The sequence below is a fragment of the Sphingobium sufflavum genome (assembly GCF_021403115.1).
GTDB lineage: Bacteria > Pseudomonadota > Alphaproteobacteria > Sphingomonadales > Sphingomonadaceae > Sphingobium > Sphingobium sufflavum.
Genome location: NZ_JAJSSH010000020.1, coordinates 1 through 54,443, shown reverse-complemented (window position 1 = coordinate 54,443; position 54,443 = coordinate 1). Strand labels below are relative to the sequence as shown.

Sequence of the window (54,443 nt, the reverse complement as noted above, 5' to 3'; positions counted from 1 at the left end):
CGCTTGGGGGGCGCGCAGCGCCGGCCGTGGGTCCCTCCTATGGACTACCGGGACAACCGCCTGGCAACCCGAAAAGGGGGTCCCTATTGCACGCCGATATGGGGTCCCGGTTCGACGCCTATTTACACCGCAGGACAGCGGAACCCGTTGCCGCGCTGTGCCTCGTTGCCACATCCATCGTCTCCGGTGCGCTCGGGGCCCTGATGGCCTTCGCGACAAGCCCCTGGTATTCAGGTTACGCGCGGCTCGGCCTTGCCCCGTTCGGTTTGACCCCCGCAGAAGACCAAGAGCTGGCGGGGCTTCTCATGTGGGTTCCGGGCGGTCTTGTCCATGCGGTCGCTGCCCTCCTCGTGATGCGACGTCTGTTGAGACCTGCCCATGGCTAGACGGCAGATCCCCACAAGCCTGCGGTGGCTTATCCTGCTGATCGGCCTTAGCGTCTTCGTCGCCGTCATCACCGGTGCCGGCATGTATATTCAAACGCAGGCGCGGCATCGGGACCGGGCCGAGATGATCACCGGTGGCGACCAGGGTCGGGGCCATACGGCGATCGAGCGTTACGCTTGCGGAAGCTGCCACGTCATTCCCGGCATTGATGGCGCGCTCGGCAAGGTTGGGCCCGACCTTACCCATGTCGGCCAGCGGGCCGCTTTGGCGGGTTCGCTCGCCAATGATCCCGCGACGATGACGGCTTGGCTCCTGCATCCACAAAAGCTGCGGCCAGGAAGCGGCATGCCGGAACAAGCTGTCCGGCCACGCGAAGCGAGGGATATGGCAGCTTACTTGTATGCACAGAACTGACCGAAATGTCGGGTGCCTGTTGGATCCGCCCTGAGCCTCGGAACGCTAACCCTGCTGCTTGCGCAGCGGGTCCGTGGGCGCTCTAGTTTCTGTTAGGACTGGTCGGTCAGGCTGGTTGGACCTGTACCGATTGGCCATTCATCTTGGCTTGACCATAGGCCGTCAGGAACGCGACGTCTGCTGCATCCCGGCCAACCCCTATTTTGGCCATAGCTGCCTCCTGCGCCATGCCGGTAGCGTCGACGAGATGCCATTCGCCGCCAAGGAACACTTCAGCGACCGCGTGAAAATCTGGGGGCTCTACACCGAGCGCGTACACGCTCGCTATTCGCGCCGGAATGCCGGACGCGCGCACAAATGTTATGAGAACATGGGCATAGTCACGGCATATGCCCTGGCGATTGACGAAGGTATCGAGCGCCGTCGTTGCCGAATCGCTCGACCCGGGCACGTAAGAGAAATGGCTATGGATCCAGTCCCGCATGGCGATGACACGCTCGCCACCGTGAAGCGTGCCGAACTCGGAACTCACAAAATTCTGAAATTGGTCAGAAGGACAATAACGCGATGGCATGAGATATTCCACAGTCTCACCTGGCAGCAAGTGGGTTGGCACCTTTGGCAGATTGAGGCACTCGGTCAGGATGCGGTTGATTTGGATCGTCGCCCGATAATCTACAACGAGCTGCCCCTGAAGCCGCAGCCATATGCGTTCCCCAATCTGATTATGCGCAGGCACCCGGGCAAAATGCTCTCCTTGGGTAATGTCGATGTGCGCAGACAGGATTTGCTGCTCGGGAATTGCTGCCGCCTCCACTTGCAGTAGAGCGTCGGTAGGATAAGGAAAATCATAGTCGAGCCGGGCATGGATCGAGAGCTTCATTACGAATATTCTCCTCTGATGAGACTCTACACAAGAATCGCTGGCCATTGACCCCAGCCGTTACATTTGTGTGACGGCTTACTCTCCCATCATTTGGTTTCGCGATAAGGTGCGTTTCGTTAGCGCAGCGGCGGCCTGACAGCCTTTCCTTTCCACTCAGATCGACGTCCGAGATGTGCCCGGTGACCTACCACGATTCCACCCGACGAATGAAGGGAGCCGACGTCAAGAGGGACCTGCACCGGGATCGACCTGAGAACGGCGAGGAAATTCTTGCTCCACAAAGCGCTATCGGTCCTTCGGACGACATCCATGCAATTCACGTGACGACGCTGGCGTTCTTCAAGAGGCATCCTGAACGCCAAGTCGATCGCCGCTGCCATATCCTCCCGGTCGTAAGGATTTACCTGGAGTGCATCCACCATGTCTTCAGCGGCGCCGGCGAAGCGTGACAAAATCAAAACCCCTGGATCTTCCGGATCCTGAGCCGCCACAAATTCCTTAGCAACCAGGTTCATGCCGTCGGCGAGAGACGTCACAAGACAGGCCTGCGCGCAGCGATAAAGGCGGGCCAGTCTCGAGCGATCGACTGAACGGTTGATAAAGCGGATCGGCGTCCAGTCCAATTCAGCAAATCGCCCATTTATGCGGCCTGTAATGCCTTGAAGCTCCTCCGTGATCTCCTGATAAGCCTGCACCTCCTGACGGGTGGGTGGCGCGATCTGAATGAGGCAGGGACGGCTCCCCTCAGGTCGCAGCTCGAGATAGCGACCAAATGCCTCAAAACGATTGGGAAGGCCCTTCGTATAATCGAGCCGATCGACACCGATCACGAACCTTTCCGGGTTATCCGATCCAAAGAGGTTGGAACCCGTCCGCTCCGCATCTGCCTGGAATCCTTCGACGTCGATACCGATGGGGAAGGACCTGACCGCCGTGACACGCTCTTGGAACTTGATGCTGCCGTCCGTCAAAAACTCGGCCCTGGGATCGGCGCGGAACATTTCGAGACAGCGCGCTACGTCGCCTCTCGTTTGCAGGCCGATCAAATCATAGTGCGCCAGCCATGCGGCAAAGGCAGCCGGCTCGGGCAATATGGCTAGATCAGAAAGCACGGGAAAAGGAATGTGGAGAAAAAAGCCAATTCTGTTGGTCACACCAAGATCCCGTAATGCGCGGGCCAACGGAATGAAATGATAGTCGTGGATCCAGATGACGTCTTCAGGCGTGATTGTATTTGCCACCAAGCGGGCTACACGTCGATTGACGGCCTGGTAGGTTGCGAAATCCGGAAGGGACAGCCTAACCAGATCGACGCGGCGATGACAAAGCGGCCAAAGAACCGAGTTAGCGAACCCGAGATAATATCCCACCATCTCTTCTTCGGTAAGCTGGAAGGCCATCCTCGTGTAAGGTTGGCCAGCAATTTGCTCCAGCGCGCCGGGCTTCTCGCCGGTTTCGTTTGAAGTCCCTATCCAGCAGCCTCCCGACTGTGACAGAGCGTCATGAAGCGCAACAACAAGACCGCCGGAGGGCGTAGCTCCCGTTGGTATTCTATTGGAAACCACCACCAGCCGAGACATTTTCCCTCCGTTCAGCCAGACCTACCCAGCGTTATACGTTGCAGCAAAGCGGCAGTTCCGTGGTAGCTAAACCGATCCAATCGTGGTCGAAGTCGCCGCTTTCTATTCGGGTGCGCGGCTGTTGTGGGGAGGAGCTATTCGATCGCTTCAGCGAATGAATGGCTTTCATCCGTCCCAGACAGATGAGGGGTCCGTCAGACTCCGCCTCCCCGGTCTGTCAAGCGCGCGACCATGATGTCATTATGCTGCTGGCGGGCAACCGAAATTGCCGTGTTGCCTGCAACATCACATGTGGAAGGCTGGGCGCCGGCAGCCAGCAACAGATCGACTATGGCGCTGTGCCCGAACATGGCGGCCATCATAAGAGCCGTCTGCTCGGCCCGGTTCTTTGCATGGGGGTCCGCGCCTGCACCAAGCAGCATTTTGGCAATTTCGGTATAACCCTTGAAGGATACGCCCATCAGCGCTGTGTTTCCTCGGATCTCATCCGGTTGATCCACAGAGGCGCCGTGGTGGAGTAGAAGCTCGGTCGCCTCCGCCTGACCACCGTAACTTGCGAGGATCAGCGCTGTGTACCCCTTCTGATCATAGCCCGAGATGTTAGCTCCAGCATGCAGCAACGCCGGTATCACATCGACGCGGCCCAGTCGGGCCGCGTCGAAGAGGAGTTCCTGGATGCGCTGCGGGGACGGCAGCGGAGGCACGATGTCGTCATTTGCGGGAGGGGCCGCTGGTTGCACCTCATTTTGCATCGAGATCGACCTTCAGCTCCCGGGGCCAGTGACGCAGCGCGGCTATCGCATCGACAAAGGCTGCCGCATCCTTTGCGGTTTTGAGCGCGATACAGGCTTCGTCGAGGTCCGAAGCAATGCCGCCTTTAGCAAAGATAGGCTCTGCCTCCTGCGTGAGGCCGATGAACTTGCAATGCCCAAACGCGTCTCGCACGAAGTCTTGTGTGGCTGCGTCGGTTGCGAGCATGGCACCGCCTGCTTCCGAGACGACGACTGCGACCGCATCGAAGAGCACTGAGGGCCCGCCGTCGATCTTTTGCTTGGCCGCTACCTTTGTCCCGTCCGAAAGCGTCACACCGCCGATCTTTGGTGCGATGACCTCGTAAACGGCGCCAACCTTGGTGATGGCTTTGACGAGCCCGTCAAAAAGGCCAGCATCCGCGCCATCGCTTAGCAATATGCCCAGCTTGCGACCCTTAAAGGTCGGCGGTCCATTCGCCACGATTGAAAGCGCAGCTGACGGCGCCAGATTTGCAATCGTAGGCCGAGCCGCCTGCGCCGGTGGTGGAAGTGCAGGAAGACCGAGACCGTCTGCAACCTTCGCCGCGAGCCCCTCGTCGATGTTGAGGAGGTGAGCGACCATTCGTGCGCGGATATCAGGCCGCTCGACCTTGCTTAGTTCAAAAACCAGAGCGTCGACGATATGCTTTTGCTCGATCGGCAGCTGGCTGACATAAAATTGGCGGGCCTGACTATAATGATCGGCAAAGCTTTCCGGCCTGATGCGGAGCTTCGGTCCCTCCTCTGTCGCGGCAAAACTGGTGAAGCCGCGAACGGGATCTTCACGAGGTCCGCCCAGCGTCGCGCCCCAGCTGTTGGGCTCATAATTGACTCGGCCCTTGGGGTTGGTCATCGCCATATGCCCGTCCTGCTGGAAATGAGCGACGGGGCATTTGGGCGCATTGATCGGAATATGGGTAAAGTTTGGACCACCCAGGCGCTTGAGCTGCGTGTCGAGATAGGAGAAATTGCGACCCTGCAGAAGCGGATCGTTGGTGAAGTCGATGCCGGGGGGCACGTTCTGGGTGCAGAACGCGACCTGCTCGGTCTCGGCAAAGAAATTATCCACTACCCGGTCGAGGACGAGGCGTCCGACAATCCGCACAGGCAAGATTTCCTCGGGGATAATTTTGGTTGCGTCGAGAACGTCGAATTCAAAGCTGTCCGCAAACTCCTGATCGAACAGCTGGACGCCCAGCTCCCATTCCGGGAAATCGCCGCCATTGATCGCGTCCCACAGATCACGCCGGTGGAAGTCGGGATCCGCGCCATTGATTTTGACGGCCTCGTTCCACACGACGGATTGGAGGGCCTGCTTCGGCTTCCAGTGGAATTTGACGAAGGTCGATTTGCCTTCGGCATCAACGAGCCGGAAGGTATGAACGCCAAAGCCTTCCATGGTGCGGAACGATCGCGGGATAGTGCGATCCGACATGATCCACATGACCATGTGCATGCTTTCTGGCGTCAGGCTGATAAAGTCCCAGAAATTGTCATGGGCCGTCTGGGCTTGCGGGAAAGCGCGATCCGGCTCCGGCTTTGCTGCATGGATCAGGTCGGGAAACTTGATAGCGTCCTGGATGAAGAAGACCGGGATGTTATTGCCGACGAGATCCCAGTTGCCTTCCTGCGTGTAGAGCTTGACCGCAAACCCGCGCACATCGCGCGCCAGGTCAAAGGAACCTTTTGAGCCTGCCACAGTCGAAAAACGGACGAATGCGGGCGTGCGCTCGCCCACTCGCTGGAATATGTCAGCTCGCGTCACATCGGCCAGGCTATCAGTCAACTCGAAGAAACCATGCGCGCCGTAGCCGCGAGCGTGGACAACGCGCTCGGGAATTCGCTCATGATCGAAATGGAAGATCTTTTCGCGGAAGTGAAAATCTTCGAGCAGGATAGGCCCACGCGCGCCCTGCTTCAGGCTATTCTGATCATCGGCAATGGGAACGCCGTGCTGCGTGGTCAGCGTCGCTACGCCATTACCAGCTGTCTGGTGCGTCTCACCCCCACCCGCCTGCGGCTCAGCAAAGCTTTCGGAAAGCATCGCATCAGCGGGAATGGGCGATGCTTTCTGCGGAGATTCTCCCGAGAACGGCGCACCTGGGGCGACGTCTGCGGGAATGATCTTCGCTGCGGGTGTGGCTTTTGACGTTCCGGCGGTGGGCTTCCTGGCCATATATGCTCCTCGTCTTTATGAGGAGCCCGCCCAGAAAGCTGCGCGGATGCTCCTGGTATTCGATGGGCAAAACTCGCCGCATGCGCGGCGGTTGCACCATTTCAGCAAATTCATCCTTACGCTAACCTCGATCAGGGCGTTTGGCCCACTCGCTGGATGGACGCCTTGGACTGGCTCTTTTCGGTGGGAGGCGAGAGGCTTGCTCGAGTTTTGTGGCAGCGTCGGCGGACCCTATCAGTTTTCGGTCGACCGCTACAGGCCTCTCTTGAGAGCGGCCTCGCGACGCGGGGCTGCTTCTAGCTGGCTCGGCAGCCCAAGAGCAGAAGAAAAATGGCTTCAAATCTTGGCGTCTGACAGGGATCTACATGTCAAATGCCAGGAGCAATGTGGGGCATCAGGACCGTGACCGGGTCTCGGCGGCAAAGGCTAGAAGGACATGTTCGGTTTCCAGCTCCGTCAGATTGCTGCAAAATCAGTTCTCCATGCGGAAGACCAACAATTTGTGGTCCGGACCAATCAACTCCAAATCCAGCAAGTGCTTATATGAGGCGGAACGTCTTCAAAACCGTCTCGTTAAACTCCTAACCAACGGAGATGACCATGACAAATGCGACACCCAAGGACGACGCAGCCCGCGACAATTCCCGTGAAGACGTGGCTCGCAATGACGGCGTCCGCGGCCCCCTTGGTGATGCACGGCCGGACGCAGAAACGAACGATCCAACCACCGGGGCTGCCGAAAAACCTGAAGAGGTAGAGGATCGTCCGAACGTCAGCATCGTAAAGCCGGATGACTATCCGGCAAAGGATCGGGAAGACTCGTCGCCGATCGGCGGCTGACTATCGCAGCGGCGAAAGAGAATATGAAGCTGGCTGAAATGCTGCGAGGCTCGCCTGCCCAAGCCGGGTTATTTCCAATGTCGAAGGAACGGTTACTTTAAGTCTATCCGGGCAGCTTTCAAATGCTGCTGGGGGTCGCCCCTCAGCCATAATATCCCGGCTACCGCACGCTGCTTTTCCGGTTCAGTTACCAGCTTCATTTGCTGCGCCGCTCACTCATGGACCGATGCTGTAATGGTGATTGTGCCACGTCTTTCTCTGCAATCACCTCGACTTCACGGCGTTTGGCCCTCGCTTCACGCTACCACAAAACCTGGTGCCCTCGACCGGTGTCGAGCGCTCTATCCTGACGCTGAAAGAGACGTGACGAGTTAGCCCGGGCATGATTAGGTGCCTTGTCCGGGGCGCCTGCTCAAGCGTTCGCCCGAAGCAGGCAATCTTCGGCCGTTTCTCTACTCGCCCAGCTTTCTACCCTTGCCCCTGCGAGACTGGCCATTAGTCATAGGGGAGGCGTCATACGTTGCTGGCTGGTGCCAAGGCCCATCGCGCCAGGTTGTTGTCGGACCAAGCCCGTGGAATCAATGTCGGCGGGAACCAAACCGGGGCTTGCGCCTCGTAACAGGCTGATCCTGTCACGCAGAATAGCTGCGGCTTCGAAATCGCCCTCCGCCGCCGCCTTCTCCATCGCCTCGCGAAGCGCCTCGATGATCGATCCTCGAACAACCGGGGTCTCACCCCGCTGCCTGTCGTTGAAGACAGCGACGCCCTGCTTTCGGATCGCGGCGCGGACGCCCAGGGTGGGGCGAGGCAGGGTCAATCAGGCATCATCCCACTTGCGATGAGGCTGCACGATCTCCGGCGGATCGGAGGCATCCATGCTGTCCTCCAACGAGGCATCGAGCTTTTCCTTCTCGGTCATCACGCGATCCTGATGTCCGCGGTCGGGCACCGGAACCTTTTGTGCATGCGTCAACGCCCCGTTCTTTGATCCAGATCATGATAATTTTCATCAAGGTGGCTGGCGCGATTGGGTTGCGACTGCGTTGAGAACGCAAGCGCTGGAAAAGCCGATCCATTTCCCAAACTTAAACCCTTGCAGGAGAGTGGCATGACGATGGTCACAGACGACGCACCCGCAACTACCGCAAAAACAGCCGAAGGGCGCGAGGCTGGCCTTGCCGTGCATGACGATAAGCATGGCGACCAGTTGATCGGGCGAACCGTCACAATAAACCGGCCGCGTGCCGAACTGTTCGCCTATTGGCGCGATTTCGCGAACCTTCCCCGCTTTATGGACAATGTCGAACGTATCGACACGCTGTCGTCCAAGCGGACACATTGGGTGGTCAAGGCGCCCGGCGGCAAGACAGTCGAATGGGATGCGACGATCATAGAGGAACGCGACGGCGAATATATTGCCTGGGCTTCCGAGGTCGGCGCCGACGTTCCCAACAGCGGCAGCATAGAGTTCAAGGACGCTGGCGACCGTGGCACGATCGTCACGGCGACCATCGTCTACGATCCCCCGGCGGGTGTCATCGGCAAGGTGATCGCCAAGCTGTTCCAGCGCGAACCTGCCATCCAAGCGCGGCGCGATTTGCGCCGCTTCAAGCAATTGATGGAAACGGGGGAGGTGGCGACCGCTGCTTGGACCCGCAAGCAACTCGAAGAGGAGAAGGGCTGATGCGCGCGCTCACCTGGCATGGCCGACACGATGTTCGCGTCGACACAGTCGACGACCCTGAAATCCTCAACCCGCGCGATGCGATCATCAAGGTTACATCGACGGCCATCTGCGGCTCCGATCTTCATCTTTACGATGGCTATATTCCCACCATGCAGGCGGGCGATATTCTGGGCCACGAGTTCATGGGCGAAGTGGTCGAGACCGGCCCCGGCTCAACGCTCAAGAAAGGCCAGCGGGTGGTCGTGCCCTTCACCATCGCCTGCGGCAGCTGTTATCATTGCGGCAAGCATCAATATTCCGCCTGCGACAATGGCAACCCGGCTGACAATCAGGATATTGGGCAGGAACTGTACGGCCAGCCTATGTCTGGCCTGTTCGGCTACAGCCATCTCACTGGCGGTTATGCCGGCGGTCAGGCGGAATATGTCCGCGTTCCCTTCTCCGATGTCGGCCCAATCGTGGTGCCCGATGGCTTGAGTGATGATGAGGTACTGTTCCTTTCCGACATCTTGCCGACGGGTTGGCAGGCGGCGGAGAATGCCGACATCGAGCCGGGCGACACGGTCGCTGTGTGGGGCTGCGGCCCGGTCGGTCTGTTCGCGGTGCAGTCGGCCTTCCTCATGGGCGCGGCCCGCGTCATCGCTATCGACCATTTCCCGCGCCGTTTGGAGCTAGCACGCAAATTCGGGGCGGAGACGATCAACTTCGAGGAATCGAAGACCTATGAGGCGTTGATGGAGATGACGGGCGGCATCGGCCCGGACGCCGTGATCGACGCGGTAGGGCTGGAGGCACATGGCTTCTTCGTCGACAATGTGGTCGACCAGATCAAGAAGTCGCTGTTCCTCGGCACCGACCGCACGCACTCGATCCGGCAGGCCATTGTCGCGTGTCGCAAGGGAGGGCGCGTCTCGATGCCCGCTGTCTATGGCGGCATCGTCGACAAATTCCCGCTCGGTGCTTTCATGGAGAAGGGCCTGACCCTCAAGACGGGCCAGACCAGCGTGCAGCATTATATGCCCGCACTGCTCAACGCTATCGTGGAGGGCAAGATCGATACGACCTTCCTCATCAGCCACCGCATGGCGCTGGAGGATGCGCCAAAGGGCTACAAGATGTTCCACGACAACCAGAATGACGTGACGAAGATCGTGCTCAAGCCCGATTTTGCCGTCGCAGCGGACTAGGAGAGCGCAAGATGGCCGATAAATTTGCGATCGTCACCGGAGCCTCAACAGGCATAGGGTTTGAACTGGCGAGCATCGCTGCCGAAAATGGCTATGACCTTTTGGTCGTGGCGGATGAACCCTTGATCGAGGCCGCTGCCGCAGACTTTGAACGGCATGGCGTTTCAGTGATTTCCCTAGAGGCGGACCTGGCCACTCTGGAAGGGGTCGACCAGCTTCTCGCCGCCACGAACGGGCGGCGGGTCGACCTGTTGTGCGCCAATGCGGGGCGGGGGCTGGGCCATGGTTTTCTGGAGCAGGATGTCGCCGACTGGCGCCGGGTCGTGGACACCAACATCACTGGCACGCTGTATCTGCTCCAGCATGTGCTGCGCGACATGGTGGGCCGGGACGAGGGGAAGGTTCTCATCACCGGTTCGATTGCAGGCTTCATCCCCGGCAGCTTCCAGGCCGTGTATAACGGCACCAAGGCGTTTGTGGACAGCTTTGCGGACGCCATCCGCAACGAGATCAAGGATGCCAAGGGCGTCACCGTCACGACACTGATGCCCGGCCCCGTCGAGACGGAGTTCTTCGGCCGCGCGGATATGCTCGACACCAGTGTCGGCGTTTCGGAAAGCAAGAGCGATCCGGCCGATGTAGCGCGCGATGGATGGGAAGCGTTGATGAAGGGCGAGGCCCATATCGTATCTGGCTGGAAGAATAAGGTGCAGGCAACGCTTGCCCATGTGACCCCGGCGGCGGTTCTGGCGGAGCAACATCGTAAGATGGCGGAGCCGGGATCGGCGGAGCGTTAAGCGGGGAGGGTCAGACGCGCGGGTCTGGCCTGTCCTTTGCCACCGTCTCGGGCAGATGAGCCCAATTTCATAAAGTCGTTCCATGGCCTGCGTGTCTCATAGGCGTCACTAAAACCCGAAAAGAGCCGTTATGCTGGACCATTCCCGTGCCCCTCGACTGGCCTCTCTGTTAAACGGCCTCAATCACAGGGGCTATCGCTTCGTCACACCGACGCCTGCAACCCATGCTCTTGTGTTGCGAAGATCATCCCGGCGCGAGGCACAATCCCTAGCCGACATTCTGGGCTGGAGCCTGCCCTTCCGGGAGGAGATACTCGATACGGATATATTTGCGCTGTTGACCGAAGCAGAGATTTTACGCCGGACGGACGAAGGCCGCTGGCGCTCGACCGTCCGGGTCTCTTCGATCAATGGCGTCCTGTTTCTGCATTCGGCGTTTCCGACAGACGATCAAGATGCTGTCTTTCTCGGCCCCGACAGCTATCGCTTTGCAGACGCCATTTCAGCCGAACTGGCACGGGAAGGGGCGGCAGAAGGCGCTCATATCCTTGATATTGGAACCGGCTCGGGGGTTGGAGCCCTTGTCGCTTCGGCAAGCTGTCCCGGCGCCGTCATTGCGATGACCGATATCAATCCAAAGGCCATGGCTTTTGCCCGGATCAACGCACAGGTGGCTGGCGTACACGTGCAAGGTGTCGTCGCATCGGATCTTTCGGATCTGGCCGGTCAATTTGACTTTGTGATGGCCAATCCACCCTACATCGTCGATCCTGCCCATCGTGCCTATCGCGACGGTGGGGATGGGCATGGTGCTGCCGTTGCGCTCGACATGACGAAGATGGCTCTTTCTCGGCTTGCCGCCGGGGGGCGGTTCCTTCTGTATACTGGCAGCGCCATCATTGATGGTTCGGACCCGCTTCACGCCGCATTGGCAGACATTGCCGATCAGGAAGACTGTTCGTTGCGCTATCGAGAAGCCGACCCGGACGTGTTCGGCGAGGAACTCGCAAATCCAGCATATCAGGATGTGGATCGTATCGCGGTTGTCGTGGGCGTCTTCCAGCGGGGTAGGGGAAGTGATTGAAGGCGATCCCTGTAGTAACAAGGGCGCAGGGCGTTGATCAATGTTAATATGTTCATGAGGAACCGTGCGGTCGCGAGGTGGTTGAGATTTCGATCAATTGAAATGGATAAGGCATGGCCACGCTCTTTAATTTCAGCCCACCCGCGGCAGTTTTGCAATCGTGCGCTGACAGCTTTCACCAGAAACTCGCGCACTGGAACAGAAAGAGGCTAGCGCCCCAGTTTCCAACGGACGACTGGTCGGCTATTCTGGACCGTGACATGGGCATGATGCGGCTCGAAGGCAATTTCGTTGAGGAGCTTCGTGCACTGGTCGCTCAGGACGCGAAAGAGGCTCCGACAGATCCAGACGGATTTATCGCCTGGTTCGAGGCGCTTTTGGCCAATGGACCCGGCCAAGGCGATCCGCTTTTTCCATGGCTGGAGCAGGAAGCTTCGCGAGATGAGCTGCGCTGGTTCTTCGAACAGGAAGCTGCCGGAGAAGCGGGCTTCGATGATCTTGTCGCCTATACGCAAGTGAAATTGCCAACTTCGGCAAAGCTTGAGCTTGCCCGTAACTATTGGGACGAAATGGGCCGCGGCAATGTCCGGGGCATGCACGGCCCGATGCTGGATACGCTGGTCGAGACGCTGGCAGTCACACCCGTCATCGAGAACACGGTGTGGGAGAGCCTCGCGCTTGCCAATGCGATGACGGCCATGGCGACGAACCGCCGCTATGCCTGGCATTCCGTGGGTGCGCTCGGCGCGATAGAACTGACCGCTCCCGGACGTTCGGCGATGGTCGCCAAAGGCTTGCGCCGAATTGGCCTGAGCAACCGCGAGCGGCGCTATTTCGATCTGCATGCCGTGCTCGACGTCAAGCATAGCGAAGACTGGAACCGCGAAGCCCTGAGGCCGCTGGTAGCAGAAGATCCCAGGCGCGCTACCGCGATTGCAGAAGGGGCGCTGATGCGCTTGACCTGCGGCGCGCGATGCTTTGATCGCTATCGCAATATCTTGTGGGACAAGTGCTGACCTCCGATCCTGGCACTGTCCGGCTTCGCCGGTTTGGTGCTCCCTCCCGGATGTTTTTCGCTTTGGTCATAGGGCTTGCTAGCGGCATACTCTTCTACAACCCCCGATTACCGGGATTCGCAACGGCACTTGCCATTGCGCAGGCCATAGGCAAACTATGGCTCGATGCATTGAGCATGACGGTCGTGCCGCTTATTTTCGGCCTGCTTGTGACGGGAGTAATGACAGCCGCCCGTGTTGGATCGGCGAGCCGCATTGGCTGGCGAGCGATGATCTGGTTCACGCTGCTGCTGACAGTTGCCTGCTTGCTGGCTGCGGCAGCTACCACTGTCCTGCTTGGTTGGTGGCCCGTTAGCCCCATGACCGTCAGCGGACCGGATGCGCTATGGTCCGCCGTTCCGGCAGCAACAGGCTGGCTTCAGGCGATAGCCCCCATGAACCCCATAAAAGCCGCTGCCGAAACCGCGATAGTACCTCTGGTATTTTTCGCCATTCTGTTCGGTCTCGCAGCCGCGCGTATTGAGAGCGATCTGGGCGACGCCATCCTGACAGTCGTTCGGGCGGTAGTGGAAACGATGCTCGTCCTCGTTCGCTGGATTTTGGTGGTGGCACCGATAGGGATCGCTGGGCTGGCCTTCGCGGCCGGCGCGAAGATGGGAGCGGGGGCAGCAGAAACTCTGGTTCAGTATATCATTGTCATAGCCGCGATCTGTCTACTCATAACGCTGATGGTCTATGTCGTTGTGGGGCTTGCGGGCGGCATATCGCTGCTTCGCTTTGCTCGTGCGGCTGCCCCGGCACAGGCAGTAGCGCTAGGAACACAATCGTCACTGGCATCATTGCCTGTGATGATCCAGGCCGCGCCCAGCTTCGATGTCAGCCCAGCGGTTGCCGGGATTATTCTGCCTTTGTCAGTGTCCTTATTCCGTGCGGCCAGCGCCGCAGCAAATGTCGCCGTCGCAATCTATCTCGGGCATGTTCATGGCATTGCATTGCCGTGGGAAACGCTCCTGCTGGGGGCCATGGTTGCGATTCCCGTCAGTCTCGCCGCTGTTGGATTACCCGCACAGGTCTCTTTCTTCGCGACCATCGGCCCTGTCTGCCTCGCCATGGGCGTGCCCATCGAGGCATTGCCTCTGTTGCTGGCGGTGGAGTCCGTGCCGGATCTGTTCCGTACGGTAGGCAATGTTACCGCCGACCTCGCCGTCGTTCGGCTGGCTGGACGGGAAATGCGGTAATCAGAATTCTGTTGCCGACTCGTTATAACCGATATGTGAGTTTCTCCGCGATCCATGAAGCGCGAGACTTCGGGCAAAATATAGACATGCATCGACACTGCATCGGCAATGCGCCGGTGGGTTAGCATTCCAGGGATTCCAGAAGGTCTTGAAGTCTGCTCTGCCGTTCGTCAGTGTCGAGCTCCTCGATCAGGAGAAGGCGTCCGTCCTTTTCCTGCAGACCTGCCTTTTTTCCATCCGCGCAGAAGTCTGGGCGAGGCGTGATCGCGATGGCGGCGGGACCAGCGTCGATCCGCGAGATCCTGACCCTTCGGGCAAGCACGCCAATGCGGCTGTTACGGAGCAGCAAAGCGGCAAGAGTGGGAAGCGGCCCAAAACGATCGACCATCTCATCTTCCAGCGTATCAAGCGCAGCGTCATCCTCCGCCCGCGCCAACCGTACATAAAGGCCGATCCGAATATCGGGTTCGGGTATCCAGTCCTGTGGAAGCGCGCCCCAGCCACCGATCCGCAGGTCGGGAGTCCAGCGTTCGACTGTTTCGCCACGTGCACGACGCAGGGCAATGCCCAGCATATTCTGGTAGAGGTCCGTGCCGATCAGCTTCATATGGCCCGCTTGCGTTTCGCCCAGCAAATCGCCCGCGCCCCGCATGTCGAGGTCCCTTGCACTGATTTCGAATCCGGCACCCAGCCTGTCGAACGTCGCAAGCGTCCGAAGACGTTTGAGCGTACGATCCGCGACGGCCTTCTCATCGTCGGTCAGGAGCAGAACCTGACCACGCCGATTGCCGCGTCCAACCCGTCCCCGTAACTGGTGAAGCTGTGCAAGCCCAAATCGGTCGGCACGCCACACAATCATCGTATTGGCGCGGGGTACGTCCAGACCCGCCTCGATGATGTTGGTCGCGAGCAGAATGTCACCTTGCCCGTCCGCAAAGCCAACCATGACTTTGTCGATTTCGGCGACCGGCATCTTGCCATGCGCCTGCACAATGGCAAAGTCGGGGACGATACGGGCGAGGCGTTCGCTCAGTTTCGCCATATCCTCGATGCGCGATACGACCACAAAGCTTTGGCCGCCTCGGGTCTTCTCCCGGATCAGCGCGGTGCGGATGCGGGCATCGTCAAATGTGTCGAGGCTGGTTCGGATGGGCTGACGCCGCGCGGGTGGGGTCGCGATAACCGAAATCTTCTGAAGGCCGACCAGCGCCATCTGGAGCGTCCGGGGTATGGGCGTGGCGCTCAGCGAGAGCAGGTGACTGTCACCCTCTCCCCGAAGCTTCGCTTTGTCTGAGGCGCCGAAGCGCTGCTCCTCGTCGATGATGACAAGCGCGAGATCCCTGTACCGCACATCCTTGGCCATCACCGCGCCGGTGCCAATGACAATGCGGATTGACCCGTCAGCAAGGCCTGCCTTCACCGCCTTCTTCTCGGCCGGGGTCGACAGGCGGGACAGTCCCGCGACGGCAATGCCTGCCTCCGCGAAGCGCTTTGCGAAAGTATCGAGATGCTGTCGTACCAGCACAGTGGTCGGCGCGGCGACGATGACTTGATAGCCGGCGAGGGCCGCCAGAGCGGCGGCCCTAAGCGCTACCTCCGTCTTGCCATAGCCGACGTCGCCGATGACAAGCCGATCCATGGGACGGCCGGATGCGAGGTCGTCTCGGACTGCCGAGATGGCCCGTGCCTGATCGGCGGTTTCATTGAAGGCAAAGCCGCTGGCGAACCGTTCATAGGCCCCTGAATCTGGTTCGATCACCGCTGCCGTCAGTTTCGCTCGCCCGTCGGCGAGTGCTGCCAGCCCCTCGGCGCTTGTTCGGATGGCCGCGTCGATGTCGGCACGGCGTTTTGCCCAACTGCTCCCGTCCAGCTTGTCCAGAGTAACCGCGTCCGCATCGGCGCCATAGCGCCAGATGCGATCGGCAGCGTTGACCGGCACCAGTCGCCGCGCGCCGCCCGCATATTCCAGTGCGATCATTTCCTCGCCTTCCGTGCCGGGAGCCTGTTCCAGACCAACGACAAGCCCGACGCCATGGTCTTCGTGCACGACGACATCGCCCGTCCGAATGTCGCTGCCAGCATCGAGCAAGGGGTTGAGCGCAGATGGACTCTCATTTTGAAGAGCGGCTCGGCTGCCCAGCAGGTCGGCAGCGGCGACGAGGACAAGTTTGTCCGAAACGAAGCCTTCAGGAACAGGGGCGACAAGCATCGCCATGGTGGCAGGTGGCAGGGCGGCTGCCTGCGTCCAGCTTTCGATCTTCTGCCATTCGACCTTCAGGCGCTTTGCAATCCTCGGTCCCAGAAAGCGCAGGTCCCGGACGCTTCCGGCCAGGATGACGGCTTGGCCCTCTTCCCGCCGTGTTTTGACGAAATGGCGGAACGCCTGCAAAGGCGTGGTGGTCTCGGCGAAGCGGGGTACAGCCTTATACTTCTGTTTCTCCTCGATAAGGGCATGCGAGGCGAGTGCTAGATGCCAATCTGTATCCGCGACCGCGTCCCGTGGCGCCACAGCGCGGGTAGCCGCGTCCGTGGCTAGCGCGATGAAACGCAGACGCCGCTTGTCCGCCTGTTCTGAAAAGCCCATCCGGGCGTTTGGCAGATGGTCGAGCAGGCTGGTCGCAGGTTCAACGGCAGGCTCCGCCGCACGGCCGATCTCCAACCGGTCAAGCGTATCGACAGATCGCTGCGTCACCGGGTCGTAAGAACGCAGGCTGGCGATCTTCCCATCAGCGATTTCGATGCGCGCAGGAAGCCCAGCATCGACCGGAAAAATGTCGATCACTTCGCCGCGCACTGCGACCTCTCCCGGTTCATCGACCCGATCGTCGACGATATAGCCCATGTCCGTGAGGTCGCTCTCGAACACGTCCATATCCAGCACCGTCCCGTTTTGGAGAATGGGCGGAGCCTGATCGAAAGCAGCGGGCGGTGGATAGAGGCGGGCAGCCGCCTCGCCACTGAAGATGCAGGCAAGCTGCCTTCGGCTCTTCTTCAATTGCAGCATGCGCAAACGCCGCAAAGCCGCGACCCGTCGGCCGATGTTCGCGGGAGATGCAGGCGCGCGGTCGCCCGGCAATGCGTCGCTGGAGGGGAGGAAGATTACGGCATTGTCGGGCGCCATCGCAGCCAGTGCTGCCGCAAGGCTCTCGGCCTGCTGATCGTCATCGCACAGAAACGCGACATCGCTTGTTTCGAGGCTTTCGGCGAGGAGAGCCGCCGTCCATGCAAGGTTGCTCATCAGGCGTCGGCCAGCGCAATCATGGCCGTCCTGGGCGCGGCGCTCGGCCAGGCGTTATCTATAAGCGGAGGAAGGGCCGTCAATTGTTCTGCATCGACGCGCAGCATGATGTGATCACAGCTGAAACGCACCGCATCCCGCTCGATAGCGTGAAGCGTTTCGGCGACACCTCCGACACCGCCGCGTGCGAGAACGATATAGCTGATCTCGCCCGTATCGCATTGCAGCAGTGCTTCCACCGTCTTGCCCAGTTTTGTCCCATGCCGGTCCAGTACGGGCAGCCCCGCTATACCCGTCGCGGTGAACAATGTCGGGGTGGGCGAGTGACGACTGGCGGTTTCCGCCGATTTTCCGCCATCCTCATATGCACGTTGGCGACCCAGCCACCGCCATACACCGACCAAATTGACGAGCGTCAGAAAGCCGTTGGTCGCCAGCAGGTTGGTTTGCCCAGAACTGAAACCTACGATCGACCAGCACACCGAGCCAAGGGTAAATATAACAAAGCCTGTTCCGGTGATCCGCGCTCCCAGATTTGCAGCCGTCATCATCGCTGCCAGCATCGTGGCGACGGGTGCGATCCAACCGGCTATTTCATTCATAAACTCGCCCCGATGCTGCTGCCTCAAGAACCGAACGGACCCTTTGTCGGGTGCCGGACGGAATTGAGGCACATGATTGTGCTTCGGTTGGGGGGAACGCAGATTGACAGCGATCGGGAGCAGCCGTCCGGGCCAAACTAACTTTGATCAACGTGAATTTTTTCCGAATGTCCTGGCGCGGTCAGCAGACGGCGAAATATGTATGCGCTCAGTTCGCTTGCGGAGGCGCAGGCCTATCTTGCTCATCCCGTTCGCGTTGCCAGGTTACGGGCCTGTGTCACCGCCCTACAAGATCTCCCCATTACCACGATTGACAGAGTTTTTGGGTCGATGGATGCGTTGAAACTACGTTCCTCTCTCACATTGTTTGTGCTTGCCGGGGGGCGCTCCCTTTTCGAGGCAGCACTGGAGCGCTGGTTCGACGGCGATAGGTTTAATCTTGGCTGGGCTATGGATAAATTGCCGTCGAGTGGGTTTGAGAAGACTGTCTGCTCCTAGGGAGGCGAATTGCAGCGCTGAACGGCAAGAAAAGGGTCGAAATTGTGCCATTGGAGGGTGGTTAAACCGTTTGGTTGGATCGAGAGCCGGCGAGCGACGGCAAAGCGATACAGTGGTGTATTCATGCTTGACCCAATTGGTGACGTTAGCAAAACCAGGGCTATGGCTACATCCATCACCCTGAATGCGAAAAACCTTTCGGCACTGGGAGCCGATAAGCTGGCGGAGTTGCTCCTCGACCTTGCTCAAGGCGATGCGATCATGAAACGCCGGCTTCGGCTCGAACTGGCAGGCCAGCAGGGCGGCGCTAATGTCGCGGCGGAAATCCGTAAAAGGCTTATATCCATCGCCAGGTCAAAATCCTTTGTGGATTGGCGCAAGGTCAAGGCGCTGGCACAGGATCTCGAGGCCCAGCGATCGGCGATTATGACGTATGTCACGCCTGCGCAGCCTGACGAGGCACTCGAACTTCTTTGGCGCCTGCTCGACATGGCGCCATCGGTCTATGAGCGTTGCGACGACAGCAACGGCGCGATCGGCAGCGTCATTGGACAGGCACTGGAGGATATCGCACAGGTAGCGCCGCTTGCGACGCCTGATGTCGCTGGCATGGTGAACCGCATCTATGACGGCGTGCGCACCAATGATTATGGTCAGTTCGACAACGTGATCCCGATGATGGCGCAAGCAATAGGGCAGGGGGGCCTTGCCCTGCTGAAGGCAAAGTTCGAGCAGCACAACGCCCCACCGCTAGCGCCTGCCGACAACGATACTCGCAAAATCATTGGGATCAGTGCCCGTGGGCCGGTTTTCGAAACCGATTATACCAGGCAGCACCTGACCCTTGTCATACAGAGCGCGCTGGCGGATATCGCTGACGCTTCGGGAGATGTCGACGGCTACGCTGCCCTTTACGCCCAGGCTCAGCGCGCCAATCCTGCCATCGCTGCAAGAATTGCCGAACGGCTAGTGATCGCCGATCGCCCGACAGAAGCACTGGCAGCGCTGGCCGTCGCCCAGGCGCAGGTGCACGAGGCTGGCCGCTGGCCCGACTGGCAGAGGGTCAGGATCGATGCCCTCCAAGCATCGGGCATGATCGAGGACGCCCAGCGTGAGCGATGGCAGGTCTTCGAGCAAACTCTGCAACCCCAATATCTTAAAGCCCTGATCAAACAGTTGCCGGATTTCGACGACATGGAGGCGGAAGCAAAAGCCCTTGCCTATGCGGGCCGGTTTCCAGACGTGCATCGTGCGCTGTCGTTCCTGGTCGAATGGCCTGCACTCGACGAAGCTGCTCGGATGATCCTCGAACGCCACCTGGAACTCGATGGCGATCATTACGGACTTTTGACCCCGGCAGCGGATGCTCTGGAAGAGCGCCACCCCTTGGCCGCCACATTGCTTCTACGGGCCATGATTGACTTCTCGCTCAATACGGCCCGATTCAAGCGCTACCCCCATGCGGCTCGTCACTTACGGACCTGTGCGCACCTTGCCGGAAAGATCGGGGCGTTCGGCGATTATGCCGATCATCCGAGCTATGAAAGCTCACTCCGAGCGCGCCACGGACGCAAGAGCGGCTTTTGGGATGCAAGATGACCACTGAACCTCAACAATTTGATAGTGGTCATCGACACCAGGCAAATGCGGTGACGAACGGAGCGGCTAGTGAAACCAGCTACTGCAATGTTCCGGCACTGAATGGAGCTATTGCGGGGCGTTGACGCATCGACGGAGGAGCATTATTGTTATCGACTACTCCAAGATCATTGACCTAATCAAGTTGTCCGATAATATACATTATGTTAAATCGGCCCATTATTTTGTCGGTTTGGTACCATTACTAACGGTTGCTCGCCGGCATCAGAACGTCTGCACCTAACCCCGGTCGATATAATTGCGCCTCTGCAAGGCGATCTCAAACACGGCGCGGCGCATACATCCGTCCGTTTCGGTCAGTTCGGTGCTGACTGCATGTCCGCTCGGAGCGGAGGCGCCGTAGGCAGCAAAACCGGCACGAAGAGCTGACCGCAGCGCGTTCGTCAGCGGGATGCCGACACATTAAACTTTCGTAAGCATGGGACCGAATGAACGCCTTCCTTGTTAATGCCGGACAACAACAAGGAGAGAACGCATGCGACGCTATATGGCCGCCATATCTGTGGCTGCACTTCTGACTGGAGTAGCCAGCGCACAAAGCCCTCAGTCCGGATCCCATAATCCCGCGACCAAGGACGGCTCCCCCCACACCGTCTCAGCGCCAGCAGATGGCGCCAACTCTTTCACCGAAGACCAGGCGCACGGTCGGCTCGCAAAGGCAGGCTACACGAAGATTGGCAAGCTCACCAAGAATGACGGCCTTTGGACCACCACCGCGGTGAAGGGTGGCAAGAGCCACAAAGTGGCGCTCGACTACAAGGGCAACATCACCGTTCGTTAAGCCATCGGCTCGGGAGAGATATCATGTCCAAAACGATTACACGCCTTTTCGATAATTATGCCGACGCTTCTGCCGCTGTAGCGGACCTGGAAAGCCTTGGCGTACCACATAGCGATCTCAGCATTGTGGCCAACAACGCCGACGGCAGCCACGCCCCCCACGATCATGACGGTGTCAACGAGGATGGCGACGTGACCCGCGGCGCATCGACGGGCGCTGTGCTTGGCGGGGCCGCAGGTCTTCTCGCCGGGCTCGGTCTCTTGGCGATCCCCGGTCTCGGTCCTATCGTAGCCGCGGGATGGCTGGCCGCGACGGCTGCTGGCGCCGGTATTGGTGCCGCAGGTGGTGCAGCGACGGGTGGCATCGTTGGTGCATTGAAGAACGCGGGTCATTCGGACGACGAGGCGCATGTCTATTCCGAAGGCGTTCGGCGTGGTGGAACGCTCGTCAGCGCCAAGGTCTCGGACGACCTTGCGCCTCAGGCCGAAGCTGTCCTGCAACGGCACCGTTCCGTGGACGCCGCGACCCGTGGTGCAGCCTATCGTGAAAGTGGCTGGTCGACTTTCGATGACAATGCGCCCGCATACAGCGCTGATGAGGTCAAGCGAGAGCGTAGCCTCTATTCGAGCGACCGCACGTCGCTCTAACGCGTCGCTCTGAGAGATATGGAAAGCCCCCGGTCGCTATGATCCGGGGGCTTCTTGCTATGCTGATTGATCTGGAAAATCACAGCGAAGAAGAGATCGAGGAGGTGCGAAGGGGCTAGGAGAAAAGCGCCAATCTAACGGAGCGGCCCATCGCCGTCGTCGTTCCACTCGTCGCGTCGACGCCGCCCATATTCCACCGCTACGGTAGTCCGAGCGACGTCCACTTTAGGGAAACGCAATCTGCGGAGGGCAACCACCAAAAACGCAAACCGCTGCTACGGCTCGGCGGCCAACCTCGCCGATCTGGTCTGTCGTCAAATAACCCGTATCGACGTTGCACCATTGGATTGAAGCGTCTCCTCCACGATGGCTTGCTCGGCGGTTGTGATCGCAACTGTCAGGCGCAACTCGCCGTTTAGCGGCCCATCTCTCCGGGCACCTTGCCCTGCTGCGGCGTGATCACCACCACTCACGTCACGCCCGGCGCTATTTTCGTCCCCGACTGCCTCGACGAAAATAGCATTTCGGTCCAGGCCATGCTCCTGCACCAGATGTTCAACAGCCAGATCGGCCGCCTCCCGCGTTTGAAAAGTCGCAGCGAGACCAGCCGCGCCATCGCGATTTTCCGGTCCGTCCTGTCGTCCGCTGTTGGCACCAGCAACCCTTGTTTGGGATGCATCGGCCTTCTTCATCTTGCTATAGAGCGCGTACAGCGCGGATCCGATTATCGCCCATCGTATCAATTTCATGATTGGTCCTCCGCAAGCCGAACGCTGCCGGGCACACAGCGTTCCAATGGGCCTGCCCCGGTCGCCATCGAGACCTATGCAGATCGCTTTGCCTCAACCGCGTTGACTCGTGATGACCAAAGGAACAAATAAAGAACATCATCCCATCACGAATGGCTGGAAAGGAGGCCCGTCATGACAGAGATTGGCGTTCGGCCTGCCATTTCAGCCCTTCGGGACAAGATTGCGCGCATCGAATCGGCGGAGCGTCGGTCTAACGGAGCGCTGCCTTTCGGTATCGACACAGTTGATCGCCGGCTTCCTGGCGGCGGCCTCGCGTTGGGCGCCCTGCACGAAATTGCTGGCGGATCTGCTGGCGCAGTGGACGCAGCCGCGCCTGCGCTTTTCGCTGCCGGTATCGTCTCCCGCCTTCCCGGCCAAATCCTGTGGTGCATGACCGAGGCCGATCTCTTCGCCCCCGCCCTTGCTCAAGCTGGCCTCGACCCAGATCGCGTCATCTATTTCCATGCAGGCGACGAGGTCTCGCTACTGACGGCCTTTGAAGAGGGGCTGCGGCATGGCGGCCTTGCAGCAGTGGTGGCAGAGGTGCGACGCCTCTCTATGAAGGCTTCGCGGCGCCTCCAGCTTGCCGCAGAAGCCAGCGGCACGGTCGCGATTGCGCTGCGAAGATGGAAACGGCTAGCTGAAGCATCGGACTTTGGACAGCCGACCGCGTCCGCGACGCGATGGCGAGTGACCCCTGTCCCCTCCACCGCCCTCCCCGTCGCCGGGGTTGGCCGACACCGATGGTTTGTTGAACTGATCCGCTGCCGCGCTGGCGAAAGTGCCGATTTCCTACTTGAGGCTTGTGATGCGCAAGGTCATCTCGCTCTACCTGCCGACCTGGCCGACGGACCGGCTGCGGCGCAGGCTTGGAGCTTCGGCACCGCCGCCTGATACACCGCTCGTCATGATCGGGCGCGATGCCCGCCGCCGCATCGTGACTGCGGCCGATGCGGCCGCGCAGGCGGTTGGGCTGCGGGTCGGCATGGCGGCAACGCAGGCCCATGCGCTGATCCCGGATCTCGTTGCCCACGACGCGGACCCTGAAGGCGATGCTGCCGGTCTCGATCGCTTGGCGCTTTGGGCGCTGAAGCGATACACGCCTGTCATCGCGGCAACGCCGCCTGACGGGCTGATGATCGAGGCCACAGGTGCCGATCATCTGCACGGCGGTGACGAGGCCATGTTGCGCGACCTAGTACGGCGTTTGTCGGAGGCCGGCACGGCTGCGAGGGTCGCCATGGCGCCGACCTTTGGCGCGGCTCATGCCTTTGCCCGGTTACTTCCCAAGCCCCTCGTTCTGGTTGGGGACGCGGACCTGGAACAGGTGCTTCAGGCTCTCCCCATCTCTGCCCTTCGCCTGCCACCCGCGACGGTCGATGGGCTCCGCCGCCTCGGCTTCGACAGGGTGGGTGAACTTAATGCGACGCCGCGGCCGCCGCTTGCCCTGCGCTTTGGCGCGGACGTCGGCCGCCGCCTCGATCAGGCCTATGGGCGTCTGCCAGAACCTATCGAGCCGGTGGATGCCCCCGAACTTCCCTTCGTGGAGCGCCGCTTCGCCGAGCCTATTGCGGCGCCGGAGACCATTGCCCGCTATATCGAGAAATTGGTCGTGCTTTTGCTAGAGCAGCTGGAGAGCGATGGCCTCGGCGCACGCCGCCTTGATCTGCGTTTCTACCGTGTCGATAATCTGGTTGAGGCCATTCGCGCTGGCACTGCCAAGCCGACCCGGCAACATAAGCAGCTGGTCCGACTGCTGACCGACCGCATCTCCACCATCGATCCCGGCTATGGCATCGAGCGGATGACGCTCTCGGCGCCGCTCACCGAGCCGCTGCGCTATCACAATGGTTCGACGCTGGAGGATTGCACCAAGCCTGACATCGCAGAGCTGGTCGATCTTCTGGCAAACCGCTGCGGCGAAGAGCGCCTCTTTCGCCTTGCCGCCAAGGAAAGTGACGTGCCCGAGCGATCCGTGAAGCGGATCGAGCCAATGGCGGCTGCGACCGAACTGCGCTGGCCGCTGCACTGGCCGCGCCCGAGCCGGATGCTGAAGCGCCCCGAACGGATCGAGACGATCGCGCTCCTGCCCGATCATCCTCCTGTGCAATTCTCGTGGCGGCGCACCCGCCACAAGGTCGCGCGCGCCGACGGTCCGGAGCGCATCTATGGCGAGTGGGCCAACAGTGATGCCGAACTGCTAGGCGTGCGGGACTATTTCCTCGTCGAGGACGATGCCGGCATCCGCTATTGGGTATTCCGCCAGGGCGACGGCGAGGATGGGGCCACAGGCGGCCAGGAGTGGTATATGCACGGCCTGTTCGGATGAGATATGCCGAGCTTCATTGTGCGTCGCATTTTACCTTTCTGCGCGGTGCCAGCAGTTGCGAGGAATTATTCTCGGCTGCTGCCGAAGGTGGTCTTGAAGCCCTCGCTATCACCGACCGCAACAGCCTGGCCGGTATCGTGCGCGGCCATGAGGCCGCCAAGGTGACGGGCGTCAGGCTGATCGTTGGATGCCGCCTCGATCTTATCAGTGGCGCCTCTCTCCTTGTCTACCCCATGGATCGGCACGGCTATGGCCGTCTCTGCCGCCTTCTTTCGGTAGGCAAAAAGCGAGGTGGCAAGGGACGCTGCCTTCTCGACTGGGCTGATGTTGCCGGACATTCCGAAGGTTTGCTGGCCATCTACCTGCCCGATGAGCCGGATGCGCGCAGCGCAGCGGGCATGGCGCAGCTTGCCGAGATTTTCGGAAAGCGCGGCTACGCGGCCCTTACCCTGCGCCGCCGACCCAAAGAGCAGTTGCGGCTCCATCTCCTCTCCCAGATGGCCGACAAGGCTGGCCTCATGACGGTGGCGACGGGCGACGTCCTCTACCATCATCCGCATCGCCGCCCGCTACAGGAGGTGATGACTTGCATCCGCAATGGCTGCACGATCGACGAATTGGCCGGCAAGCGGGAGCGCTATGCGGATCGCTTCCTGAAGCCTGTCGCCGAGATGCACCGTATCTTCAAAGCCTATCCCGACGCCTTGCGCCGCGCAGTGGAAATTGCTGACAAATGCAGGTTCAATCTCGATGAGCTGGCCTACCAATATCCCGAGGAAGCCAATATTCCTGGCCTTAACCCCCAGCAGGCGCTGGAACAGATGACATGGGAGGCGGCGGCGGCGCGCTATAGCGACGGCATCCCCCCCAAGGTCGATCGCTTGCTGCGCCATGAGCTCAAGCTCATCGAGCAGATGCAATATGCCCCCTACTTCCTGACGGTGAACTCCATCGTCCGCTTTGCGCGCAGCCGCGACATCTTGTGCCAGGGGCGCGGGTCGGCCGCCAACTCAGCCGTTTGCTACGTGCTGGGCATCACCTCCATCGATCCGGAGCGATCCGACCTCCTCTTCGAGCGGTTCGTGAGCCAGGAGCGCAAGGAGCCTCCCGATATCGACGTCGATTTCGAGCATAGCCGCCGCGAAATTGTCATGCAGTGGATCTTTGAAACCTACGGCCGCGACCATAGCGCGCTCTGTTCGACGGTGATCCGCTATCGGACGAAGGGGGCGCTGCGCGACGTCGGCAAGGCGCTCGGCCTCTCGGAAGACATGATCAAGGGCATCTCTTCCCAGATATGGGGCGGGTCGCGTGACGGTGTGCAGGAGCGGCATACCGAAGGCCTCAACCTCAACATGGAAGACCGCCGGCTGCGGCTGACGCTGGAACTGGCGCAGGAACTGATGGGAACACCGCGCCATCTGTCGCAGCATCCGGGAGGGTTCGTGCTGACGCGCGACCGGCTTGACGAGTTGGTGCCGATCGAGCCCGCAGCCATGGTCGACCGCCAGGTCATCGAATGGGACAAGGACGACATCGATGCGCTGAAGTTCATGAAGGTCGATGTGCTGGCGCTGGGCATGCTCAGCTGCATGAAGAAGGGCTTTGACCTTCTCGCTGAGCATAAAGATATCCACATAGATCTCCACACGATACCCCCAGAAGATCCACGCACTTATGCGATGATCAGGCGTGCCGACACATTGGGGGTGTTTCAGATCGAGAGCCGCGCGCAAATGGCGATGCTCCCGCACATCAAGCCGCGCACCTTTTACGATATCGTCATTCAGGTGGCGATCGTGCGCCCCGGTCCCATCCAGGGCGACATGGTCCATCCCTATTTGCGCCGCCGCGCAGGGACAGAAGAGGTCAGCTATCCGACGCCCGAACTGGAGCGGGTGCTGGGGAAGACGCTTGGCGTTCCCCTCTTCCAGGAGCAGGCCATGCGCGTCGCCATCGAATGCGCGGGCTTTACGCCGTCGGAAGCGGACCAGCTGCGCCGCGCCATGGCGACGTTCAAGTTCACCGGCGGCGTCTCCATGTTCAAGGAAAAGCTCGTCAACGGTATGGTCGAGCGCGGCTATACGTCCGACTATGCCGAGAAGACGTTCAGCCAACTCGAAGGCTTTGGCAGCTATGGCTTTCCCGAAAGCCATGCCGCCTCATTCGCGCTGATTGCCTATGCCTCGTCCTGGCTCAAATGCTGGCATCCGGAGATTTTCTGCGCAGCGCTGCTCAATGCGCAGCCGATGGGTTTCTACGCGCCGGCGCAGATTGTTCGCGATGCGCAGCACCACGGCGTAGAGGTTCGCCCTGTGTGCATCAACGCCTCGCGCTGGGATTGCACGCTGGAGAAGGCGCGGGGTGATCGGCTTGCTGTTCGCCTCGGCATGCGAATGATCCGGGGGCTGAACAATGCGGACGCGGCGCAAATCGTCGCGGCGCGGGCCGATCGCCCCTTCTCCACCGTGGAAGAGCTATGGCACCGCGCCGATGTCGCAGCGGGCAGTCTGCGCCGCCTAGCAGAAGGCGACGCCTTTCAGGAATCGTTGCGGCTCAGTCGGCGGGACGCTCTATGGGCGATCAAGGCGCTGCGCGATGATCCACTCCCCCTGTTCGCAGCCGCCGCAGCGCGCGAAGCGGCTCCCTTTCAGGAAACCAATGAAACCCACGTCATGCTGAAGCCCATGACCGAGGGCCATGAGGTGGTAGAGGATTATGGGCATGTCGGCCTGACCTTGCGACAGCATCCCCTCGCCTTTTTGCGGGAGGAGCTGAAGCGCAAAAAAATGGTCACGTGCCGCGATCTCGATAGCGTCAAGGATGGGCGCTATGTCTCCTTGGCAGGCCTTGTCCTGATCCGTCAGCGGCCTGGCTCCGCCAAGGGCGTCATGTTTATCACGATCGAGGATGAGACCGGCGTTGCCAATCTGATCATTTGGCCCAGCTTTTTCGAGCAGCACCGCCGCGTGGTGATCGGGGCGTCTATGTTTGGGGTTTATGGGCGAGTGCAGCGAGAGGGTGACGTCATGCACATCATCGTCAAGCGCCTCGATGACCTCTCAACGCAACTGGCTAGTCTCAGCGGCCGTGACGCCGCGTTTCCCCTACGTACAGGCCGGGGTGATGGAGCGAAAACCGGATCGGGACCTGACCCACGCGTGCCCGTAACGCCCCCCGCAGCGCCAGCTGCTCTGATGCTAGAGCCCGACCCGATGCGGCTGAAAGCGCGAAACTTCCACTAAGGATAGGGAACCGGCAGGCGAGCATTGCAATCGCGTTTCGTGCCGCTCCACGGAAGAGCTGCTGGAAATAAGAAAGGCCGCCCAGCGGGGCGGCCTTTCCCTTATCTGCCGAAAACAGCCAAGCTCAACGAGCGGCCTCCGCAGTGGAAACCATGTTCACAAGCTTTGCCGTGGTCGGCATTTGATAGTGAGACAATTGACCACCTCCTTTCGATCGTTGACGATAATCATGATATGGGCAGCCCTATCCAACCCACAAGTACGGCTCTGAAGGTTTGCGACGAATAGCTTTGGAGCCTGGAAGTTCGCGCAGCCTTGGTGACTTCTCGCAGTACGCCGGCAGGGCATCCTATCGCGTAATTATTACGCCTCGTCGCTAAGTGCGCGATTTGCTGTGCGGCAAAGCCATCATAGTTTGCCGATCGTAATGAACGGCATACGGTTTCAAGCGGAAGGTTCGTATGCACGCCCTTATCATTGAGGACGAATATCTCATCGCGGCGCTGGTCGAGGATGAACTTCGGTCCCTCGGCTACGATAGCTTCGACATTGTCGACACGTACACGGCAGCGATCGCAGCCGCAGAACGCACATGTCCGGACCTGATCACCGCGGATGATCAGCTGGTTGAAGGATCGGGAATCGCAGCTGTGGCTCATATCTGCACGGCTAAAACCATCCCCGTCGTTTATATTCTGGGAGACCCCCACCAGCCCCGCGACCTGCTACCGTTCGCCTACACTACCGCGAAGCCATTCACCCTCAACATGATTGCAGAGGCGGTTGCCAACGCAGTTGATCAAGCCAAACACCATAGAGCCGTTTCATCGGCGACGACTGGGCTTTGATCCTGGTTCCGACCGTAATGGACTGGCAGAATCCTGCGCTTTTGGGGACGAATTTACGTTTTGGGCGTTGCGTCTCGAAAGAAGCAGCAAGGTCTCCCATGCCCGACACATTGGAATTCTACCGCAGCCAGGCTGATCAATGTAGCAAAGAGGCTGAGGCAACCTCTCTCCCTCGCGCTCGAGAGGCGCTGCAGCGGGCGGCGAAGGCGTGGCAGGGGCTGGCTGGCTTACGTCGCCAAGCGTGCCAACGAACGCGAGGATGGTGACGCGCCTAGCCGCAATGAGGCGGCCGCCCGATAAAGCATCATCTCATGGTTACCCATCGACGGTTGTTATGGGGGTTTTGGGTTTCGACGACGTGTCTGTCCTATACCCGTCACACTTTTCTGCTTAGTGGCCACTGCGACCCGTAGGCATCGAACCTGATGTCACTGAGGCCTGCCCGACAGCTGGGCGGGTTTCTTTCTAAGCGGGAGTTGAGAGGATGTTCACCGTGCCCACGTCCAAATCCCGGCACTATCGGTATCCCGGCCTGATTGCTTGCATTGCTGAAGGGCGGGAGGCAACCGTAGACGAACTTGGCCTTGTGGCCCGCCGTATCCGCCGTGAAGCTTTCCCGATTTCCCGTATGAACGAGGTCGCCAGTACCGACGTCGCGGGTACGAGTTTGCGCGCTGCAAGAATTGCGCTCTCGGGCAGTTAGGCGTGAAAACTCGCTCTCCTGCGATGAAGCAAGGACTTTGAAGGCCGAACCGAAAGCCTGATATGCTGCATCGCGGAACGAGGCCGAACTGTTCTCGTTCGATCTGCATGACTATCAGCGAAGACATTCTTGGCTTGTCCCTCGAGCAGCTGGATCAGGCATTGTCCCGAGCACAGCGCATCATGCAGGCCCTGGACGATCCTGAAGATCGTCGCCTTATCAGCCGGTATATCGATGATTTGCTTCGCTCACGAAGCGTCGTAGCAAGGTCATGATCGCCGTCCTTCACAGGTCTGGCAGGATTTGATCGGCACGGCCCCAGTGCGCCAAATCCTTTGACGCCGCGCGCTTGAGCATTTCGGTGCCGTCGCCAATATGCCAGTGTGACGCTTTGTCGAGATCCCGCAGCTCTTCCCACGTGAGGGGCACAGCTATCGGGGCCAGCTCCCTGGACCGGGCACTATACGGCATCACGGCTGTCGCGCCGCGTTGGTTGCGCAGATAGTCGATGAAGATGCGGCCCGTGCGCCGCGCCTTTGCCAGCGCCGCCGTGAACCGCATGGGCTGTGCCTGCGCCAATGCCTGCGCAAAACGGTGCGCGAAGTCCTTCACCTCTGGCCACTCGGCTGACGGCGTCAGCGGGGCAATGATGTGGACACCCTTCCCTCCCGTTACCATCGGGAATGTCACCAGACCCATCTCGCCAAGCAATTCCTGGATATGGACGGCGGCAGACTGCACATCCTTGAAGTCGAGCCCTTCGTCAGGATCGAGGTCGAAAACAAGCCTGTCGGGCTTTTCAACATCCTCGATCCGCGCGCCCCATCCATGAAATTCGATCGTCCCCATCTGGACACATGTCATGAGCCCTTCCGGCGTGTCGATATAGAGGTAAGGCTCTTGATGCCCGTCCTTCTCCATTATACCCACTTGCTTCACGGCATCGCCGAAGCTGCCGGCATCATGTTTCTGGAAGAAGCATTTCTTGCCCCGGCCCTGCGGGCAGCGAACAAGGCTGATCGGCCTGCTGCCCGCCCAGGGGAGAAGGATAGGCGCGACGGTCTCGTAATAATCCGCAAGCTGGCCCTTGCTGAGCTTCCCTTCCGGAAAAATGATCCGATCCCTGTTTGATATTTTGATCCCGCTGGACTGGCGCGGCACGCTCATCGTCGCAATCAGCGCCTCGATCTCGATGACGACTGCCTCCGGCTTTTTATCCTCTCGCAGGCCCAGATACGACGGATGCCGCAGCACGCCATCGCCCGTAAATTCCGTGAAGGCGATTTCGGCGACCAGCTGGGGCTTTAGCCAATGCGCGCCGCGTACGGCTGCCTTGGGCGCTTCGACCGTCGCGGCTTTTTGCTCGAGCGGAGCCATGATCCTCATGAGCCGTTCGATTTCATCGCCGGTGAAGCCGGTGCCTACCTTGCCTGCAAAGCGCAGCTTGCCATTTTCGTTCACACCGAGAAGCAAGGAGCGAAAGCCGCGTTGCTTGTCGGAGGGTGTCCACCCGACCACGACGAATTCCTGGCGGCGAATGCATTTGGTTTTGAGCCACCCGCCGCTGCGCGATCCGATGTAACGCCCATCGACCTTCTTCGAGATAACGCCTTCAAGGCCCGCTCCGCAGAAGCTGTCGAATAGCTGCTCCCCCTTGCCGATAATGTGATCGGAGTAGCGTAGCCGATCTCCGGCGTCGGCCAGCAAGGTCTGGAGCAATTCCTTACGTTCCAGTAGCGGCCTCTGCGTCAGGTCCTCGCCATTCAGTTCGAGAAGATCGAAAGCAAAATAGTCGAGTTGGGACGGGTCGCCTTTCAGCGCTGCCTGAAGGGCCTGGAAGCTGGTGCGACCATCCGGCAGCAACACGACCGCTTCGCCGTCGATAAGGGCGCTCGACACGTCAAGCTGCACTGCCTCGGCAATCAGCGGACCGAAGCGATCCGACCAATCGAGACCGGAGCGCGTGTAGGCCCTCCCCTCGCCGCCACCAACGGCGATCAATGTGCGATAGCCATCATACTTCATCTCATGAAGCCAGCGATCTCCTGGCGGTACATGATCGACCAGAGCTGCAAGCTGCACAGGTTGAAACGGCGGCAGCGCGCCCAGACTTTGAGCGGATTTGGCCGAAGAGGATTTTCTGACAGGCTTGGGCGCTGCCTTGGCTTTAGCGGGGGAGGTCTTCGTTTTTGGGGCCTTACCCTTCTTGCCTGCAGCGATCTCGTCCATGGTGAGGCCGCTATCGACGCCTGTGAGATGGGTGCCGATCAGATCGTCCGAGCCGCCCGCAAAACCGTCGTTGACCTTGCGCAAGATCCAGTTCTCACCCTTTTCCTTGGCGCGCGGCTTCAGTCGAAAGAGTATCCACTCGCCCTGCATACGCCGACCGTGCAGGACAAAATGGAGATGGCCTTCGGGGAGGGTTTTGCGCGGATCTTTGCCTGGGATGGGTTCCCACGTTCCATTGTCCCAGAGCATCACGGTGCCGCCTCCATATTCGCCTTTGGGGATCGTGCCCTCAAAGCGCGCATAGTCCAGAGGATGGTCTTCGGTGCGGACGGCGAGGCGCTTGTCATCTGGGTTTATGCTGGGACCGCGCGTCACCGCCCAACTGACAAGCACGCCGTCGAGCTCAAGCCGGAAATCATAGTGCAGCCGCGATGCGGCATGCTTCTGAACGACAAAGCCATTGCCTGAGGTGGGTCCGGATGCTCCTGAGGGCTCTGAGGTGCGTGCAAAGTCGCGCTTTGCCTTGTAAATGGCGAGAGTGTCAGTCGCGGCCGACGATTTTCCTGGTGCCCTGCGTGCCATATCGAATCCCCATTCGAATGGACAATGCAGCCGTGCGTGACTCGTTCCGGGGGCCTGCGTCACCAAAGGAGTCATGGAGCGACGGAAATCTCAGGAAGCTTAAATCCGCTGGAAACCAGACTGTAGTAAAGGTCAGAAAAATGGGGAGCGCATGATGCTGTCAGCAAGCTTTGACGCAGACAATGGAATCGTCGTGACGGTCGCTGACGGGCTCGCGTCGGTCGAGGAGTTTAACGCCTATCTCGCCCAGTTTGGACCATTGGTGCAAAAGTCCAGGGCTCGCCATGGCCGTTGCCTACACCTTGTTGACGCTGAGAAAAACCCGATCCAGAGCCGGGACGTATTCGATTATATGGCCGAGACGAGCAAACGATTGAATGCGATGCGGGATGGCGATCGCTCTGCCATCATCCTCCAGTCTGCCCTCGCGAAAATGCAGATCGACCGCTATGGGCATGCCCGGCAAAAGCAATTTTTCAGTGATCGTCAAAGTGCCATCAGCTGGCTGCTCGAGGAGGTCGCGCCCTAGATCATCGCGTCGACGCGCGTGACCAAATCACCGTAATTATAGGGCTTGGGCAGAAACTGGCAGCCGCTTGGTGCGTCCGCCGGTCGGTTCGCAGCGCCGGAAGTCAGCAGCAACTTGATATTAGGCCATCGCGCGCTGACCAAGCGGGCAAATTCCAGGCCGTTCATGGAGCCAGGCATCCGGATGTCTGAAAAGATGATCGACACATAGTCGTAGCGTTCGAGCATCTTGAGAGCCGCATCGGCATCCGGTGCATCCACAACATTGTAGCCCGCAGTCTCCAGCGCTTCGACCGCGAAGGTCCGGATCAGCAATTCATCGTCGACAACTAATATGGTGGTTACGTCCTGCATCGCGTTTCCCATTTTCCGGCAACTTGCGGATTAACCGGCGCCACGCACCTCCCGGCCCAGCGTAATTCGGGAACCAGTTCCAGCATCGTGGTTTCAAGCGAGACAAGGAGATGGTGATGGCAGACGACAAGGCAAACACGGGCAGTCAGGACAGGGCGCAGGTTGCTGGCGCCGAAACTTACGAGGTCAGCTATTTCGCGCAAAAGCACGGGATCAGCGCGGATGAGGCACGTGATCTCATCGCAAAGCATGGCAACGACCGCAAAACGCTCGATGCTGCCGCAGAAAGTATGTTGGGCAAGAAGACGTAACGGTCACGCCGCACCATCCGGGGCGCTAGCTCAATTCCCACCGCCGGTAGGCTACACCTATGCGGGATGGCGCGGTTTCGCGCCGCCGCAGGACGGAACGCACATATCTTCCCGCTTCATGCGGCGTGTCGAATGACACGGATCGGGATTGCCCGCGGCTTCCAATACGGCCCCATGAGCAGCGAACGATCATCACGCCAAACAGGTCTCGGCTGACCTCAATCCCATAGCGGCGCGCAATATTCCGTGAATGGTCCACTGCTTCGAGAACGACGATCTGATCATAGTCGGGGCCTGTGGTCATATGCCTTTGTCCTGCACCACAAGGCGCGGGTCCAACGCAATGCCTGACTCAGTGGCGCGCTTCCGATTCAAATCTTCGATAACAGGCCCGTGCACCGTGGACCGCGGGTTGGCTCCTCGCTAACAGGCTCCAGTCATTACGGAAGGGATTTTCATGAACAACGCTGACATTGCCGACCAGATTGCCGAGGCCCATGGCCTGACCAAGACCGACGCACGCAAGCATGTCGATGCAATCTTCGCCGACATCGCCGACGCCGCCGCGAAAGGGGAAGAGGTTTCTCTTAACGGCTTTGGCAAATTCAAGGTCAAGGACGCCCCTGCCCGCGAAGGCCGCAATCCCTCGACGGGTGCGACCATCCAGATCGCAGCGTCACGCAAGCTGAGCTTTGCCCCTGCGAAAGCTGTCAAAGACAAGCTGAACGGCTGATCCAACAATGACACTCGCCGCGCTCGCCGCTGCTGTGTTTGCCTGCACGCCCGTTGCTGTCTGGGACGGCGACGTTATGTCGGGTCATAATCGGTTTCCACTCCTGCAGAAAACCTTGCGGAACCCATCCTGTTACCTTCATAGTGCTCAAGTAGAAAAATAGCGCATTTATGCAACTTACTTGTTGAAAAATAAGAGTAATTGCTGATGATCTGGTAAGCTCATACATCGCACCACAGGCCGCGCATGCACAGAATTTCGTACAGCCCCGGTCCGACCACCATGCCGCGAATGCCAATGCGGCAACCCTGGTACAGCGACACGATGCTGAAGGCGGGGCACCCCGCCATTTGGAAGGATGGGAAGCTTTTCGAAGAAGCTTGTCGGTGGCTCAATAACGAAATCGTGCCGATCAAGCCCAGCCCCAAAACTTGGGCCCAAGCCGCGCAGAGCTTGCTGACATGGCTCGATTTTCTCGAAGCGGCTGAAGTTGACTGGCAGTTCGCTGGTCAGGCGGATTTGGTCGCCTACCGTGACGCCTATCTTGGCGCCATTTCCCCGCAGACCGGCAAAGAATACTCAGCCAACACTATCGCTGTACGGATGACTTATATCATTGATTTCATATGCTTTGCAGTCGAGCATGATTGGATCGACAGTGACCTCAGGGTCGGCCCCATTGCGCCACTCCGCCAGTCTAACCGGGCGCCTATTGATAAGGACGCCTTGGCGCACATCCGCAAGGGCAGTGGCGGCCCGAAAGGGGAGGATGGTGTGGGTGCCGTGGTTCGTCGGCTCAACAAGCTGAAACCTAGGTCTGGCCAGGATGACACCGTAAGGACCCTCTCGCGAGAAGACCTGACCGCGCTACTGCGCTGGGCCGGGCCGCGGCCCAGCGAGCGGAAGCCCGGGGATGGTGGAAGCGACCGAGACTTCATCGTGTTTGCCTTGGGGTGGGCGTGCGGTCTGCGCGTGCAAGAGATCGCTGACGTTAACGTCCTGTCGATTCTCGGGATCACTGCGAGTTCTGAAGTACTGGGACAAATGCACAAGTTGCTGATTACGGGAAAACGCATGAAAACTCGCTTGATTGACGTGCCGACGTGGCTGGTACTTGACCTCCAAGCTTACATCGAGGGCGAGCGGAAGCGGGCGCTGCGCAAGCGCGGACCGAGGGTAGAGGAGAAACAGCTCATACTCAATTCCGAGTACTCGACCCGTACCGGGAAGCCGATGACCAAGTCGGCGATGCAGGATCTCGTGGAGCGAGCCTGCCTAAAAATCGGCCTGATAAATAACGTCAAAAAGGTCAACCCTGAGACCGGTGAAGTCGTAGTGGCGCAGACCCCTAAGTATTCAATGCACTGTCTGCGGCACACATACACCGTCATGACTTATCACAATCACCGCAAGTCGGGTTACGCCGAACTGGATGCCTGGAAATACGTTCAGATGCAGCTCGGCCACAAATCGCCGACAACGACGATAAACACTTACCTAAATCACCTTTCCGTCTGGGCCGACTATCGCGCCGGTCGGAGCCTGCTACAGATGGTTCGATGAGCCGAAGGCGTGTGACAACAGCGGCCTCTGTCGTGGCACAGGCGAAGGCCCGTGCAGCGGCGGCGCCCGAAAACGTCGTCCAGCTCCTACCGGAGGCGGCGCGGCTGGAAAGCCGAACCGCAAGCAGCGTGCTCCATTCACGCATCGACGAGACGCCCGACCCAGAAACCGCCGCACCGCGTCTGCGCGTTATCATACCCGGAAAAAAGGCACCTGAGATTTACGATTTTACACGTCTGCTGGTACAACCGGAGTTGGCCCGGTTCCTCGCAGAAGGTTTCCGACACTGGGCGGCCTCAGTCGGCTTTAAAACCCGGGTTACAAAGTGCCTAAAAATCAACTCCGGCATCGGCACCTTTCTGGCGAGCCGGAAGCGGGAAATAGCACTGGCATCGATCGATGACACATTTTGGGCAAGTTTCATCGCCTGGTTGAACGGACCCCGCCATCGTAACGGAGAGCCTTGGGCCCAAGAAACTCGGGCAAAGACGCTCAACGCAATTAAGAACTGTATCACCGCACTGCTGGATCATCCTGTGCATGGGGCTGTCGCGACTGCCCTGATGAACAAGTCAGGCTTTCCGCACAACTCTTGGCCGGGCCGGTCAAGGAAGAGTGTCCCGACGGCGGTGTTGTCACCGGCAGAACGGCACGCGATGATCATCGCAGCTCTCGGCGAAATCGCGGTCCTTCGCGAGCGTCTCGGCGAACGCGACGCCGTCCTCGTGACGGGTCGCGCACTTCTCGAAGATGCTCGGACTGAGGGGTGCGCGCCGCCCTATCGAACCGAGATTGGCGTCTGCGCGGCCCGGATGGAGGAAGCCTTCCCAGACCAACTAGCGAAGCGAAGCGACCTGCATACTCTCGATCCCGCTTTGCTTAGAGCTATAGAATATAAGCACGGCATGCTTCCGATCCGTCGCCTGCTTTATGCAACGTTTCGCGATTTGGTACCCTTCGTGCTTTTAATCGGGGTCAAGACAGCATTCAATCCGGACACAGTTCTGTCCTTGACCTGGAGCCGGGTCAAAACCTCCCCAGACTTGCGGACTGTCACATTCCGCGGGGTCAAGAACCGTGCCGCAAGTCTCCAGGTCAGCATCACCGATGAAGACACCTCCCGCGACCTTGACTTTCCAGCGGAACTTGGTGTGCCATTTGCACTGGCCGACCTCCTGGACATGCTACGCCAATTCACTGAGCGCACCCGCGCCATCCTTACGGACCCAAACCATGCCGACCGTCTGTTCATCGGCATTCCAGCTTGGGGCAGCTACAACGTGAAGTCTTACGACAATAAAAACGGTTTATCCGTTGACAGCGCCTGGAAATTATCACTGCAAAAATTCATTGAGGACCACGGACTTAGGTCCTTTAACCTAAAAATGCTCCGGTATTCCGAGGGGGAGGCAGAGTGGCGACGCACGGGCGACCTGCTGGCCGTACGCGACCGGCTCGGCCACAAGAGCATCGCCACCACGCGCACCCACTACACAAGTGACGGGATGCGGCGAGAGAGCCAGGTGCGCGTTGCCGAAACCCAAGCGTTCTATCATCGTTGGGCGAGGACCGAGGGACGAATCGATCCACGGAACCAACCGGAGCGGTGTCGATCGGCGGCGACCCCCGGGTTTGGCTGCCTGGACCCCTTCGACAGTCCCCGCCCCGGCCAGCGCAAGGACAGGCTCTGCACCGCTTATGGCGAATGCCCAGATTGCCCGCTGGCTCAGGCATGGCCCCGGGACGTGCAAGCGGTCGCCTATTACCTTGCTCTCCCGAAAGCAATCCACGAAGCTCGGCTTGGACGGATTTCTCCCAAACACTGGGATAAGAAGTGGTCGCCCATCTTGATCGCTCACAATCTATTGCTTGACGCGATTTCGCCCGAAGTCCGGTTGCATGCGGCCCGATTCCAAATCAAACTCAAGCCTGTTGGGTGACCCTAATGCCCGCCGTCGCAGAAAAATCGACCTATCCAAGGACGACCATTGCCATCCTTGAAGTCACGGCAGACACGCCACTGCACGTACGGCCTGATCGCCGCCGCCTCGCGCGAGAACCCGTCTCCAGTAAGAGCCTTTGGGGAGACCACCGCTGGGTTTTCGACGACCCAACTAGCGGTGCGGTAGACAATCAAAGCACCATTAATTGGGACTTGGGGTTGAAAGGTGGCGATAATCTGCTCGATCGCCGTCATGCAGATTTGTTGGACTGGCTGCGCCGGCTCGTGTGGTCCGCCTTTGCCGAGCCCGGCGACGGCGCTACGGCGAGAAAACCAGGTAGTCTAGGAGCCTTGGCCAGCGGCCTGCGCTACTGGACCACGTGGCTCGTACAGCGAGAGATTGCTTGGCCGCGCGAAATCTACACTAATGTAGTTAAAGCTTACGAAAACGATTTGCAGCACAATGCTGCAGACGACGCTGACACGAACGCCCTGACCGAAGCTCAAGCCTATTCTCGTTTATTACCCTTCGCCCTCCTATGGCGACAACGGTTCGCCCTAGAGCGGGCGGGCATTGCGCCTATGCCCGCCGCGCCGTTCAGCCGCACAAGCGTGGTCAAGATTGCCAGGAAGATCGCCTCCGTTTACAGCGGGAGCTATCGACCATTGCCGGACGAAGTGGCAATCCCGGTTTTAAACACCGCCATGGCTATGCTGGGGACGCCCGCCGCAGACGTCATTGCCCTGGCCGAGATCTGTGACGACGCCTACGCCTCCGGCATGGCCGAGGCTGTTGGACTTGACCTACGAAAGTATCTCGCGGAGCGGCGGCAATTTGCGGCTGCCAAGGCGTTCCGGTTCGCTGAGGTGGATGGTCAACCCTGGCATGCACCGCTCGACCCCGACGAGTGGGAGCCGACAATGATCACCTTCGCCGAGCGCAAGCTGCAAACCTATCTGCAACGCCGCCGAGCTGACTGGCTGATGCAGACGGAAAAACGGCCGACACTCCCAATACGTCGGCTAAACGGTGGGGAGTGTGTCGACCTTCGCAAGGTCATCCTGGAATTGGGTCTTAATCCAGGCTCCGAGCAGCTATTGTGTCGGCACCCAACTCTGCATGCCATGATCGACGCAGCCTCATTGGAACAGGGGTGCTGCTCATTGCCTCTGATTAACGTTACGCAACGGGTGCGACAACTTTTGTTGGCGATTTGTTCGGCAGCGCATCTAGTCATTCAGGCTACAACGGGCATGCGGATTGGAGAAATCTGCGGCATTAAAGCCGGGATCGATCCTGCGACCGGTCGACCGCGCTCCGTCCAGGTTCAGGACAGCCTGGATGGTTTGAGCGAGGTGTTCATCCTCACCGCCGACCTGTCAAAGACCGAAGAGACGCCCCGCGCAGTACCGTGGGTGGTGGGATACCGGCCCAAAGGATCGATAGATTTACCCCCGGCAGTCCAGGCGATCGTCATCCTCGAACGCCTGCTGGGCCCTTTGCGCGACCTGGTCGATACCGACGATCTGTTTGTCGCTCTTTGGTCACGTCGGGGCATCGCCAAGACCAGCTCAGGCGCGAGTCGCATAAACGTTGATCGACTGCGAGACGGAGCGAAGAACTTCATCGCAGAATGGGTTGATCTTACCACCCTTCCGGACGAAGCGGTCAGGAAGACCGCCGACAAGGAGTTAGTCGCCTATCGCGAGAGTCATGGACGAATCATCAAGACACATCAGCTCCGGAAAAGCTTTGGCTACTTCGCATCGAACATCGACCGGCGCCTAATGCCGATGCTACAGATGAACTTCCATCACGTTTCTGCCGCCATGACCGACGGCGCCTATACTGGCAATCCTGTGTTGGAACGAGACTTGAACGATGTCCGCTACCAAAACCTCGCCTTAGAATCGCTGGAGATCGCCCGTGGGGGCAGCGGGATGGCCGGCAGATACGGCGAGCAGCTGGAACTCAAGATCGTCACCGAGCTTGGAACCCGCGTTGCAGGGCTGTCGACCGAGGACGCATACCTCGAAGCCTTCGTCTATGTGGAAGAGGCGGGCATCGACCGGCTGTTTTTCGAACCATACGGGATTTGTGGAGCACTGAGCGCCTCTGAAATGGCTTGTCACGATGCCGGCGGTACGACCGATGTCGCGCGATGGGAGCCCCGCTTGACTCCCAATTATGAAACCCGCCAACCAAGCCTGTGCTCTGGCTGCTCCTGCTTTGCTATTGCCCCACGACATCTTCCTTATTGGGAAACGCGCTACATCGACAACGCTGCACAGCTCCGCGTTTTCGAGGCAGTTGGACGCACCGGACCGCTGGTAGACGGCGCCCTCGCTCTTACCCAGGCACAAGCGCAGCAGGCTTTGGCGGTCTGCCGAAAGCTGGGAAGCAACATGGACGAACTTGAAAGCCGTCTGACGGCCGAAGTGAAGGGGGCGCTGAGTGCCGCGTAGGAGATCCTATTCGCCGGATCGGATTAATCAGGACTTCCTCGATGCAATCGAGCGCCTGAAAAATGGCCGACCCCAGCACCCCGAATTTCGCGAAAAGGTGAAAAAAGGAAAGACTGTCAAAATAAATATCCTGACGGTTTCTAAAGAGGCAGGCCGCGCGCGCGGGCTCATTGGGAGGGAGAACTGCCACTATCCCGAAGTGCGCCAACTTGTCCTGATGGAAGCTGAAGCAAGCGGGATTGTGCCTAGAAGCCGCGACGACGTGATCAAAAGGCTTCGCGCGGAGATCGCCGAATTGAGGGTACAGTTATCGCAGGCCGAAGCCCATGCCGCCTATCATTTCGCTCAAAGTGCAAGGGCGGAGAAGTCATACAGCGACTACAAGGGCCGCTACGAGCGGCTGAAGGCGAGAGTGGAAAATAACCTGAAGGCCAGCCAGTACAAGGTGGTTTCTCTGTTCCCCGAAGCGAGCGACCCTGCCGAGTAAGCGGGATGCCGACCGGCACAGAAAGAGAAGCTGGGTTAGCCCGGACTTCCGTGAAGCCCTCCATCCGCGCAGCGCTGATGCTGCTAAGAAGTTTCATAGGTTCACATTGGACCCATATGGCAAGTGGCGGCCGCAATCTCGTCTACCATAGTCGGCAAATAGGAGAGGCGCCTCGCTCCGTTTTTGAGAGGATAGTGTTCATTGGCTGAAAGCGAAACCGTCGTTTATGATAGCCGGAGCGCTTCGCCTGCAGTAGATTTTCTGACAGCTGGCGATCTGCATTTACGAGCCGGGCTCCTTCACGGCATCGCCGCATGCGTTGCGGCGCAGGATTTGGACCCAGCTGAAATCTCAGCACTAATTGATATCATCCAACCAAGCATGTCGGCACTCATCGCCGGGGATGCTGCGCAAATTTCTATTGGAATGCTTCTCCGTGCATTGCTCGATTGCGGCAAAGACGTTGAAATTTGTATCGGCCCGTCTTCCGAAATAAAGGGATCCGTGAGAGTAATAACCCAGCCATAATTCATAGTGTCGACAAGGGGGGTGTCTCAATCGCCGGATACAATTGGGCGAAGGCGTGTGGTGATCGGTTTATATGGCCGTTCATGGGGACCATCATATTGTAGCATCTGGAACGGGGCGCCAGTCTCCTGATCGTGAAAGAACAACTGGCGACTGCCCTGGAAAGGCTGCAGATAAAGGTTGGCTCCTCGAATTTCCCCGACTCCGTTCGCCACCAGGGTCTGAACGATCCGGTCCATGGCATCGAGAAACTCGTGCGGAGTATAGCCGCCTCCAAGCCTTATGCGTAATCTATCACTCGCCAATGCCAGCCCTCCAAGCCGGGCCTTGGTAACATCCGCGACTGGGTCCGAATGCGCTGCCGCCTTTGGGCAGAGCCTTGGACATGCACGACAGCGACCCGGCCAGAAACCTTCTGGCCAAGTCCCTATCGACAGTCGGGGTTACCAAGCCCCGCGCAGCCCTGTGCGCTGCGATGCGTGTCTTATTACAGGGCACAGGACTAATGTCATCCCTCTATCGTCGGCGTCAGGCTCGCAGTACGGCGCAGGCGTAAGGGAGGGATGCGAAGAGCGTCTCGATCATGCGTTCGTCGTGCAGGCGGCCATTAAGGCTTTCGACGAAGCCGTACTATTGCGGGTGCCTGGTGCGATTATACTCCAGCGGATGAGCTAGGCCGCCCTGCACGACTGCAAGCTAATGGAACTGCTGAGCGGAGGCATCGCGCGACCCGGCCCGTGACTTATTGTCCCGCAGCATTTATACCAGTGTCATGAACACGAGGCGACCACTTTGCGCCCGCCTAAAGCCTGACCCTGCGGAACAGGTCCGGCGGAGATCGGTAAACGCTGACGTGATCCGGCTCGTCAGTGCTCTCGCGGCCGACGACATAACCGTGTCACCAGAAGATGCCTATGCGGCTTGGCGCAGGCATTCTGAAGATCATGCTGCCAGCTGGCTGGCGCTATACAGCAACGATGATGAAAATCGTCAGGCACTTCTCTGCCACTTTGATTTGGATGCTGATTCCAACTGATCTGACTCCCGGTTCTGACACCGACTGACTCAGCGTAACGGCTGTGATGCCGATTTAGCGAGTCCGCGTCCGACCAGAGCAAGTCGTTCCGTCTCGTTCGGTGGGCGTCTGGTTCTGACGGAAGCCGACGGTTGTGTTGACCGAAGCACTCTGCTGTCACACGGTTTGCTTTGCGGGATCGCGGTAGGCGAGCAGCCGCAGCGCATTGAACACGACAAGCAGCGTGGAGCCTTCGTGCATCGCAACTGCCGGACCGATGCCAAGGCCAAGGATCGTTGCTGGCACAAGCAATGCGACGACACCCAGGCTGACGAACACATTCTGCCGGATGATGCCGCGTGTGTGGCGGCTTAGGCCGACCGCGAACGGCAGATGGGCCAGATCGTCGGCCATCAACGCCACGTCGGCCGTCTCCAGCGCCACATCCGAGCCGGCAGCGCCCATCGCAATGCCAACGGTCGCCGATGCCATTGCCGGCGCATCATTGACCCCGTCGCCGACCATCGCGACCTTGTCCTCACCCGCGAGCTTCTTGATCGCGGCGACCTTGTCCTCCGGCATCAGGTCGCCCCATGCCTCGTCGAGCCCGACATCCCTGGCGACGGCGTCGGCTACCTTCTGGTGATCGCCCGAGATCATGATCATCCGGGTGATACCCATGTCCCGCAGGCGTTTGAGCGCGATCTTGGCCGCCTCGCGCGGCGTGTCCATCAGCCCGATCGCACCGATGTCCCGATCGGCCTTGCGCACCACCATAGTGGTGCGCCCCCCTTCGCGCAGGGCCGCGATGGCGTCAGTAGCGGCCGCATTCAGCGCAGGGATGCCCTCCACGCCGAACATCTCGGCCTTCCCGATCCACACCGTCTCGCCACCAACGGTCGCAGTGACACCGCGTCCGGTCAGGCTCTTGAGGTCGGTTGCGGTCGGAATGTCGCGCCCGCCCAGGCGTTCGCGCCCATCCTTGACGATCGCCTGCGCCAAGGGGTGATCGCTCAAACCCTCGACAGCGACCGCGAGCGTCAACAGATCTTCTTCGCTCGCGCCGTCCACCGGCACGACATCGGTGATGCGGGGGCGGCCTTCCGTCAGGGTGCCCGTCTTGTCGAACGCGATCGCCTTCAACGAACCGAGGTTTTCGAGCGGAGCACCGCCCTTCACCAGCACGCCGCCGCGTGCCGCGCGTGCAACGCCTGAAAGCACGGCACTGGGGGTGGCGATGGCGAGCGCACAGGGGCTGGCGGCGACCAGCACCGCCATCGCCCGATAGAAGCTGTCGCGGAATGGCTCGTCGATCACGACCCACGCGAACAGGAGGATGAACGATAGAGCCAGCACCGCCGGCACGAAGACACGTTCAAACCGATCAGTGAAGCGCTGCGTGGGAGACTTTTGCGTCTCCGCTTCGCTCACCATCTTCACAACCTTGGCGAGCGCGCTCTCGTTGGAACGCCGCGTCACCTCGATCTCGATCGCGCCGCCGCCGTTGATCGTACCGGCGAACACCCGGGACGTCGCTTCGACACCATCGGGCTTCGCGCGCGCCGCCTCGACGTCGGCCACAGGCTCCTTGTCCACCGGGATGCTCTCGCCGGTGACGGGGGCCTGGTTGATCGCGCTCGAACCCTTGATGACGAAGCCGTCGGCAGGCAGGCGCTCGTTGGGGCGCACGATCACCACATCACCGATTGCCAGCTCCTCGACGGCAAGCTCCGTGGTCTGCCCGTCGCGGCGCACCGTCGCCTTGTCGGGTGCGAGTTCGGCGAGCGCTTCGATGGCCCGCTTGGCGCGCCCCATCGCATAATGCTCGAGCGCATGGCCGAGGCTGAACAGGAACAGCAGGAGCGCGCCTTCCGCCCAGGCACCCAGCGCCGCGGCGCCAGCGGCTGCCACGAGCATCAGCGTGTCGATCTCGAATTTCCTGAGTTTCAGATTGTCGATCGCCTCGCGCAGCGTGAAAAATCCGCCAAAACCATAGGCACCCACATAGAAGGCGGTCGGTAGCCATTCGGGCATGCCCGCCACGAGTTTTTCGACCGCGAAGCCGATCGCCAGCAGTGCGCCACACGCGAGCGCAAAGATCAGTTCGGTATTGGGGCCGAGAAAATTGGCGTGCGCGTGATCGTGGCCGTCACCCGGCCCATGTTTCTCAGTGCCCTCACCATGACTGGCGTCGCCGTGGTCGTGGTCTGTATGGTCACTGGCGCTGTGATCGTGTCCGACGTGCTCCGAGCCAGTCCGCTGTACCGGTCTGACCTTGAGCTTGCCGAGCGCCGCGAGGATGAACGCCTCGTCGACCCGCTCCTTGTCATATTCGACACGGATGCTGCCCGAGGCGCTGGCGTCGGCCTGCAGCACGCCGGGCACCCGGCACAGGGTTTCGCTAATGGTGCGCGCGCGGCGCTCGTGGCCGATACCCTCGACCTGCCACCTGGCATGACCGTATCGTCCGCTAATCTCGGCGCCGGCTGCGCGCACCATTTCGCGCACACGCGACATCGGCAATGCCGCGCTGTCGAAATGGATGCACAGCTTTGCGGGGGTCTCGCCATCGGCGGGAAGGACATGCGCCTGTTCGACGCCGGGTTTCGCCTTGAGTGTCGCGACAAGCCGGCCAACGCAAGCATCGGCCGCGTCAGGAATCTGCGGCAGCAGGACGGGGATATCGAGTTTGAGCTTGTCGGTCATCGCATCTTCTCCGCGCTGTTTTTTGCTTCTGCACGAGCATCGCGCAGGATTTCTATGCCGCCCTTGACCGCGATGAGCGCGGTCGCCAGGCCGACGAGTAGATCGGGCCAATTCGTTCCCAGCCACAACACCAATGCCCCTGCGATCAGGATGCCGCCGTTGGAGATGAAGTCATTGAAGCTGAAGGTCGTGGCGGCGCGAAGGTTCACGTCCTTCTGGCCTAGCCGCTGGAGCATCCGCAGGCAGACATAGTTCACGACCGCCGCAACCGCTGACATGACCATCATCGTGGGTCCGATCGGTTCGCTGCCCTGGATATACCGGCGTCCGACATCGAGGAGAATGCCGCCTGCGAAGATCAGCAGCATCACGCCCGATGCGCTCGCCGCTCGTGTTTTCCAAGTCTGTCCGCGGCTCAACGCGATGAGGCTCAAGGCGTAAACGGCCGTATCGGAAAGATTGTCGACGCCATTGGCGATCAGCGCGCTGGAATCACCGATCAGCCCGGTGGCGAAGAATCCGACGGCGATCGCTGCGTTTAGCAGGAGCACTATCCATAACGTCCGGCGCTCATCAGGCGCCTTTCGAGCCGACGACCTCATGCCATGATCTCCTCGATCAGCAGCAGCGCGAGAAAGCCGACGAAGAACATGGCGCTTATCAGCGGCGAGTCCGGCTTTTCGTGGGCCTCGACCAGCAGTTCCTCGGTAACGAGGTAAAGCAGTGCCATGAGCCCGAAACTCAGGAACCCGGTGATCCATACCGGCGTCAGCAACGCCACTGGCTGCGCGACGAGAGCGCCGAGGGGCAAAAGCAACGCCAGCGCGCAGGTCAGGCCAATCGCCTTGGCCTTGCGATATTTGCCGGCAAGCTCGTTGGTGAGGGTCAGTGCAAGGAACAGCACCTCTAGTGTCAGCGCGACGGCGAGCAGCGTGCCTGCCTTCTCGCCGGCGATGAAGGCAAGCCCCAGAACCAGCCCGTCTATGGCAAGGTCAAGTCCTATCGCCGCGAGAAGCGCGACAGGTCCCTTGAACCGGCTCTCCGCCGCCTTGAGGCTCAGCATGACGGCGACGCCGAGTGCGCCGCCGATCAGCGTCGCGCTCGGGGAGCCGCCGTGCTTCACCAGCGGCAGGATTTCCGTGGCGGCGGCGGCGAACACGACGCCGGCTGCCAGATGCTGCATGGCCGCGACCAGCTTCTCGCCCGGTGTCCGCCATCCGGCAAGGATGGCCCCGAACATGATCGCGACCATCGGGATGAGGGAAAATTTGAGTGCGGCCATCGTCAGCGCTCCACGATGATGTCTGGACTGGTCACAGGCTCGTCGCCTTCGTGCACACGATGGTTGGCTGTTCGGCCTCCTCGATCCTGATCTCGTTACCCGAGAAGGTCGCGCTCGCCGTATCGCCGACATATTGGAGGCCCTGCGCCGGGGCGGTCAGAACAAGGGGCGCCGCATCCGCAGCCCGCCGAATTTCCAGGGTCAATCCCTCATCCTTGAAGTCGATGAGAAGCGGGCGCTTGTCGTCGCACCGATACGGATGGCGGCCAGGAGTGCCGCTTGCGTCCGCGCTGTCATTCGCGTGGATTTCCTGTTCCGTGGGCGCCTTTGTCGCCGGCTGCTCCGAACATGCAGCCAATGCGATTGCGCCCGCGATGATGCCGACCGTCCTCGAACGAAGCGATGTCATGATGGCCTCCGGTTGCTTCTGAAGCCGTTTCGAGGCGGCAAGGTCCGTCCCTTCGCGCTTGGGTGAGCCGCCCGGCGCCGCAGGTGCCGTTCCAGGCTTGCATCCGAGCGGACGAGACTGGCGTGGAACTTGTGGCGCATTATCGCTGCCATAGGAGTACCGACGAGCCCCGAAAGGTGCAGGCTGTGCCGCATGCGTGTCCCCGTTGCCTCCGTCTCCAGAGTGTAGTTCTCTTCGAACAGGAGGAGCTTGGGAACACCGGCGGTCCAGGCAAACATGCGGGGTTTGTCGATGCAGATGATGTCCGCCTTGGCGGTTATTTCCTTGTCGAGCTTCCCGATGCGGAAAATGTAGGCGGCCTCGCCGCCTTGGACTGCAGCGCCGGAAAGCTGAATGAAGGGCTTCCACCGCGCATGCCCGGCAAAGTCGGTAAGAACCGACCAGACGCGCAGCGGCGATGCCTTGAGGCTCGTCACATTCTCGATCACTGACACCTCATGCCTCCTTTCTGGGCGTGGTGGGGAGGGCGAATTCTTGCCCTCCCCTGTCCGATCATGTGTGCTGCGGCAGCGGCGCTGCCTCGTCTCGCTCGTCATCCTTCGCCGCTTGCTGCCCGAAACGCGCGTAGAGCGTCGGCAGCACGAACAGCGTCAGCAAGGTCGCAGAGATGAGACCGCCGATGACGACGGTCGCGAGCGGCTTTTGCACTTCCGCGCCGGCACCGCTCGCGAACGCCATCGGCACGAAGCCGAGGCTGGCGACCAAGGCCGTCATCACGACGGGACGGAGCCGCTGGATCGCCCCTGTCCGGGCAGCTTCTGCCCGGTCCATGCCGGACCGGATCAGGTCTTGCACCGAACTGACCATGACGAGGCCGTTGAGGACCGCGATGCCGGACAGCGCGATGAACCCGACCGCGGCAGAGATCGAGAAGTCCATGCCCCGGGCAAACAGCAGCAGCACGCCGCCGACCAAGGCGAAGGGCACGCCGGTGAACACGATCGCGGCATCCCGCGCCGATCCCAATGCCCCGTAGAGCAGCAGCAGGATCAAGATGAAGCAGGCCGGGATCACAAGCTGAAGCCGCTGACTGGCGGACTCCAGATTTTCGAATTGCCCGCCCCATTCAAGATAGCTGCCAGCGGGCAAGCGCACGTTCTGCCCGACGGCCGCCTGTGCGTCCGCCACCACGCTGCCGACGTCACGTCCACGCACGTTCGCCTGCACGACGACGCGGCGCTTGCCGTTCTCGCGACTAATCTGGTTCGGCCCATCGACGACGCCGATACTGGCGACGCTGGACAGCGGCACATAGCCGCCCCCGGCAATCGGCACCTGCACCTGTTCGAGCTGGCGCAGATCGGCGCGCTGCGCGTCCGACAAGCGGATGACCACCGGGAACCGGCGATCACCCTCGAAGATCATGCCGGACTCGCGGCCGCCGATGGTGGCGGTGATTGTGTCCTGTACGTCCTGCGCGGTGACGCCGACCCGCGCCATCGCGTCGCGATTGACGCGAATATCGAGCATCGGCAGACCTGTGGTCTGCTCGACCTTCACGTCCGCCGCCCCTTGCGTCTTGCGCAGAACGCCGGCGATCTGTTCGGCGGTGCGGTTCATGGCAACGAAGTCGTCGCCAAACACCTTGACCGCGATGTCGCCGCGCACGCCGGCGATCAGCTCGTTGAAGCGCATCTGGATCGGCTGCGTGATCTCGTAGGCGTTGCCAGGAATCTTGCCGAGCAGGCCTTCCAGTCGCTCGACCAGTTCCTCCTTGGCTAGCTTGGGATCAGGCCATTCATCGCGGGGCTTGAGGATGACGAACATATCGGTCGCGTTGGGCGGCATCGGGTCCGATGCCAGCTCGGCCGTGCCTGTCTTGGAAAAGACGAAGCGCACCTCGGGCTGCTTGGCGACAATACGCTCGATCGGCACCTGCATGGCCTGGCTCTGTTGGACCGATGTCGCCGGGATACGCAGCGCCTGGATGAGCAGATCGCCCTCATCGAGCTGGGGCAGGAAGACTTGCCCCAGCGTAGTGAAGGCCAGCGCCGCCGCGACGAGGCTGACAACACTTGCGCCGATCGTAAACGACGGGCGCTTCATGGCCTTCTCGAGACCCGGTTCGTACCGGGCTTTCAGCCATGAGATGATGCGCCCATCCTTCTCCTCGACCCGCTTGGACAGCCAGATGGCAATCGCCGCAGGCACGAATGTCAGCGACAAGGCAAAGGCGAAAAGCAGGGCGATGATGACCGTCAGCGCCATCGGCACGAACGTCTTGCCCTCCACGCCCGTAAGCGTGAGCAGCGGGACATAGACAAGGATGATGATCGCCTGCCCGTAGACCGAGGGCCGGATCATCTCGCGCGCCGCCGTGGCAACGGCTTCGAGGCGCTCCTTCATGCTGAGCAGCCGGCCTTCATGGTGCTGTTGCTCCGCGAGGCGGCGCAGCGCGTTCTCGACGATGATGACAGCGCCATCGACGATGAGACCAAAGTCGAGCGCGCCCAGGCTCATCAGATTTGCCGAGACACCCAGACGCAGCATGCCGAACCCGGTGAGCATCATTGTCACCGGGATCACCGCCGCCGCAATCAGCGCGGCGCGGAAATTGCCGAGCAGAAGGAACAGCACGACGATGACGAGCAACGCGCCTTCGGAGAGGTTCTTGGCGACCGTCTTGATCGTCGAATTGACCAGCGCGGTCCGGTCCAGAACGGGTTGCACCACGACATCAGGCGGCAGCGAGGCGTTGATCTCCTTCAGCCGATCAGCGACCGCCGTGGCGACGTTGCGGCTGTTCTCGCCAATCCGCATGATCGCGGTGCCCACGACCACTTCGGTGCCGTTCTCCGAGGCCGAGCCCATGCGGATCGCCTGGCCGGTGCGAACGGTGGCAACCTGGTCAAGGGTGATCGGCACCCCTTCGCGGGTCGCGATAACGGTGCGCGACAGTTCGGCCGCGTTGCGCACCAGCGCGTCGGAGCGGACCGCCAGACCCTCGCCGTTGCGGTTGACGAAGCCGCCGCCCACGCTGGTATTGTTCTTCTCGAGCGCGGTGCCAAGCTCGGTGAGCGTGATGTTCAGGGAAGCGAGCTTCTGGACGTCGGGGACGACCAGATACTGCTTGGCATAGCCGCCGATGGAATCGACGCCGGCAAGACCCGGCGTGTTCTTCAGCAGCGGCGTGACGATCCAGTCCTGCGCGGTGCGCAGATAGGTTGCCTTGTCTTCTTCACTCGTCAGCCGTTCGCCTTCCGGCGTGATGTAGCTACCGTCGGGCTGCTGACCAGGCTCACCGGGGCGGTGCTTGTCATCCTGTCGATGATCAAGCCGGACGGTCCACATATAGACCTCGCCCAGCCCCGTCGCGATCGGTCCCATTTCGGGGTTCACGCCGTCAGGCAGGTTCTCCGCGACCCCGGCAAGACGCTCGCCGACCTGTTGGCGAGCGAAATAGATGTCGGTGGACTCGCCGAAGACCGCGGTTATCTGTGCGAACCCATTGCGGCTGAGCGAGCGCGTGTTTTCAAGGCCGGGAATGCCCGCAAGCGCGGTTTCGATCGGAAACGAAACCTGCTTCTCGACCAGCTCGGGCGACAGCGCCGAGGCGCGGACGTTGATCTGGACCTGGTTGTTGGTGATGTCCGGCACCGCGTCGATCGGGAGCCGGTAAAGGGAATAGGCACCGATGGCGGTGGCGACGGCGGTGAGAAGCAGGACGAGCCAGCGCTTCTCGACCGCCCATGTGACGATACGGGCGATCATGGCATCAATCCTCGTGCGCCGCTTCGCCCTTGCCGAGTTCGGCCTTGAGCGTGAAGCTGCCGGTAGTGGCGATCTGTTCGCGGCCGCTGAGGCCAGAGCGGACGATGACGGTATCGCCGGCGGCATCGCCCAGCGTGACCGGGGTAGCCTGGAACCCCTTGGCGGTGCGGACAAAGACCACCGATTTGCCTTCGACGGTCTGAATGGCCGTCGTCGGCACGCGTACCGCAGAGCTTCCAGCATTGCCGCTCAGCTGCACCGCAGCAGTGACGGGCTCGCCGACACGCCACTGAGCGCCGCGATTGTCGAGCGTCGCGATAACCGGCACCTGCCGCGTTTGGGGATCAAGCGCGGGCGAGACGAAGGTTATACGCGCGCTGGTCTGCCTGCCCGGCGCCGTTACCGTTACGACGTTCCCGGGCCTGACCCTGCCGGCGTCTTCGGGCTTGAGGTTCAGCGCCAGCGATACCCGGCTAAGATTGGCGATACGGTACAGTTCCGCGTCGGCTGTGACGGTCTGGCCCAGCACGACCGGACGCGAGATGATCTGGCCGGCGATGGGGGCGGTAATGCCGAGGCGGTTGAGGCCGCCGCCGCCCCCGCCGCCGTCGGCGGCCGAGACCTGGCTTTGGGCCTGGCGGTAGGCAATCCTTGCTTCGGTCGCAGCCGTTCGCGCCGCGATCAGGTCTTGTTCGGGCGACACGCGCTGCGCGAACAGGCGCTGTTCGCGTGCGAGGTTGGAATTGGCGAGTGCAAGCCTGGCGCGCGACGCTTCCACCTCTCCCTTGAGCTGTGCCGCTTCCCTGCTTTCGATGACCGCGATGGTTTCCCCCCTGCCGACCGACTGGCCCAGATTGCGGGTCAATGAAACGACGCGGCCTCCGATCGCGGCCGAAACGACCTGCGTCCCTTGCGGATCACCCTCGATAGTTGCGGGCAGTTCGATCGTACCGGCTCCGCCTGTCATCGGGCGCGCGATCTGGACCCCGGCGGCCGTGATCTGGTCGGGCGTGAGCGTCACGGCCCCTTCGTCGGCATGCGCTTCTTTACCGCCGCCCTCGTCGGCATTGGCAGATGCTTCATTGGTTGCAGTAGTATCGCCGCCTTCGGAGCTACCGCCGCAAGCGGAGAGCAGCAAGGCGAGGCCAAGCGGCATCGCGCCGCCCATAAGGATGGTCTTCATCGGTCGGTATCCCCCGAAATCGTGGTCGCCGTCGCGGGAGCGGTCAGCCGCTCCAGTTGCGCGCGGGCATTTTGATAATTGGCGAGTGCGTCGATCGCGGCGACGCGCGTCTCGGCAAGAGTGCGTTCGGCGTCGAGCAGATCGAGCTGGCCGAACTTGCCTTCACGGTAGCCGATCCGGGCGATCCTGGCGGCTTCCTGTGCCGCTTCCAGCGCCGGTCCGGCTGCAGCACGGGCGGTTGTGGCCGCGTTCGCGGCCTCCGCCTGCGCGTTCGTGATCGCTTGCTCGACATCGAGGGCGGTAACACGCCGTAAGGCTTCCGCCTGGCTTCGCTGTGCGCTCGCCTGCGCGATGGCCGCGCGGCCATTGTTGAACAGCGGGATCGGAATCGAGATCGAAAATACCGCAGCGGTGTCGTTGGTCGCTTCGAGCCGCCTTAGAGCCGGGCCGATGTTGAGGTCCGGCACCCGGTTCGCCCGCGCCAGCGTCACGCCGGCATCGGCGACGGCTAGATCGGCGTCGGCGGCGGCGAGTGCCAAAGTGTTTGCCGCCGGCGGCGTCTCGACGGGACCAAAGGTCGGCGCCGGGAGCTGATCGAGAAGCGCGGCATCGAGCATCCCGTCGATAGGTCGTCCAATCCGCCGTGCCAGGTTCGTGCGCGCTGCTTCGGCGAGCCGTGTCAGCCGTTCCACATTGGCATCGGCGTTGATCCTCGTGACATCGGCGCGCTGCTGTTCGAGCGGCGAGGCCCGTCCCGCCTGAACCCGCACACCCGCGCCGCGCAGCACTTCGGCGGCAATGCGCGCTTGATCGCGCGCTGTTGCGAGCCGGCGTTCGGCCGCAACCGCATCGATATAGAGCTGCGTCACCTGCAGACGAATGTCGCTCGCGGTGATCGCCGCCTGCAGTTCGGCACGCGATAGCTGTGCGCTAGCGACGGCGACGCGGGCACCGCGCTTACCGCCTAGCTCGATCGGGATCGCAACGCCTACGGTCGTCTCCGCACTTTGCAGACCCTTGTATGGGCCAGATCCGGCGACGTTTTCGACCTGCCCCTGAAAGACGGGATTGGGTCGTAGCCCCGCGACCGTCCGTTCTGCCTGCGCCGCTTCGATTGCGGCCGATGCCGCGTCAGCGGCAGGCGCCGCGCCGCCTGCGGCCAATACGGCCTGATCGAGGGTATAGACGCCAAGCGGCTGCGTTGCCGCAGTCATCGGCGTTTGCTGCGCCTGCGCCATCGAGGCACAGGACGCCGCGGCCATCATGGCCACGAACATCTTTTTCATTATCTGGTGATCCTGACAAAACACGTCTGATCGGCGGATGCCGACCGGCGGGCGATGTCAGGCGGCGGGAGGCCTTAGTGCAGGGCCGGTCCGATAAGACGCCAGGGCGCTTTGCGGCGCAGGGAACGGATGCAAGCCGCTTGCCTCGCCAAGCGAATAAAGATCGCTTGTATCGGGTATGTCCAATGTTGGACCATGGCAGGTGCTGTGGTGATGGGGCATCGCCTTGTCGGCGTCGCCCTGGGACTGGTCGGCATCGCCATCTTCATGCACGACTCCGGCGCAATCCATCAGGATCTGTCCTGAAACCTCGCGTGCATGGATCGTCGCCGTCAGCACAAGCGACGACGCGATCATGACCAGCAAGAGGGAGCAGAGCCTGCGCAGCATGTGTCGTGACCTAAACGATATCCCGGCCAGTGTCATCGCGTAACTTGGGGAGGCGCTGGGCGCGCGTCGCGCCATGCCGAGATTGCCTCAGCAACCGCGTCAACACTCGGCGTTTGCTGGATCGCTGGATGCGCAGGGTTACTATCCCGAACCAGTCTTCGGTCGCCATGGCCTACAAGGAGTTCGACGACAACGAACGGATGCGACCGTGCTGATGCGGCCTCACGCCGCCCGGCTTGTCGACCGTTATTCCGAGCGCAAGGAGCTTGATGGGAGGGGGCGAGCGGCGACGACAATGCCGCGGCCGCAATTGGATCCGTGGGGCCGACCTGACGAAGCGAAAGCCTTCGAGGATGAAAGCACCGTCACCTTGCGAATGGCCGATACACCCCAAACCTGTCGTTCACGGTTGTACTGGTGAACGGCGGTTTTGTCCCACCACCCGGCGTTCGCGCCCCGGCAAAACCGACCCATGTCAGTCATTCACGCGCCCGTTTGAGCTTCTCAGGTGCAGACCGTCCGGTTGCCCCTTATCGCACAGCGGAAAGCGGACATACCCACCAGCACCAGGATCAGCCACAAATGGCGGGCTCAACCGGGAATAGTCGCTGAACCGATATCCCCCCGATGACCGAGAGGAACCATGGCGTCCTGCGTACCGTTTCCACCACGTAGGCTGTGAGAGGTCGCAATTCTGATTGGAGTTTAGCCATGAGCGGTGGTGAATATGAACCTGAGGATTCTCGGAACGTGACCGGCGCGGCCCATACCAAGGACGGACGCTGGGGCGGGGATAAGGAACCACCGGCCAAGACGGGTGAATATGAGCCAGCCGACTCCCGCAACGTGACCGGGACCGCCAAGACCGCTGATGGACGCTGGACGAACAAGGGCGAAGAAGTTGTGCCTGGCGTTCCTGACAATCATCCTTTTACCGCTGAGGAAGCTGCCAAGAGCGCGGCGAAGTCACAAAGCATCACCTCCAATGAAAGCAAATAAGCAACATCCTTGGTGATCTGGGTTTCGCCTTTATTAGCTGATTTCCGATCAGTGCCTTCTGGTGGAACTTGCGGCGCAGACAAACACTTCCTCTAAAATTCCCTTTTTTGGAGGAGGAAGCATTGAGTGGACCCGGCCGCTGGCCAAGCCAGCTCATCATCGTGCGCCACGGGCAAAGCGCCGGGAATGTCGCGCGCGATGCAGCACATGAGGCGGAGGAGGACCGCATCCCCCTGTCCATCCGCGATGCTGATG

The 54,443-nt window shown here is 60.6% G+C and carries 47 protein-coding genes and 1 pseudogene; 28 read left to right on the top strand and 20 right to left on the bottom strand.

The window, feature by feature from the left end:
- Nucleotides 1-98: 98 nt before the first annotated feature.
- Together LWE61_RS20990 and LWE61_RS19555 are read left to right on the top strand one after the other, a co-directional pair.
- Nucleotides 99-386 carry a cytochrome c oxidase assembly protein gene (locus LWE61_RS20990; RefSeq protein WP_407696273.1) on the top strand — a complete coding sequence of 96 codons (288 nt, stop codon included), beginning with the start codon at nucleotides 99-101 and terminating at the stop codon, nucleotides 384-386.
- Nucleotides 379-801, top strand: a complete 423-nt coding sequence (locus tag LWE61_RS19555; RefSeq protein WP_234152326.1) for a c-type cytochrome — start codon at nucleotides 379-381, stop codon at nucleotides 799-801. The genes LWE61_RS20990 and LWE61_RS19555 overlap by 8 nt, the downstream gene beginning before the upstream one ends.
- Nucleotides 802-907: 106 nt before the next feature.
- On the opposite strand, the gene LWE61_RS19550 is transcribed toward LWE61_RS19555, so the two are convergent.
- From LWE61_RS19550 to katE, 4 genes are all read right to left on the bottom strand, one after another.
- On the bottom strand, nucleotides 908-1,684 hold the full coding sequence (locus tag LWE61_RS19550; protein WP_234152325.1) for a transglutaminase-like domain-containing protein: 777 nt from the start codon (nucleotides 1,682-1,684) through the stop codon (nucleotides 908-910).
- A gap of 119 nt (nucleotides 1,685-1,803) precedes the next feature.
- On the bottom strand, nucleotides 1,804-3,267 hold the full coding sequence (locus tag LWE61_RS19545; RefSeq protein WP_234152324.1) for an alpha,alpha-trehalose-phosphate synthase (UDP-forming): 1,464 nt from the start codon (nucleotides 3,265-3,267) through the stop codon (nucleotides 1,804-1,806).
- 194 nt (nucleotides 3,268-3,461) lie between these two features.
- On the bottom strand, nucleotides 3,462-4,019 hold the full coding sequence (locus LWE61_RS19540; RefSeq protein WP_234152323.1) for an ankyrin repeat domain-containing protein: 558 nt from the start codon (nucleotides 4,017-4,019) through the stop codon (nucleotides 3,462-3,464).
- The gene (gene katE / locus LWE61_RS19535) at nucleotides 4,009-6,102 is read right to left on the bottom strand and encodes a catalase (RefSeq protein WP_407696272.1); all 2,094 of its coding nucleotides are present in this window, start codon (nucleotides 6,100-6,102) and stop codon (nucleotides 4,009-4,011) included. Before katE ends, LWE61_RS19540 begins: the two co-directional genes overlap by 11 nt.
- A 732-nt stretch (nucleotides 6,103-6,834) precedes the next feature.
- On the opposite strand from katE, the gene LWE61_RS19530 reads away from it, so the two are divergent.
- Nucleotides 6,835-7,074 carry a hypothetical protein gene (locus tag LWE61_RS19530; RefSeq protein WP_234152321.1) on the top strand — a complete coding sequence of 80 codons (240 nt, stop codon included), beginning with the start codon at nucleotides 6,835-6,837 and terminating at the stop codon, nucleotides 7,072-7,074.
- Between the two features lie 499 nt (nucleotides 7,075-7,573).
- On the opposite strand, the gene LWE61_RS20870 is transcribed toward LWE61_RS19530, so the two are convergent.
- The gene (locus LWE61_RS20870; protein ID WP_326490673.1) at nucleotides 7,574-7,891 is read right to left on the bottom strand and encodes a UvrB/UvrC motif-containing protein; all 318 of its coding nucleotides are present in this window, start codon (nucleotides 7,889-7,891) and stop codon (nucleotides 7,574-7,576) included.
- A gap of 291 nt (nucleotides 7,892-8,182) precedes the next feature.
- Between LWE61_RS20870 and LWE61_RS19520 the strand changes: the two genes are divergently transcribed.
- The 6 genes from LWE61_RS19520 (at nucleotide 8,183) to LWE61_RS19495 (ending at nucleotide 14,083) form a co-directional block, all read left to right on the top strand.
- A complete protein-coding gene (locus LWE61_RS19520; RefSeq protein ID WP_234152320.1) occupies nucleotides 8,183-8,758 on the top strand; it encodes an SRPBCC family protein in 576 nt (191 codons plus the stop codon).
- Entirely contained in the window at nucleotides 8,758-9,948 is a 1,191-nt protein-coding gene (locus LWE61_RS19515) for a zinc-dependent alcohol dehydrogenase (protein WP_234152319.1), read from the top strand. The genes LWE61_RS19520 and LWE61_RS19515 overlap by 1 nt, the downstream gene beginning before the upstream one ends.
- 11 nt (nucleotides 9,949-9,959) lie before the next feature.
- Entirely contained in the window at nucleotides 9,960-10,745 is a 786-nt protein-coding gene (locus tag LWE61_RS19510; RefSeq protein ID WP_234152318.1) for an SDR family NAD(P)-dependent oxidoreductase, read from the top strand.
- A 130-nt stretch (nucleotides 10,746-10,875) separates the two neighbouring features.
- Complete coding sequence (locus LWE61_RS19505; protein WP_234152317.1) at nucleotides 10,876-11,829, top strand: methyltransferase; 954 nt, start codon at nucleotides 10,876-10,878, stop codon at nucleotides 11,827-11,829.
- Between the two features lie 113 nt (nucleotides 11,830-11,942).
- On the top strand, nucleotides 11,943-12,845 hold the full coding sequence (locus LWE61_RS19500; RefSeq protein ID WP_234152316.1) for an iron-containing redox enzyme family protein: 903 nt from the start codon (nucleotides 11,943-11,945) through the stop codon (nucleotides 12,843-12,845).
- Nucleotides 12,839-14,083 (top strand): dicarboxylate/amino acid:cation symporter, encoded by a 1,245-nt coding sequence (locus LWE61_RS19495; RefSeq protein WP_234152315.1) that lies wholly within the window; start codon nucleotides 12,839-12,841, stop codon nucleotides 14,081-14,083. The genes LWE61_RS19500 and LWE61_RS19495 overlap by 7 nt, the downstream gene beginning before the upstream one ends.
- Before the next feature lie 121 nt (nucleotides 14,084-14,204).
- On the opposite strand, the gene LWE61_RS19490 is transcribed toward LWE61_RS19495, so the two are convergent.
- Nucleotides 14,205-17,321: a helicase-related protein gene (locus tag LWE61_RS19490; protein WP_234152314.1), complete on the bottom strand. Its 3,117-nt coding sequence runs from the start codon at nucleotides 17,319-17,321 to the stop codon at nucleotides 14,205-14,207.
- Complete coding sequence (locus LWE61_RS19485; RefSeq protein WP_326490672.1) at nucleotides 17,321-17,923, bottom strand: PRC-barrel domain-containing protein; 603 nt, start codon at nucleotides 17,921-17,923, stop codon at nucleotides 17,321-17,323. The genes LWE61_RS19490 and LWE61_RS19485 overlap by 1 nt, the downstream gene beginning before the upstream one ends.
- 156 nt (nucleotides 17,924-18,079) lie before the next feature.
- Here LWE61_RS19485 and LWE61_RS19480 point away from each other — a divergent pair, with 156 nt between their 5' ends.
- The 4 genes from LWE61_RS19480 to LWE61_RS19465 all read left to right on the top strand — a co-directional run bounded on the left by LWE61_RS19480 (nucleotide 18,080) and on the right by LWE61_RS19465 (nucleotide 21,508).
- Complete coding sequence (locus LWE61_RS19480) at nucleotides 18,080-18,421, top strand: DUF1810 family protein (protein WP_326490674.1); 342 nt, start codon at nucleotides 18,080-18,082, stop codon at nucleotides 18,419-18,421.
- A gap of 162 nt (nucleotides 18,422-18,583) precedes the next feature.
- Nucleotides 18,584-20,020 (top strand): DUF6880 family protein, encoded by a 1,437-nt coding sequence (locus LWE61_RS19475; protein WP_234152313.1) that lies wholly within the window; start codon nucleotides 18,584-18,586, stop codon nucleotides 20,018-20,020.
- A 535-nt stretch (nucleotides 20,021-20,555) separates the two neighbouring features.
- Nucleotides 20,556-20,861, top strand: coding sequence for a hypothetical protein (locus LWE61_RS19470; protein WP_234152312.1), 306 nt, complete (start codon nucleotides 20,556-20,558; stop codon nucleotides 20,859-20,861).
- 23 nt (nucleotides 20,862-20,884) lie between these two features.
- Complete coding sequence (locus LWE61_RS19465) at nucleotides 20,885-21,508, top strand: hypothetical protein (protein WP_234152311.1); 624 nt, start codon at nucleotides 20,885-20,887, stop codon at nucleotides 21,506-21,508.
- Nucleotides 21,509-21,822: 314 nt separating this feature from the next.
- On the opposite strand, the gene LWE61_RS19460 is transcribed toward LWE61_RS19465, so the two are convergent.
- Nucleotides 21,823-22,257, bottom strand: coding sequence for a hypothetical protein (locus LWE61_RS19460; RefSeq protein ID WP_234152310.1), 435 nt, complete (start codon nucleotides 22,255-22,257; stop codon nucleotides 21,823-21,825).
- 174 nt (nucleotides 22,258-22,431) lie between these two features.
- On the opposite strand from LWE61_RS19460, the gene LWE61_RS19455 reads away from it, so the two are divergent.
- The 4 genes from LWE61_RS19455 (at nucleotide 22,432) to LWE61_RS19440 (ending at nucleotide 28,721) form a co-directional block, all read left to right on the top strand.
- Complete coding sequence (locus tag LWE61_RS19455) at nucleotides 22,432-23,193, top strand: ImuA family protein (RefSeq protein WP_234152309.1); 762 nt, start codon at nucleotides 22,432-22,434, stop codon at nucleotides 23,191-23,193.
- Nucleotides 23,108-24,628, top strand: a complete 1,521-nt coding sequence (locus LWE61_RS19450) for a Y-family DNA polymerase (protein WP_234152308.1) — start codon at nucleotides 23,108-23,110, stop codon at nucleotides 24,626-24,628. Before LWE61_RS19455 ends, LWE61_RS19450 begins: the two co-directional genes overlap by 86 nt.
- A complete protein-coding gene (locus LWE61_RS19445; RefSeq protein WP_234152307.1) occupies nucleotides 24,625-27,873 on the top strand; it encodes an error-prone DNA polymerase in 3,249 nt (1,082 codons plus the stop codon). Before LWE61_RS19450 ends, LWE61_RS19445 begins: the two co-directional genes overlap by 4 nt.
- 461 nt (nucleotides 27,874-28,334) lie before the next feature.
- Nucleotides 28,335-28,721 carry a response regulator gene (locus tag LWE61_RS19440; RefSeq protein ID WP_234152306.1) on the top strand — a complete coding sequence of 129 codons (387 nt, stop codon included), beginning with the start codon at nucleotides 28,335-28,337 and terminating at the stop codon, nucleotides 28,719-28,721.
- Between the two features lie 988 nt (nucleotides 28,722-29,709).
- Here the strand turns inward: LWE61_RS19440 and ligD are convergent.
- Nucleotides 29,710-32,235, bottom strand: coding sequence for a DNA ligase D (gene ligD, locus LWE61_RS19435; RefSeq protein WP_234152305.1), 2,526 nt, complete (start codon nucleotides 32,233-32,235; stop codon nucleotides 29,710-29,712).
- A 151-nt stretch (nucleotides 32,236-32,386) separates the two neighbouring features.
- Between ligD and LWE61_RS19430 the strand changes: the two genes are divergently transcribed.
- The gene (locus LWE61_RS19430; RefSeq protein WP_234152304.1) at nucleotides 32,387-32,764 is read left to right on the top strand and encodes a hypothetical protein; all 378 of its coding nucleotides are present in this window, start codon (nucleotides 32,387-32,389) and stop codon (nucleotides 32,762-32,764) included.
- On the opposite strand, the gene LWE61_RS19425 is transcribed toward LWE61_RS19430, so the two are convergent.
- Nucleotides 32,761-33,117, bottom strand: a complete 357-nt coding sequence (locus tag LWE61_RS19425; RefSeq protein ID WP_234152303.1) for a response regulator — start codon at nucleotides 33,115-33,117, stop codon at nucleotides 32,761-32,763. The two genes, LWE61_RS19430 and LWE61_RS19425, sit on opposite strands and share 4 nt — an antisense overlap.
- A gap of 116 nt (nucleotides 33,118-33,233) precedes the next feature.
- Here LWE61_RS19425 and LWE61_RS19420 point away from each other — a divergent pair, with 116 nt between their 5' ends.
- Nucleotides 33,234-33,428, top strand: coding sequence for a DUF3606 domain-containing protein (locus LWE61_RS19420; RefSeq protein ID WP_234152302.1), 195 nt, complete (start codon nucleotides 33,234-33,236; stop codon nucleotides 33,426-33,428).
- A 25-nt stretch (nucleotides 33,429-33,453) separates the two neighbouring features.
- Here LWE61_RS19420 and LWE61_RS19415 read toward each other — a convergent pair whose 3' ends face one another.
- On the bottom strand, nucleotides 33,454-33,732 hold the full coding sequence (locus LWE61_RS19415) for a WGR domain-containing protein (protein WP_234152301.1): 279 nt from the start codon (nucleotides 33,730-33,732) through the stop codon (nucleotides 33,454-33,456).
- Between the two features lie 153 nt (nucleotides 33,733-33,885).
- Here LWE61_RS19415 and LWE61_RS19410 point away from each other — a divergent pair, with 153 nt between their 5' ends.
- From LWE61_RS19410 to LWE61_RS19375, 7 genes are all read left to right on the top strand, one after another.
- The gene (locus tag LWE61_RS19410; RefSeq protein WP_234152300.1) at nucleotides 33,886-34,161 is read left to right on the top strand and encodes an HU family DNA-binding protein; all 276 of its coding nucleotides are present in this window, start codon (nucleotides 33,886-33,888) and stop codon (nucleotides 34,159-34,161) included.
- A gap of 324 nt (nucleotides 34,162-34,485) precedes the next feature.
- Nucleotides 34,486-35,724 carry a tyrosine-type recombinase/integrase gene (locus LWE61_RS19405; protein WP_234152299.1) on the top strand — a complete coding sequence of 413 codons (1,239 nt, stop codon included), beginning with the start codon at nucleotides 34,486-34,488 and terminating at the stop codon, nucleotides 35,722-35,724.
- A gap of 32 nt (nucleotides 35,725-35,756) precedes the next feature.
- Complete coding sequence (locus LWE61_RS19400) at nucleotides 35,757-37,664, top strand: site-specific integrase (protein WP_234152298.1); 1,908 nt, start codon at nucleotides 35,757-35,759, stop codon at nucleotides 37,662-37,664.
- A gap of 5 nt (nucleotides 37,665-37,669) precedes the next feature.
- A complete protein-coding gene (locus LWE61_RS19395) occupies nucleotides 37,670-40,132 on the top strand; it encodes a hypothetical protein (RefSeq protein ID WP_234152297.1) in 2,463 nt (820 codons plus the stop codon).
- The gene (locus LWE61_RS19390; RefSeq protein ID WP_234152296.1) at nucleotides 40,122-40,619 is read left to right on the top strand and encodes a hypothetical protein; all 498 of its coding nucleotides are present in this window, start codon (nucleotides 40,122-40,124) and stop codon (nucleotides 40,617-40,619) included. Before LWE61_RS19395 ends, LWE61_RS19390 begins: the two co-directional genes overlap by 11 nt.
- Before the next feature lie 201 nt (nucleotides 40,620-40,820).
- Nucleotides 40,821-41,147, top strand: coding sequence for an XRE family transcriptional regulator (locus LWE61_RS19385; protein ID WP_234152295.1), 327 nt, complete (start codon nucleotides 40,821-40,823; stop codon nucleotides 41,145-41,147).
- 853 nt (nucleotides 41,148-42,000) lie between these two features.
- Complete coding sequence (locus LWE61_RS19375) at nucleotides 42,001-42,183, top strand: hypothetical protein (RefSeq protein ID WP_234152294.1); 183 nt, start codon at nucleotides 42,001-42,003, stop codon at nucleotides 42,181-42,183.
- Between the two features lie 156 nt (nucleotides 42,184-42,339).
- On the opposite strand, the gene LWE61_RS19370 is transcribed toward LWE61_RS19375, so the two are convergent.
- The 9 genes from LWE61_RS19370 to LWE61_RS19330 all read right to left on the bottom strand — a co-directional run bounded on the left by LWE61_RS19370 (nucleotide 42,340) and on the right by LWE61_RS19330 (nucleotide 53,189).
- On the bottom strand, nucleotides 42,340-44,868 hold the full coding sequence (locus LWE61_RS19370; protein WP_234152293.1) for a heavy metal translocating P-type ATPase: 2,529 nt from the start codon (nucleotides 44,866-44,868) through the stop codon (nucleotides 42,340-42,342).
- Complete coding sequence (locus LWE61_RS19365) at nucleotides 44,865-45,470, bottom strand: cation diffusion facilitator family transporter (RefSeq protein WP_096061581.1); 606 nt, start codon at nucleotides 45,468-45,470, stop codon at nucleotides 44,865-44,867. The genes LWE61_RS19370 and LWE61_RS19365 overlap by 4 nt, the downstream gene beginning before the upstream one ends.
- The gene (locus tag LWE61_RS19360; RefSeq protein ID WP_234152292.1) at nucleotides 45,467-46,150 is read right to left on the bottom strand and encodes a ZIP family metal transporter; all 684 of its coding nucleotides are present in this window, start codon (nucleotides 46,148-46,150) and stop codon (nucleotides 45,467-45,469) included. The genes LWE61_RS19365 and LWE61_RS19360 overlap by 4 nt, the downstream gene beginning before the upstream one ends.
- Nucleotides 46,151-46,181: 31 nt before the next feature.
- Nucleotides 46,182-46,559: a hypothetical protein gene (locus tag LWE61_RS19355; protein WP_096061579.1), complete on the bottom strand. Its 378-nt coding sequence runs from the start codon at nucleotides 46,557-46,559 to the stop codon at nucleotides 46,182-46,184.
- Nucleotides 46,556-47,047, bottom strand: a complete 492-nt coding sequence (locus LWE61_RS19350; protein WP_234152291.1) for an SRPBCC family protein — start codon at nucleotides 47,045-47,047, stop codon at nucleotides 46,556-46,558. Before LWE61_RS19350 ends, LWE61_RS19355 begins: the two co-directional genes overlap by 4 nt.
- Nucleotides 47,048-47,111: 64 nt before the next feature.
- Nucleotides 47,112-50,330, bottom strand: a complete 3,219-nt coding sequence (locus LWE61_RS19345) for an efflux RND transporter permease subunit (protein WP_096061577.1) — start codon at nucleotides 50,328-50,330, stop codon at nucleotides 47,112-47,114.
- A gap of 4 nt (nucleotides 50,331-50,334) precedes the next feature.
- The gene (locus LWE61_RS19340) at nucleotides 50,335-51,513 is read right to left on the bottom strand and encodes an efflux RND transporter periplasmic adaptor subunit (RefSeq protein WP_234152290.1); all 1,179 of its coding nucleotides are present in this window, start codon (nucleotides 51,511-51,513) and stop codon (nucleotides 50,335-50,337) included.
- Nucleotides 51,510-52,799, bottom strand: coding sequence for a TolC family protein (locus tag LWE61_RS19335; protein ID WP_096061575.1), 1,290 nt, complete (start codon nucleotides 52,797-52,799; stop codon nucleotides 51,510-51,512). The genes LWE61_RS19340 and LWE61_RS19335 overlap by 4 nt, the downstream gene beginning before the upstream one ends.
- 57 nt (nucleotides 52,800-52,856) lie before the next feature.
- Nucleotides 52,857-53,189 carry a hypothetical protein gene (locus LWE61_RS19330; protein ID WP_096061574.1) on the bottom strand — a complete coding sequence of 111 codons (333 nt, stop codon included), beginning with the start codon at nucleotides 53,187-53,189 and terminating at the stop codon, nucleotides 52,857-52,859.
- 92 nt (nucleotides 53,190-53,281) lie between these two features.
- Between LWE61_RS19330 and LWE61_RS19325 the strand changes: the two are divergent.
- Nucleotides 53,282-53,454, top strand: a pseudogene (locus tag LWE61_RS19325) (arsenical resistance protein ArsH); the annotation flags it as partial.
- A gap of 446 nt (nucleotides 53,455-53,900) precedes the next feature.
- Nucleotides 53,901-54,188 carry a hypothetical protein gene (locus LWE61_RS19320; protein WP_234152289.1) on the top strand — a complete coding sequence of 96 codons (288 nt, stop codon included), beginning with the start codon at nucleotides 53,901-53,903 and terminating at the stop codon, nucleotides 54,186-54,188.
- Nucleotides 54,189-54,443 lie beyond the last annotated feature (255 nt).

Excerpts from the sequence above, each read along its gene's own strand:
- LWE61_RS20990 (WP_407696273.1), top strand. The coding sequence starts at position 99 with ATGGGGTCCCGGTTCGACGCCTATTTACACCGCAGGACAGCGGAACCC.
- LWE61_RS19555 (WP_234152326.1), top strand. The coding sequence starts at position 379 with ATGGCTAGACGGCAGATCCCCACAAGCCTGCGGTGGCTTATCCTGCTG.
- LWE61_RS19550 (WP_234152325.1), bottom strand. The coding sequence starts at position 1,684 with ATGAAGCTCTCGATCCATGCCCGGCTCGACTATGATTTTCCTTATCCT.
- LWE61_RS19545 (WP_234152324.1), bottom strand. The coding sequence starts at position 3,267 with ATGTCTCGGCTGGTGGTGGTTTCCAATAGAATACCAACGGGAGCTACG.
- LWE61_RS19540 (WP_234152323.1), bottom strand. The coding sequence starts at position 4,019 with ATGCAAAATGAGGTGCAACCAGCGGCCCCTCCCGCAAATGACGACATC.
- katE (WP_407696272.1), bottom strand. The coding sequence starts at position 6,102 with ATGCTTTCCGAAAGCTTTGCTGAGCCGCAGGCGGGTGGGGGTGAGACG.
- LWE61_RS19530 (WP_234152321.1), top strand. The coding sequence starts at position 6,835 with ATGACAAATGCGACACCCAAGGACGACGCAGCCCGCGACAATTCCCGT.
- LWE61_RS19520 (WP_234152320.1), top strand. The coding sequence starts at position 8,183 with ATGACGATGGTCACAGACGACGCACCCGCAACTACCGCAAAAACAGCC.
- LWE61_RS19515 (WP_234152319.1), top strand. The coding sequence starts at position 8,758 with ATGCGCGCGCTCACCTGGCATGGCCGACACGATGTTCGCGTCGACACA.
- LWE61_RS19510 (WP_234152318.1), top strand. The coding sequence starts at position 9,960 with ATGGCCGATAAATTTGCGATCGTCACCGGAGCCTCAACAGGCATAGGG.
- LWE61_RS19505 (WP_234152317.1), top strand. The coding sequence starts at position 10,876 with ATGCTGGACCATTCCCGTGCCCCTCGACTGGCCTCTCTGTTAAACGGC.
- LWE61_RS19500 (WP_234152316.1), top strand. The coding sequence starts at position 11,943 with ATGGCCACGCTCTTTAATTTCAGCCCACCCGCGGCAGTTTTGCAATCG.
- LWE61_RS19490 (WP_234152314.1), bottom strand. The coding sequence starts at position 17,321 with ATGAGCAACCTTGCATGGACGGCGGCTCTCCTCGCCGAAAGCCTCGAA.
- LWE61_RS19485 (WP_326490672.1), bottom strand. The coding sequence starts at position 17,923 with ATGAATGAAATAGCCGGTTGGATCGCACCCGTCGCCACGATGCTGGCA.
- LWE61_RS19475 (WP_234152313.1), top strand. The coding sequence starts at position 18,584 with ATGGCTACATCCATCACCCTGAATGCGAAAAACCTTTCGGCACTGGGA.
- LWE61_RS19470 (WP_234152312.1), top strand. The coding sequence starts at position 20,556 with ATGCGACGCTATATGGCCGCCATATCTGTGGCTGCACTTCTGACTGGA.
- LWE61_RS19465 (WP_234152311.1), top strand. The coding sequence starts at position 20,885 with ATGTCCAAAACGATTACACGCCTTTTCGATAATTATGCCGACGCTTCT.
- LWE61_RS19460 (WP_234152310.1), bottom strand. The coding sequence starts at position 22,257 with ATGAAATTGATACGATGGGCGATAATCGGATCCGCGCTGTACGCGCTC.
- LWE61_RS19455 (WP_234152309.1), top strand. The coding sequence starts at position 22,432 with ATGACAGAGATTGGCGTTCGGCCTGCCATTTCAGCCCTTCGGGACAAG.
- LWE61_RS19450 (WP_234152308.1), top strand. The coding sequence starts at position 23,108 with ATGCGCAAGGTCATCTCGCTCTACCTGCCGACCTGGCCGACGGACCGG.
- LWE61_RS19445 (WP_234152307.1), top strand. The coding sequence starts at position 24,625 with ATGAGATATGCCGAGCTTCATTGTGCGTCGCATTTTACCTTTCTGCGC.
- LWE61_RS19440 (WP_234152306.1), top strand. The coding sequence starts at position 28,335 with ATGCACGCCCTTATCATTGAGGACGAATATCTCATCGCGGCGCTGGTC.
- ligD (WP_234152305.1), bottom strand. The coding sequence starts at position 32,235 with ATGGCACGCAGGGCACCAGGAAAATCGTCGGCCGCGACTGACACTCTC.
- LWE61_RS19430 (WP_234152304.1), top strand. The coding sequence starts at position 32,387 with ATGATGCTGTCAGCAAGCTTTGACGCAGACAATGGAATCGTCGTGACG.
- LWE61_RS19425 (WP_234152303.1), bottom strand. The coding sequence starts at position 33,117 with ATGCAGGACGTAACCACCATATTAGTTGTCGACGATGAATTGCTGATC.
- LWE61_RS19420 (WP_234152302.1), top strand. The coding sequence starts at position 33,234 with ATGGCAGACGACAAGGCAAACACGGGCAGTCAGGACAGGGCGCAGGTT.
- LWE61_RS19415 (WP_234152301.1), bottom strand. The coding sequence starts at position 33,732 with ATGACCACAGGCCCCGACTATGATCAGATCGTCGTTCTCGAAGCAGTG.
- LWE61_RS19410 (WP_234152300.1), top strand. The coding sequence starts at position 33,886 with ATGAACAACGCTGACATTGCCGACCAGATTGCCGAGGCCCATGGCCTG.
- LWE61_RS19405 (WP_234152299.1), top strand. The coding sequence starts at position 34,486 with ATGCTGAAGGCGGGGCACCCCGCCATTTGGAAGGATGGGAAGCTTTTC.
- LWE61_RS19395 (WP_234152297.1), top strand. The coding sequence starts at position 37,670 with ATGCCCGCCGTCGCAGAAAAATCGACCTATCCAAGGACGACCATTGCC.
- LWE61_RS19370 (WP_234152293.1), bottom strand. The coding sequence starts at position 44,868 with ATGACCGACAAGCTCAAACTCGATATCCCCGTCCTGCTGCCGCAGATT.
- LWE61_RS19365 (WP_096061581.1), bottom strand. The coding sequence starts at position 45,470 with ATGAGGTCGTCGGCTCGAAAGGCGCCTGATGAGCGCCGGACGTTATGG.
- LWE61_RS19360 (WP_234152292.1), bottom strand. The coding sequence starts at position 46,150 with ATGGCCGCACTCAAATTTTCCCTCATCCCGATGGTCGCGATCATGTTC.
- LWE61_RS19355 (WP_096061579.1), bottom strand. The coding sequence starts at position 46,559 with ATGACATCGCTTCGTTCGAGGACGGTCGGCATCATCGCGGGCGCAATC.
- LWE61_RS19345 (WP_096061577.1), bottom strand. The coding sequence starts at position 50,330 with ATGATCGCCCGTATCGTCACATGGGCGGTCGAGAAGCGCTGGCTCGTC.
- LWE61_RS19340 (WP_234152290.1), bottom strand. The coding sequence starts at position 51,513 with ATGAAGACCATCCTTATGGGCGGCGCGATGCCGCTTGGCCTCGCCTTG.
- LWE61_RS19335 (WP_096061575.1), bottom strand. The coding sequence starts at position 52,799 with ATGAAAAAGATGTTCGTGGCCATGATGGCCGCGGCGTCCTGTGCCTCG.
- LWE61_RS19330 (WP_096061574.1), bottom strand. The coding sequence starts at position 53,189 with ATGCTGCGCAGGCTCTGCTCCCTCTTGCTGGTCATGATCGCGTCGTCG.
- LWE61_RS19320 (WP_234152289.1), top strand. The coding sequence starts at position 53,901 with ATGAGCGGTGGTGAATATGAACCTGAGGATTCTCGGAACGTGACCGGC.